Origin of the sequence: Clostridium bornimense (assembly GCF_000577895.1) — a bacterium.
GTDB lineage: Bacteria > Bacillota > Clostridia > Clostridiales > Clostridiaceae > Clostridium_AN > Clostridium_AN bornimense.
This window is the reverse complement of record NZ_HG917868.1, coordinates 807,401-865,071: the sequence shown is the minus strand read 5'-3', so window position 1 is coordinate 865,071 and position 57,671 is coordinate 807,401. Positions and strand designations below refer to the sequence as shown.

The following is a 57,671-nucleotide window of genomic DNA, read 5'->3' as shown; positions in this document are numbered from 1 at the left end:
AATAATAAAAGGAACTGATTTTCAGTTCCTTTTTATTATTTTCTAAATTGCACCTTTTTCTTCTATAGTATCAGTTACTTTTTCAGCCACATTATTTTCATCTGTAGCCACATCATCTTTTTCTTCATTAGCTTCATGAGGTACCTTTTCCATTTTTGAAATAGAAACTTCATAAGCTATTTTCTTTATAACTTCATCTTCAGAAATTTTCTTTTGATATTCTCTACTTTGGATTCTACCCCAAATTCTTATATTATCACCTACTTCTAATGTTTGACAAAATCTAGAGTTTCTACCCCAAGCAATAGTAGGTATATAATCTGATTTGTTGTAAGCTCTATTAACAGCAAGTAAAAGATCAGATATTTCTCTTCCAAATGGTGTTGTCCTATATACTGGTTTCTTACATATAAAACCATCTAAGTATATTTGATTTGGATTTTTACTTCTTTCTAAACAATCTTCAATTTTTCTGGCAAATATAGTTAAAATCAATCTATTTGATCCTTCTATGAACTTATTGTATGATCTAAGTTGTCCTTCTAATATAATTTCTTTACCAACGGTTAATTCCATTCCTGTTAATAATCTTTCAGATACAGTTATAAATAATCTATCATAAGCATCACTTAATCTAGGTACATCCATATAAAAAGTATAAAAACCTTCTCCATACATAACATGACTAAATTCTAACTCAGAAGCTACTGTTCCCTCTAAATACAACTTATTGTTTAACATTAATTCCTCCATCACATAACCCCTCTTCTCTTTGTTATATTAATATAAATTTAAAAACTACTTAACTTAATTGGAAATTGGAAATAGTAAATAATTTCTATTCCATTATATACATTTTTTGTATATTATTCAACTATTGTTTTACAGTTTGTCCTCCATCATTTTCTATTTTATAATCTTTTTCATAAATTAAATCAGAAACTGTTACAAATTGATATCCTTCTTTTGTTAATTCACCTATCAATCTATCTAAGTTCTTTACAGTATATTTTGTACCTGTATGAAACAAAAGAATAGATCCTTCTTTACATTTAGAACGTACTCTCTTATATTCTTCCTCTAAGCCAACATTTTTCCAATCAATAGAATCAACATCCCACTGAATAAGATAATGTCCTGTTTCTTCTGCTATATCCACAGTTAAATCATTATACGCTCCCTTAGGAGCTCTAAGTAATTTTGGTGTGCTTCCCGTAACCTCCTTTATCTTGCTATCACAATCTGTTATTTCTTTAATAATATCATCTTTGGATATTTTTGTAAAATCCTTATGATAATCTGAATGATTTCCAAGTTCATGACCTCTTTTATAAATTTCCATTGTGTCATCTTTATATTGATCCATCCACTTTCCTATTACAAAAAAGGTAGCCTTAACATTGTATTTATCAAATACATCTAACATTTCTTTAACATTATCTTCACCCCATGTTGTATCAATAGTTATAGCTATTTTCTTTTCATTTGTTTTCACATAATATATAGGCTTTTTACCATTAGAGTTGTATGTAGTAATAGAATCAAAGAGAGAGATAAATGTAACACTGAGTCCTAATATAAATATTATTATTGTAATATAAGTAATAATTATTTTTTTATTTTTAATTATCATCACCTCCCTCCTCTTTTAAATTTATATTCTGATGTAAATGAAATATTACTTTTTGAAAAAAGTGTTTTTATGATATAATAAAGATATTGAATAATAGTAGGAGGAATAATATGTTTGATGATACACTAGACCTTGCAGAGAATAAATTGCTGCTACTATATATATTTAGGGAATTAAATGTTCCTGTTACACGAAACCTTATTACAGAAATAATTTTAGAAAATAATTTTATAAACTATTTTATACTTCAACCATATTTAAGCGAATTAATTTCATCAAATTTTATTCTAGAATTTGAGAGCGAAGATGTACATAAATTAAAAATAACTGACAAGGGCCTTACTGCTTTAGAATTATTCGAAAATAGATTATCTGAAGATAAAAAATCATTAGTAGACCAATACTTATCCTCTAACTTAAATACAATAAAGAATAAAATAGCTATAACTGCTGACTATACTATAGAGAATGACAACTCTTACCTAGTTCACCTTAAGGCTGAAGAAAATAAGTCTATACTCGTCGACTTAAAGGTTTCTGTAGGTAGCAACAAGCAAGCACGTAATTTATGTAAAAAGTGGAAAGAAGACTCTTCCTCTATTTACACTAACTTAATGAATTTATTATTTGATGAGCAATAAGCAAGTTACCTATATCTAGGCAACTTGCTTATTACTAACTTAAAAATATTCCTTTGGGCTCTCCTTTAAACTTTATCTTCTTTTTTTCTCCATTATTTATATTTAATCTTATAATGGAGTTACTAAGTTTATCACAATAATATATATTTTCATTATAATAACTTATATCTGATGGTATTCCTCCAACAAAGTATGTTTTTATTTCTTTTCTTTTTTTTAAATCAATAATTTTTATACTACCTTCGCCTAAATTTGATACAATACATCCATCTCCAGATATATATATATCATAAGGTGTAACACCAACCATGATCCTATCTAAAGTTTTAAAATTATTAATTGATATTATTGATATAGATCCATTAATCTCTTTTTCCATAGCACTTTCACATACAACTAAATATTCTCCTCCTGTAGAAAATATAGCCTTAGTGGGATTTAATCCAACCTGAACTTTTTTTAGTATACCTGTTTTAATATCATATATATTAATAAAACTATCACTTACATCTGTTATAATTAATACTTCTCTCCTTTTGTCAAAGGTCATAGAAAATGGAGTACCACCTACAGGAATAATTTCCTCAATTTCTTTTGTATCCTTATCGCATATGATTAAAGAAGAACATTCTTCACTTAGGAAAAATAATCTCTTTTTAAATTGATAAAAAGAGATTATTCCTTTTGCTATATATATTTCTTCATTACTTTCTAAATCCATTATAGTACCTACTTTATAATTTATAATATTTTTCCTATTATCAACCATATTCATATAAATAGGATGAGGAGATACTGAAAATTTACTTTTAATCACTATTTCTTTTTCTAAAATGAAACTATCTATGTCTATTACTTCTATAATGTTGTAGTACGAATTAAAAACATATATTTTATCCATAATAAAAATACCCCCTCAATACCATAATATGAAGGGGTACTTTTTATGTACTATTTTTTTATAGTTTCCTAAAACTTTTCTGTTCTACTAATTTCCATAATATCACTATCACTAGATGTTGCAAAACCCACTTTATAAAATTCATTTACTCTTACTTCAATTTCTTTATCTCCTATATTAGGATTTAATGATTTAAAAGTCTCTATATATTCCTTCATCTTTGTCATAGCATTTTCTTCATTTATATCTTCAGCTTCCAATTTAATAATCAACTTATTATTTTCTATAGAATGATATCTCCTATTCATATCATCTATGACAATATTATCTATATTATTACTCTCTACTTTTTTGAATTCAGAAATACTAATATCACCTACATTTATAGAAAGATTTATTCTATTCTTTAGTCCTTCTGAGTAAAACTTATTATCATCATTACTTTTACCATCTTCAAAAATATTAATGGTTACTGCTCTTATTTTCCACCCGCTATCCTTAATCTTAGTTGCAATACTATTGCCTAAATTTTTCAAGTTATCTGTATCTAAATTATTACTTTCTATATTTAACTCTAATACTCTCTCTTCAATATTACTATTAGTTATTTCATATTTTTCATTTATTAATCCATTAAGGATACTAATATCAATTTTAGATTCTTTATTATTTACTATAACTAACACTACTATAATTGCTAAAGCAATAACTATAGCACCTATCGATGATATAATTATATACTTTTTCTTATTTTCCAATCTTTATTCCTCCTAATACTATAATCCATATGGTAAAATTTTTCTTTAAAAATTTTTAATTATTACCATCTCCAGATTCAACTTCGTTTTCATCTTCATTTTGGGTTCCATCTTCATTTTGGGTTCCGTCTCCATTTTGGGTTCCGTCTCCATTTTGGGTTCCATCTCCATTTTGGGTTCCGTCTCCATTTTGGGTTCCATCTCCATTTTGGGTTCCGTCTCCATTTTGGGTTCCATCTCCATTTTGGGTTCCATCTCCATTTTGGGTTCCACCCCCATTTTGATTTCCACCTGTTACTCCATATCCACTTTGACTTCCAGTTCCAGAATTCGGTTTCCAAGTACCTGATGCGTTATACTGTGAATTTGTATAGTTTGTCCCTGTATTACTATCGTTCTCATCTGTACTAATTACTTCATCTTTTATATCTTCATTAATATCAGCAGCCTTTTCTTCATTATCAATAATGATTCCTTCTTCTACTTTTTTTACATTGAAATTTTTTTCTATAAATTGTAGTGGTAACAAACAGTTGTTTTCTACCAATTGAATATTAAAAGAAAAATCAGGAAATACTAACTCATTATTATCTTCTTTAATAACTTCATATTTAAATGGAACTATTTTACCATTTATATACCCTTGTGATAAATTATTTTTTATTATTAATTCTTTATCCATAACTCTATATATAACGGTATTTCCTTCTTCTTGTACCTCTAATGTTCCTCCAGAATTCTCTATAAAGCTTTTTATAGAAACCATTTCTATACCATTATTAATCTCTATAGGCGTTACATTATCATTAGCCTTTACCAATATTTTATTATTAAATATTAAAACTAAAATCAATAATAATGAAATTATTTTTTCTGATTTTTTAACCACCACACATCTTCTCCCATCTTTTTTATTTTAGTTTATCATTTGTGTAATATATTGTAAATCTTCTATTAATAAAATATCTCAAAGTCTATAACCTTGAGATATTTTATTAACATCTACTATAAAATAGTTGATTCTAATCACATATTTTATCGTATAAATTCATGTAAACTTTACAAATGAAATATGTATACTAATTAAATCTGACTTTTACTTGTATTAGGAACAATTTTATAATATATATTTTTTATCTTATTTCTTTCTTGATTATTAAAACTTATCAAAATTATTAATATAATATATATTGTATTAATTATAACTGCTTTAGTAATAAAGGTTGTCCAAGTTCCTTGTAAAAATTTATTTACTATAAAATATAAACATGAAACTATAATCATAACTATACCAGTTTTTAAACAAGTCTTTTTAAAAAATTCTATTAAATTTAATTCTAAAACCTTCTTATAATACAGATTCATAAAAATTGTATTTCCTATTATCATAGCAATAGCGGTAGATAGCGCTACACCTATTGGTCCTATTACTTTAAATAAAATTATACTTAAAACTATATTACCAATAGCATTACATAAGTAAATAATAGAACGAACTTTATGCTTCTTCATTGCATAAAGTATTTGATATCCTGTAGTTTGAAACATAGGTACAGTAAGTGATATCATAATTACTAATCCATAATAATATGCATACTCAAACTTACTACCTAACCATAAAAGAATCATTTCCTTACCTAAAAAAATATATGATGTTAAAATCATTCCTACAAACATAAATTGAAATCTAGATGCCTTTATAAAAAAATCGTTTATCTCCCTTTTACTTTTACCTAAAGAAATCTTATCCACTATTCTAGGTAAAAATACAGATGAAAATGTACTACATAAATTTATATATTGAGTGATTAATTGAGAAGATATAGCATATACTCCAACTACTGCTGTAGTAGTTGACATAATACCTAATAATATTCCATCTGTTTTCCAAAATATTTGATCTGTAACTATTCCTAAAAATACAAAGAATGAATATCCTTTTAACTCATTTCTCATATCTTTATCTAAAGATTTGAAATTTAATCTAATATCTAACTTTTTTCTCACTAAAATGTAATTGAAGATATTTGAACACTGATTTAAAACTAAATCAATACTAAAAATAGCAATTATATTTGATTTAATTTTAAGTAATATCACTATTAATATAGCTCTAACAATTACTTTAATTAAACTAGTTAGCTTTAATACTTTATACTTTTTATACGCAGACAGTATACTTGAAAATGTAGCTGATGGAATTTGCAAAAGTATATTTAATAAAGCTATAAAAAAACATATTTTAAATATAGAAACATTTTCATTTGCTAAGCTTTTAAAAATTAACTTAGAATTTAAAATTATTATTATACCTATAATTAACCCTATTAAAACAATTTTTATATATGTTTTGAAACTATGTCCTGCTATTTGTTCTATCTTATCTTTTCTGTTTTCTGACCTAAATTGTGCAATATATCTTATAACTGTTTGCCCAACTCCTAAATCTAAAATAGCTATGTATCCTATAGTAGAATTAACCAAACTATATACACCATATAAATCTTCACCTAAATATCTTGTTTCTATTCTTACTAAAAAAAATGTTAAAATTAAAGTAACTACCATATACACATATGATATAACTATATCACTCTTTAACTTTTTATCTCCCATAATTCTCTCACCCAATTACTTTTTTTATTTTTACTTTTATACTCCGTATCTTCCGTTTAAATCGTCTTTTTTTCTCAATTGGTATAACATATTTTCTATATAAATCATCCAAAGCTATATCTTTTTTAAGTTTTTCTTGAAATTTATTTTTTACATTTGGCTTTGTTATTTCCTTAATATACTGAGAAGTTTTTATCTCACCAAAAGATACTTTTTCAACATAGGTTGTATTCATTAACTTTTTAATGATTTCATCACCCTTTTTAGTATTTGATAGTACTATAGAAACACCTTTTTCATTATCGTTACATTTTGGTCCCCAAAAATCTCCCAATCGTATATCAGAAAATACTTCATTAAATCTAAATTTACATTGGTAACAAGAATTATTTAAATCTAAATTTTCTAAAAATATTCTCATAAATAAATCTTTATTCATGCTTTTAGAATGAATTTTGCCATATTCATCAGTTATTGTAACGGAAAAATTATGCCATCCTGATACTTTATCCCTAAAATTAACACTTTTTATTTTTTCTAAATGCTCTTTCCTTTTTATCATCTCAATATACTTATCCCATAAATTTAAACTAGGTGTTCCATGACAAAAAAAATCTACTAAAATCCAATCATCTATTTTATTTTTTATCATGAATTTTCTCAACCCATATATTTGACAAGGAGTACCCACTACTATATACTTTTCAGTCTTTTCTAATGAACTAAATGCATCTACCGTATAACTTTGTATATATTTAGAACCTAGTATATCATCAATATTTTTCTTAGAATCAATTATTTTATGTACTGCTCTATTTTGATCATAATCATAGACAACCCCACACACTTTATAACCATTATCCAAACCATATTCACATATTTCTTTCCCAATACCTCCTGATGAAGTTTTTTGTAAAACTTCATCGTCTAAACTATACATTAAATATCCCTTTGACCTTTCAATCTTATATATATTATTCATATATTCTTGATGAAACTTATTGCAAACACTTTTACACAATCCGCATCCTATACATTTTTGGTTAGTACTAGCATAATAAAATCCATTAATATCTCTCTTTACGTCTATACACTTAAGAGGACATATACTAGCACAAACACCACACCCTGTACAACTACCCCCTAGTGAATCCATGATATTATTACTCATTATATATGTCCCCCTATTTCCAAATTTTTTCTACTGATTTTTATATTTTTTTTATACAATATAAAATTCTCTTTTTACACTTTTCTACTGATATATTTATATTTTCTAAATATATATCATAATTTAATATGATTTTTTCAATAATCTTATCTACTTCATCAACTATTTCATTACCTCTCCATAATTTTTCACCTTTCCCATCAATGATTAAATCATTGAATCCTAATCCTCCTATAACTCCTTTGTATTTATTACTATAAGCTATAGATATAGCCGGCTTTCCCATTTGAAACGTAGATACAGCTCCATGCATTCTTCCTGTTAATGTAAAATATCCTCCTCCTAATATATCTCTAGCTTCATAAGGCAACATTTCACTATAACAAATCCTAACTATTCTTTTCTTTAACTCTTCCGATAACTGGCTATTTAATTTTTCAATCAAGTCATCGATAATTAGTATATCACTGACTGAATCTGGCTTTGTAACATGTGACATAAAGATTATTTTATATTTTCTTAACTCTTTATTATTTAAGATACTTTTTACTATATTGCTCCATACCTCTAAATAGCGATTTCTATCATTAGTATAATATTTATATAAACCAGAAGGAATTAATGTTATATAGTCACAGTCGCCTTTTATAAATTTATTATTTCTATATTTTTCTCCTGGATTTGGCAAATCAAGAAAAGCTAAGTCTGCTGTCAATTCAATGTTACCTTTTCTTAATCTTTCTTTTAAATAGTCATACGTTACAATGTCTCTTGGGCATATCATGCATTTTTCTAATACTTTATGTATATAAGCAGCCTTCTTACCTTCAAAAGGACCTAATGTATGTCCAAACAAAATAACTTTTATATTATCAGACAAACTATCAATCATCTTAATTTGATGCATTATACCTCTTAAGGGATACTCACTAGATAAATCATCTCCCCCTAATATAATTACCTTCGTATATTGTTCTTCTATAGCTTTAGCATATTTTTTTAATCTTCTACTATATAAAAAATTAATTTTACCTTCATCAAATTTTCTTATAGTTATATTCATCAACTTATCAATTACTTTTTCAGCTATTGTTTTAGATGATAGTTTTATATTATTCATATATATTTTATCAGTACAACATGATAATCTTAGCCTTCGCAAATTATCTTCGTCATCAATATCTGTATAAAATTCAATTTCCTTCTCATTATTATACATATAATAAATAAGGTTTATGGCCATCATTGCACTTCCTATATTATAAGTATTGTATACCCTATTGATTAGTACTTTCATTAATTACACCTTCTTCCTCATTATTATTTCTCAAGGACAAACATATAAATACTAATGGAATTATTAATTGGGAGCATTTAAAAACTTGTGTATAAAATGCTAATATTGTAAAATTCATAACTATAAGTAAAAATACCGATAAATTTCTCATACTAAAAATATGAAATAATAGATACGAATATAATATTATAAGATAGGAAAAATATACTATACCTCCTTCATATACCTTAATTGATATTTCACTCATACCAAAATGACTAGGCATAGCCGGATCAGCATATTTAACTGTACCTATCCCCATTCCTGAAGTATATCCATTACCATAATTTAGTGAATATTTGAATAATTCTATTCTCTCCTCTTCTTCGTTCTGATTATCATATTGATCAATATTTCCAGTTAACTGTAATACTTTCCCCTTGACCCTTGTGTTTAAGAATTCACCTATTTCACTATTACTTGAAATTATATAACACAATGATACAATTATTCCCAATAAAATAATTATAGATTTAAAACGACTCGTTTTCTCCTTAATTTCATAGTATATAATTACTTGGATTACTATTAATGGAAATAATAAATAAAAACACGTATTATCATTTTGAGCAGAAATAACAACCATAAATATTATCTGAAAAATCGTTAAATATAAAGTACTCTTTTTACGTTCCTTCATATAGTAACTGATATTCATAACTACTAATGCTATCCAATATAAAGTAAGTCTATGAGTTCCACTAGATCCTATTAATCCTGTAATATGATCTTCATACATAGGATTATTATCATAAAACCTCATAAGAAAATAGGTATTATTCAACTGCCGTAAAATTATTGGTATATTTATAATAAAATACACATTAAATATTTTTCTTACTTTATTAATAAAAAAATTATTAATATAAAACTCTTTATAACTAATCATATATAGAAAAAATATAATTATGATACTACTTCCAACTCCATATAAAATTAAGCTACGTATAAATGAATTATTCCAACCATGGAGCATTATATTCATACTTATAATTATTACAAAAGCTAAAGTTATAAAAGTAACACCTTTTGTAATTTCAATTCCTCTAAATAAATATTGATAAACTATATAACAACCTATTATTAAATAAATATACTTATTTAAATCTATTGAAAGCATCCATCTTTCAAATAACAAATTAAATATTAATATGTAAATAATAAATTTTTCTATAAAATTAACTGATTTATCACTTTCTCTTTCAATAATAACTTCTTCCAAAATAACTCTCCTCTAGATTATCTTTTTATATAGATTAAAAATATTATGAGCATTTTTTTTCGAACTAAATTCATTAATAGCATATTCACATCCATTTTTCCCCATAATACTTCTTTCTTTATAGTTACAAATTAAATACTCAATTTTCTTTGATAACTCGTCTATATCCCCAGCTTTATATAAAAATCCATTAAATCCATCAACTATAAGCTCATTTGTAGCTACACAATCAACACCTATTATAGGTTTTTTATTATACATAGCTTCAATAGTTGTTCTTCCAAATCCTTCACTTCTTGAACAATTCAATTCTAAATCAGCTTCTTCATGTAAAGCTACAACATCTTTTGTGAACTTAAGTATCCTAATATTATTTTCAATGTTATTTTCCACTACCAAAGCATCAATTTCCTCTTTATATTTTTGTTCAAAATTTCCTGCTAAAGTAAGTTTAACGTTTCTATATCCTTTTTTATACAAATTAATTACTGCTAAAACTCCATCTTTTTGACCTTTTCCAGAACTTATATATCCTAAAATCAATATATTGAATTCATCTTTATTTATAGTAGCGTTTCTTTTAGTTTTATATTTATATATATCACTAATACCATCATATATTATAATAACTTTATCTTTATTAAATTTTTTAATACTTTCCCGATATAATCCTTTAGATATTGTTATTATTTTAACTGAATTATTTTCTATAAACTTATTTATAATTTTAGGCGAGATAGGATATTTTCTATCCTCTGCAGTATCAAATTCTCTTATGTGAAATATATGTGGTATATGTGAGATTTTACCAATCATTGCTCCTATATATATAACACTTGTATTTGTATGTATTAAATCAATATCATACTTTTTTATTTCTTTTGAAACCTGATACGCTACTATACAATTTTGTATATTTCTTAATATACATTTCACTCTACTTTTCCAATTTACTCTTCGATACATAGAAACATAATATTTTTTTTCTATAATCTTAACATCTCTTTTCTTCAACTCCTCATAAAATTTCCCTTTACCAACTACTAAAACATAAACTGTTTGTTTCATTAACAACATCTCATCAATTAACTCTAACAAAGCAATAGATGCTCCCCCTAAATTTCGTTCATGGGATATATATAAAATGTTCATGAATCTCCTCCTAATAAGTTCTCAATTTTATCTTTCTGTAAAATAATTTTATATAACTGAAGTGATGATTTAAATTTATTCTTATAGTAAAAATTTCTTTTCTTGAAGTTTTTATTATATACAGTTTTTGTTGCCGAACCTTCCTTGTGTAATATTTTTATACTAGGTTCGTAAATAACTTTCAAATTTAACCTTTTACATATATAAAATAATATTTCTTCCTCTCCGTACATAAATGTATTATTATATATTCCAGAAAATTTTTTTAAATATTTAGGTGAAAATACTAAACAGCTTCCATGCAATACTAGTTCTTCTTTATTTGAATCATCATTGCTATGTTTTAAATCTTTGTTGCTAAAAAATAAGTTTTTGATTTTATAAATTAAAACGTCCAAATATATGTAACTAAACAAAAAGTTCATTCCAAACTCTATTACCATTTTTCGAGCATATTTTAAACTTGCTATTTTATTTCTATGAGGATTTTGATGTCCATTATCTTTTGTTGAAATTATATCTGGACCTAAAATATAAAATGCTTCCTTGTTATACACATTTATTATTTTATTTATAAAATTATTTTGCATTATTAACGTATCATTATTAATTATTACTACAAAATCAGCTTCTAATTTATCTTTTGCATATTTAATCCCCATATTATTTCCTTTTGCGAATCCAAGATTTTCTTCACTACGAATAATATATATATTTTTACTCTTACTAAAATGTTCATTTAATTTTTCATAACTATGATTCTTTGAACCATTGTCAACTATTACTATTGAATAATCATTATAGTCTACATTCTTATTAATTGATTTAACACATAAAATTGTATCTTCAGTAGTAATATAATGTAATATAACAAAAACCACATGCATATTTTCTCTATATCCTCCTGAATTTTATTTTATTAAAATTGCTTGCATCCTAAATAAGCATATAACATATTTTACAGCACACTTTATTGTAAACTTACTTCTTAAACTAATCTTTAATTCTTTCATTGGCCTCTCATTACATTGAATTGCTAATCTCGCAATTCTATCATTAAACTTTGCATTAATATCCCCATTCTTGTTAATATCATTATTATATTTTTTATAAATCTTTCTTAAAGATATTACTCCAGCAAAATCATTTTTAGTTATGCTATTACTTTGTATATAATTCACTGTCAGTACTTCATTTAAATGCCCAACTCTATATTTTTTTATTAATCTAATTACTAAATCCCAATCTTGAAATCTCGTCAATTCATTATCAAATTTCTCATCAATAAAACAATCTCTCTTTCCTAAAATAGCTCCTGTCGTAATAAAATTATCATAAAAAATCAACTGTCCAATTTTTTCTTCCTTAATCTCTGATTTAGGAACAATTTTAGTTAATTCTGAATTCACAACTTTATGAGAACAAAAAACAATATCTAATTTATTATTTTCTAAAAATTCAACTTCCTTTTCTAACTTACTACTTACCCACTGATCATCACTATCTAAAAAGGCAATATATTTTCCCCTTGCCTTGCTAATTCCTATATTTCTAGCTACACATGCTCCTCTATTAGAATTCTGCCTTAAGTACACTATCCTTTTATCTTGCATATTCTCTATTACTTTTTCTGTATTATCTGTAGAATTATCGTCTACTATAATAATTTCAAAATTTTTATATGTTTGTCCAAGAACACTATCAACCGCTCTTTTGATTGTCGTTTCTCTATTATACGTAGGTATTATTACTGATATCATCAACCTTCCTCCTTGATTGTAACAAGATATCATTTATAATTTCCTGTGATTTATATTCCCAGGTATATTTCTCATTTAATGATTTAACAATTTTATATCCTAATTTAGTATTATTTTTTAATTCATCTATGGCAAATTGAATATAACTTATAAATTCACTATCATTATTTGATATGTATACATAAGGCGAAATTCCATCTACTCCTGCAATATTAGTTGTAACTAGTTGTTTACCTGCTGCAATATATTCATATAACTTTATTGGATTCATACTATCAGTAAACTTATTTTTCTTATGCGGCATTATTGCTATATCAATTTTCTTCATCATTTTTGGTAAATCTTTGTAATGTATATCACCTGTGAATTTTACATTTTCATATTTTTTCTTTAATTCTATTATTTTTTTTCTACAATTTAATACAGGACCCATAAATATAAAATTGCATTCTTTATATACAGAAATACATTTCTCTACTAATTCAAAGTCTATTCTTTCTTGTATTTTTCCCACATATCCTATATTTATTGTGTCGTTATCTTTTATAGATATACTTTCACTAAAATACTCTTTATTGACACCATTACTAATACATTTTACATATTTGGATTTTTCAAAAAAATATTCTAAATTTTTAGATACAGTAAATACTGCATCTGCATTCTTAATTATAAATTCATAGTTTTTTCTTATAATGTCACTATATCTATTCATTTGCGGATGATATACCCAATTATCTATAGCGTCAAAAACAAATGTATCATAATCTAATTTCTCTAGTATCCCTACAGCCATTGGATTTTGTAATAATATACACTTACTTTTCATCCCTATTAAACTAATTGATTTATTTATGGCATCAGCAACTCTTTCATCTCTAAAAATTCTATCCCACCATTGTTTACGCTCTATAATTACCTTTATTACATCTTTAATATACATATCAATATAATATACATTATTATCAGTCTTCATAAGTACCCAGTTATTTTCTTTATATACTACTTCACCATGATTCGTTTTCCAACTACTTTTTTTTGCTACCATTTCTGCTATAGATACAGGTCTATTCACAACTAGTACTTTATTTACAAATTCGCTATTTTTGTAACTTTCAAATAAGTGAGCATCTCTGGTCCTAAATCCTTCTTTTAACCACTTTTTATAATCATGAAATGGAAAGACTATCAAATCTATATCTTTCATATCACACATCCCCCACTAATGACACTTCTACTTCATACTCAAGTTCACTTTTTAAAATTAGTCTCTCATATTTCTCTATCACACCTTTCCAATTATATTCATTAATAATTCGCTTTTTTGATTTATTTTCTAGTATTTTTATATTTTCTTTCGAAATAAATTCTAAATCATTTATTTTTTGAGATAAATTAGAATTAGTCTTTAAAAAATAAATAGCTCCTTCCATCGCTACTTCTCTATTAAACCCTACATCTAGTAGTAAATTGATTTTTGTCATTGCTAACGATTCCAAAAGTGACGGATTTGTTCCCCCTACTTCATGACCATGAATATAGCAATAAGCCTTCTCTCTTATCTTTTTTAATAACTGTTGATCATAAACTGTTCCTACAAATTTTATTCGCTTATCCTTATAAAAAGATGTATTTTCTTTTAATTTCTCATAAAACTTATTCTTAGTTATATTGGTTACTATCACCAAATCCTTTTTTGTCTTCGATTTCATAAATTCTTTTATTACAACCTCATAATTATTTTCAGGAACAAATCTACCCACAACTAAATAATACTGATTTTCTTTTATATTGTTACTCTTATACCAATTTAAAACCTTTTCATCAAAATCATCTAACTTAGAACCTTCATACTCTGCACCATAAGAAATAAAAGTTGTATTTGGACTATATTTCTTATATCGTTCTTTTATATATAGTTCAATATTCTTAGAATCACATATTATTAAATCACAATTCTTAACCATAAGTTTTTCTGATAGTTTCCAATATTTTTTTATAATAAAATTCCACTTTGCCCTTTTCCACTCATGCCCATCAGGATTTAGCCATAACTGACAATCTAATTTTTTTAGTATTTTGCTATATCTTTTTATAAACGGTCCTATTCTAGCAGCTAATATATAAATTATTGCTCCTTGTATTTCATTTTCTTTTATATATTTTATTGCATTTCTTATTGCATATAAGTCATAAATCACTGCTTTCGCTGCTCCGATATTGGGCACCTTTATATTAAAACATCTTGCATTATTATAAATAAATTCATCATAATTATTAGATAAACATGCCACATGATATTTTATTTCTTTACTTTGCTGATATTGAGTTAACTTTTCTACAAATGTTTCAAACCCTCCATACTTCGCAGGTATCCCTTTAGATCCTATTATGAAAACATGCTTCACCTCTATTACCCCATTTCAATATTCACAATATACCCTTTTTATAACTGAATTTTATATTCTTGAATATTTATGTATTAATTTTACATTAATCTATTAATTTTTAGGAGTGATATACACTCCATAAAAACTTATTTCAATCCTATAAAACTAAAAATCCCTTTCTTTACTTTTATCTTTTCACCTTGGTAAATAACTTCTTTATTTTCTAATAGCAATTCACTAGATTGTACCATCGATTCTAAATATCTTTTATCACTTTTCTTTATAATTTCAAAACTCTCCGTCAAATTCATAGTTCTTTTATCACTTCTATGAGCATCAGAACCTATAAAATTATATACTCCACTATTTAAAAGAATTTTACTAGTTTTCTGTGCTTCTTTACCAAAAGCTCCATGAAGGCTAGTACCATTTAGCTGAAACAAACATCCTGCTTCAATAAATTCATTCAATATCTCAGGATTTTTCATAACTGCTCTATATCTTTCTGGATGTGCCACTACTGGTACGATGTCTCTTATTTGAAGTTCATACAAATAATCTAATGAATCCACTTTAAAATCTACTGGCGGAAACTCTATAAGCATATATCTTGAATCATTTATAGTGCCTATATTTCCTCTCTTAAACTCTTCGAATATATTTTCAGTAAAATAAACTTCTTGTCCATGATATATCTCTATATCTAATTCTTTTTCAATTTTTTCTTTAAACTCAGGAAATATTTCCTTTATCTTACCGTATTCATTAGTATAATATCCTTTAGCATAATGTGGTGTTGCTACAATCTTTCTTGTCCCACACTTAATAGCTTCTTTTATCATTTCTATTGACATTTCCATGTCTTTCGAGCCATCATCAACGTTTGGCAATATATGACTATGTAAATCTATCATACTTTTCACCTCTTGTATTATTTTTTATCTTCTCCATAATAATAATAATACTTATTTATCGAATTGGCTACGTCATTAAAAACTATTCCTAAAATATTTGCATTTACTTTTTGTAATAAATTTTTAGCAGTTAATATTGATTCCTTTTTCGTTTTTTCACTCCTTATTACTATTAAGGTTCCATCAACTTCAGTAGATAATACTTGTGCATCTGTAACAGCATTTAATGGTGGTGTATCCATAAGTATATAATCATATTCATTAGCCAATTGTTCTAAAAGCCTTTCCATTGATTTTGAAGCTAACATTTCTGCAGGATTAGGTGGTATCTTACCAGATGTTATTATGTGAAGGTGCTTATTCCTGTATTGAACAACATCTTTTAATTCTTTTTTTCCAACTAATAGTTCTGTCAATCCAACTTCATTAGATATTTTGAATTTTTTATGCATTGTAGGTTTTCTTAAATCACAATCTAATATAATTACAGTATTTTCACTCTGTGATAAAGATACCGCTAGATTACCAATAATTGTACTCTTTCCTTCCGATGGTTCTGAACTTGTAACTAAAATTTTCTTTATTTTTTTATCATAAGATGAATATTGAATATTAGTTCTTAATGTTCTATATGCTTCAGCTGATATAGATTTAGGTTTTCTCTCTACTATAAACATACTATTCTCCTATCTTCTTCTTTTTGTAAATTCTTCACTGGGTATAACTCCAAGAACAGGTATACCAATTATCTTTTCTATCTCTTCTCTATCCTTAAAAGTCCTATCCATAGTCTCTAATAAAATTGAAATTCCTAATCCTGCTAATAAGCCTATAACTATTCCCATACTTATATTAAGAAATTTTTTAGGAGTTACTGGTACTCTTGGTTCTTCCACAGATTCAATAATTTTTACATTTCCATTAGCAACTAAAGTCTTTGAAGTATTTATAAATTCATTTGTAACAGCAGATAAAATTTCCTTCGCTTCTTTACTATTATCATCTTTATATTTTATTTGTAAAATTTGAGTATTAGCTATTGGAGTAACAGTTATATTTGCTAATACCTGTCCAGTTGTCTTCATAGTGTTTACATTTTTTATAGCATTACCAACTAGATCTTTAGTTTTTATTGTCTCTGAATATGTCTTTATTAATTGCTGATACATCTGTACATCACTGTTGTTGTATTTTTCTTCCTGTTCAGCTTTTCCAACAAATATTTTTGTTGAAACTTCATATTTAGGTTTAATAACAAAAAAACTTAAAGTAGCTGAAATTCCTCCAATTAATATCATCATAGATACTATTAATTTATATCTCCTTTTTATAATAAATATAAGTTCTTCAATATTTATTGTTTTATCCAAAATTGTATCCTTCAACTTTACCTCCTATTTATTTTTATCTATTAAATTACTCTTATGTTAAAATTATACTATTAATATACATAAACTTCAATAAAGTTTTTATTTATTTAATAATATTGTATTTTATTACTATTTTTCTCTATAAAATTATTTAAATATTGTGTTAAATTATTCTTTATCTTTTCAAGTACTATATCTTATTCTATTCATAATTGTAAATATATGATATAATGTAAACATATACACAAGAAGGGTGGGGAATATTATGTATACTTATAAGACCAGCGGGGTATGTTCCTCTGAAATTAAGTTTGATATTAAAGATAACAAAGTTAAAGAAGTTTTATTTGTAGGGGGCTGTCCTGGAAATGCTTTAGGACTGAGTTCTTTGTTAAAAGATATGAATATTAATGAAGCAATAGAAAAATTGTCTGGAATAAAATGCGGAAAAAAGTCTACTTCTTGTCCAGACCAACTTGCTAAAGCTTTAACTAGTGTTTTAAGTACTATAGAATAGGTATTATAATCCAGTAAATATTACTGGATTTTTTATTTTCCTTTTAGATATTCATGTTATAATATCTTGGGGAGGATGCAATATGTTTAAAAACAAAAAGATACCTTATATGGAATTTCTACCATTAATTTTGATAACTATTATCATATATAGATTAATGGATTATTCTGCAAATTTTCTTAATTTTCTTAACTTAATATTAGGAGTAATACAACCTATATTAATAGGATTAACTATAGCTTTTATTCTAAACCCAATTATGATGTTTTTTGAAAATAGAATAAAAAGTAAATATAAACGAGGTATAAGTTTAGCTTTAACCTATCTCTTATGTGGAGGAATACTATTATTATTGATAAATGTATTATTACCTACAATTATGTCATCATTATCTGAATTAGTAGAAAATCTTCCTAGATATTTAGAAACATTTTCTACATCATTAACAAAGCTTTTTGAAGAAACTGACTTAAAAAGTAGTGATGAATTAATCAAATCACTTACAAACTTTATTTCTAAATTTATAAGTGAAATTGGTAACTCAATAAATATGTTCTTAACATCTACTATAACAACGCTATTTAAAATAGGATCTTTTTTACTTAATTTTGTTGTAAGTATTGTAATATCAATATATGTTTTAAAAGATAAAGATACTATATGTTTTAAATCAAAACAATTTTTTAGATCCATTTTAAATGATAATTATTATAATAAACTTTTAACTTTAACTGATAGTGCTAATTCAATCTTTGGAAAATTTATAATAGGTAAATCTATCGATTCACTTATAATTGGTTCTATATGCTTTTTAGGACTTATTATTTTCAAATTCAAATTTGCTTTATTAATAGCTCTTATTATTGGTATAACTAATATGATTCCTTATTTTGGACCTTTTATTGGAGCTGTACCAGCAGTAATATTAACTATATTTGATTCACCTTCTAGAGCTATTGGAATGGTTCTATTTATTTTTATACTTCAACAATTTGATGGATTATATCTAGGTCCTAAAATCTTAGGAGATCAGCTAGGTCTTACACCTTTACTAGTTATGATAAGTATTTTAGTTGGAGGCGGCCTATTTGGCTTTATCGGTATGTTTTTAGGTGTACCCGTTTTCGCATTAATAAAAACAATATATGATTCTTGGATAGAATACATATTTAAGAAAAAAAATTTGCAAATTTAAAAAATAGGAAAGGATCTGTGGCACAATAAATTAACAGTGTGCTTCAGACCCTTTTTTCATTTATATTATTAAATACTTCTATTCATTATAGTCTTTCTCATATCCCCTATCATATATAAAGACCCACAAATCAATATCATATCATCGTCATTAGATATATCTTTTGCATATTTAAAAGCTTCTTCATATTTATCAAAAGCAGTGACTTTCTTATCACTTATTTTTTCTATTTTTGACTTTAACTCATTAGCACTCATTGCCCTAGGGGAGTTAGGTGTCACTGTTATTACTTCTTCAGCACTTGGAATAATTTTTTCTAACATATGCTCTACATCTTTATCTCCTAATATTCCTAGTATTAATGTTAAATTTGAGTAAGTAAAATATCTTTCTAAACTTTCTTTTAACTTCTCTATTCCTCCTAAATTATGTGCTCCATCCAATAAAATATATGGATTATTATGTATTACTTCCATTCTACCTTTCCATATAACATTTTCTAAAGCTACTTTGACATTATTATTAGTAATTTTATATCCTAAGTTTCTAAGTAATTCTACTATTTTCATAACAACTGAAAAATTCGTTATTTGATGAGTCCCTAATAAAGATAACTTATATTCTTCATCATTGTATCTAACAACTTGATATATTCTTTTTTCTTTACTAACTCCAATAAATTCTGCATCATTAAATCCTACAAAATTCACTTTACATTTTTTTATCTTTGCAATATCAACTATAGCTTCTTTCGCTTCCTTTTCCACAGGATACAAGACAAGAGGAACACCTTCCTTTATAATTCCAGCTTTCTCTGTAGCTATTTCCCTTAGTGTATTGCCTAATATACCAACATGATCATAAGAAATTGATGTAATTACTGTTAGTATCGGATCTAAAATGTTAGTTGAATCTAATCTTCCTCCTAGTCCAACTTCTATTACTGCTATATCAACATTTTCTTCATAATAGTATAAAAACATTGCTGCCGTAATTATTTCGAACTCCGTAGGATCACCTAGCCCCTCACTCTCTACTTTTTCCACAGCCTTTGATACTTTTTCTACTATAATACACAATTTTTCTTTAGGTATGTTAACTGAATTTATTTGTATCCTTTCTTCAAACTCTTCTAGAAAAGGTGATGTATATAATCCTACCTTATATCCAGATTCCTTTAATATTTCTGCCACCATAGCTGATGTTGATCCTTTTCCATTAGTCCCAGCTATATGTATACATTTAAGTTTCTTATGTGGATTTCCTAAATATTCAAGAAGTCTTCTTGTTCTTTCTAACCCAAAATTCATTCCAAATTTTGCCGTATTATGTATATACTCCATCGTTTCTCTATAATTCATAATTTTTCTCCAGTCCTATATATTTACTCACTAACTTTATTATAATATTATTATTCCACATATCAACATTTCATTTAAGAAATCTATTCTATTTACATTGATAATTACTATAGTTATAATAAAATAGAATTTAGTATTACATATAAATTTATAATTAGCTTATTTACAATAGATTTATGAAGGGATGATATTATGAGTTATACTGACTTAGCTAATACAATATTTAAAGATATTACTCTAAGTGCTGAAGATTATTTGAAGAAATATCCTAAAAGACAACTAAAAGAAGGTGCTAAAGTAGTAAGATACGCTCCTAGCCCAACAGGATTTCAACATATTGGTGGAATCTTCACTGCTTTAATAAATGAAAGACTAGCTTCTCAAAGTGATGGTATATTTTATTTAAGAATAGAAGATACAGATCAAAAAAGAGAAGTAGCTGGTGCTATTGAAGATACTATAAAAACTATGGAAAGTTTCAACCTACACTTCAATGAAGGTGTTACTGGTGAAAATACTGAAATAGGAAATTATGGACCGTATAAACAAAGTGAAAGAGGTAATATATATAAAGCTTTTGCAAAAGTCTTAGTAGAAAAAGGATTAGCTTATCCTTGTTTCTGTTCTGCAGAAGAATTAAATGCTACTCGTGAAGAACAAACTGCAAATAAAATTACTCCTGGTTATTATGGTTCTTATGCAAAATGTAGAGATTTAGACCCTAGCGTCGCTATCAAACGTATCAACAATGGAGAACCTTACATATTAAGATTAAAATCTCCTGGAAATATAAATAATAAAGTTGAGTTCCATGATTTAATAAAAGGTGATATATCTTTCCCTGAAAATAATGTAGATATTGTAATAATAAAATCTGATGGACTTCCTACTTATCATTTTGCTCATGCTATAGATGATGCATTAATGGGAACAACAGATGTAATAAGAGGAGAAGAATGGCTATCATCATTACCAATTCATGTTCAATTATTTGATGTATTAGGCTTTGACACTCCAAACTATGCACATATTCCAACTATCATGAAACAAGATGGTGGTTCTAAGAGAAAATTAAGTAAAAGAAAAGATGCTGAAAGTGCTGTTTCATATTATAGAGAAGAAGGTTATCCTGTAACATCTGTTATAGAATATCTTTTAAATATAATAAATTCTACTTTTGAAACTTGGAGAGAAGAAAATCCTACTTTAGACTACAGAGAATTTGAAATTTCTTTAGATAAAATGAGTAAAAGTGGTGCTCTATTTGATATAGTGAAATTAAATGATGTAAGTAAAAATGTTATATCAAAGATGAAAGCTAGTGAAGTTTATGATAACTACTTAGCTTGGAGCAAAGAATATGATACTGAAATGGCTGATCTAATATCAAAAGATAAAGATTTTGCTACTGCTATATTTAATATTGATAGAGAAGTTCCAAAACCAAGAAAAGACTTTGGTAAGTGGTCTGATGTTAAAGAAAAAATATTCTATTTCTTTGATGAATTATTTAACAAAGAAACAATAGAAAATATAGAATTACCTAAATCTTTAACAATTGAAGCTGCTAAAGAAATTATTAAAGAATATATGCCTATTTTAGACTTAAATGGAACACAAGAAGAGTGGTTTGCAGCTCTTAAAGAAAAGGCAATAGAAATGGGGTATACTGCTGATAGAAAAGCATTTAAAAAGAATCCTGAAGCATTCAAAGGAATGGTTTCTGATGTTGCAGGTGCTGTAAGAAGTGCTATTACTCATAGAACTAATACACCTGACCTTTATGCTATAATGCAAATCTTAGGTAAAGATAAAATTATTGAAAGATTCGAAAAGTTTATAAATAACTAAGACTTAATCTTTATGAAGAAGAGGCTTTCGCAATAACAAATGAAAATTTGTGAGCGAGGTCTCTTTTTTGATTCTCAATTCACGATTCACAATTCTCAATTGTGGTGGAAATTCCTCTGAGGAATTTCTTAAATTTTAAGATATGTTAACAATGTTTTTTATTAAAACTAGCTTTATAAAATTAATTGAATTTGTTACATAGTCTATACAAGAGATAATGAAAGTTTCACTTTCATTTATGATATTTAATATACCACTACATAGTTGCCATACGGAAATGCAAATTTTCATTTGCTGTCCGCAGGACTACAATATTTTCACCACAGGTGAAAATTAACATTAATTGCGAATTGCATTTTGTGAATTGTAAATTATCTGGTAGTCTCTTTATTATTTATTTTCTTAACTCAAATTATCTTCTTCATACATATAGATTCATCATTGCCAATATACTGACCAAAATTATTAATAACCTCAAATCCTAGCTTTCTATACATCTTTTGAGCACCTTTCAGAGCCCTTCCTGTTTCTAAAATAAGATTTTTATATCCCTTTTTTAAGGCTACTTTTTCAATTTCATCCATTACAGTTTTCCCAAGTCCATGTCTTCTTGCGTTTTCTTTCACATACACTCGTTTTACTTCTGCAGTAAACTCATCATATCTTTTAAATCCACCACAAGCTAAAACATCACTTTTATCTGTAATCAAAATAACATCATGTATATCTTCAAGGGTATTATATCTGTTATATTGATCTTGTTGCTTTTCTTCTCCAATTATATTATTCAAATACTTATCAAGTTCACAACAAAGATTTTCGAATCTTTTATCTTTTCCATCTGTATGTATTATTCTCATTTTATCCACTTCTCCTATTTATTGTAATATATGATATTGTACCACTAAAATTTTGTAATTATCAATTTATATACGAATTATTGAATTACATGTATGTTTATTTGTTTTATGGATATAATTACAATATATAATTAATTTGTTAAATTGGAGATGATTATCATTAATATAATAAAAAAGAATTTTTTATCTTTTGCAATAATGGCTAAAGAGTTATGTCATAACTTAACTAAAGAAAATAGAGCTACTGTTTTTGTTGCAGAACTAAAAAAGACCCTTAATAAATTTTGTTTAATTTTAGATAATCTAGATACTAAAAATAAAACTACTTCAGAACTTGATATTCTTCAAGAAGCTTTAAAAGAAATAACTAAATCTCAATATCTTATAGAAATTATGACTTATACAGAATACATTGATAAAAGCAATGGATTATTACTATTATCTAAAGCAAATAACTTGTCTCAATCAATTAATGATTATTTATACCCTGTAAAAAAATCGGCAACAAACTGAGGCAGTGCACAAGACAAGGCACAAGTATGAGGGCACAAGGCACAGGTTAACTGCTGTTATATATTATTAATTGTAACATTTACCAAGTATAAAACTCTGTCGTTTCTTAGAAATAAAAAAGGACTGAAATTCAATAATTTATTGAATTTCAGTCCTTTGTCTTATAACTTAAATGAACTCTTTAATGATACTATTCTATTAAATACTGGTTTTTCTTTTGTTGATAATTTAGAATCTACATTAAAGTAACCGTGTCTAAAGAATTGGAATGCATCTCCTTTTTCAGCTGATAATAAACTATCTTCTATTAATCCTTCTTTTGATACAAGAGAATTTGGATTTATCTTCTCTAAGAAGTGTTTATTTTCTTCTTCCTCTTCTTCTGAATCTAAAATAAGTGGTTCATATAATCTAAACTCGGCTTTAGCACAATGTTTAGCACTAACCCAATGTATTGTTCCTTTAACTTTTCTTCCTGTAAATCCGCTACCACTTTTAGTTTCTGGATCATAAGTACAATGTATTTCTGTTACATTTCCATCTTCATCCTTAATAACTTCATTACACTTTACAAAGTATGCTCCCTTAAGTCTAACTTCATTACCCGGGAATAGTCTAAAATATTTCTTTGGAGGATTTTCCATGAAATCTTCTCTTTCAATATATATTTCTCTTGAAAATGGTACTTTTCTCTTATCAGAATTTTCATCATGAGGATTGTTCTCTATTTCAAGAATTTCTTCTTCACCTTCTGGATAATTAGTTATAACTAATTTTAATGGATCTAAAATTGCCATTGTTCTTGGCGCTTTTATATTTAAATCCTCTCTTACAAAGTAATCAAGCATAGCAGAATCTACTGTTGATGCTGCTTTTGCTACACCTATTTCCTTACAGAAATTTCTTATAGCTTCTGCTGTATATCCTCTTCTTCTAAGACCAGCTATTGTTGGCATTCTAGGATCATCCCAACCATCAACTATACCTTCATCTACTAGTAATTTTAACTTTCTCTTACTCATAACAGTATTAGTTATATTTAATCTTGCAAATTCATATTGCTTTGGTACATATTCTGTTTCACATTCTTTAATTATCCAATCATACAAAGGTCTATGATCTGCAAATTCTAATGTACAGATTGAATGAGTTATACCTTCATGAGCATCTTCTAAAGGATGTGCAAAATCATACATTGGATATATACACCATTTATCTCCAGTATTATGATGTGTAGCATGAGCTATTCTGTATATTATAGGATCCCTCATATTTATATTAGGAGACGCCATATCTATTTTAGCTCTTAAAACTTTCTCTCCATCCTTATACTTTCCATTCTTCATCTCTTCAAATAATTGTAGATTTTCTTCTATGGTTCTATTTCTATAAGGACTTTCTTTCCCCGGCTCTGTAAGTGTTCCTCTATAATCTCTTATTTCTTCTGGTGTCAAATCACATACATAAGCTAATCCTTTTTTTATAAGTAATATAGCTTTTTCATACATATAGTCAAAATAATCTGATGCAAAGAATAAATTATCCCAATCATAACCAAGCCATTTTACATCTTCTTTAATTGACTCTACATACTCTGTATCTTCTTTAACAGGATTTGTATCATCAAATCTTAAATTTGTTTTTCCACCAAATTCATCAGCCACTCCAAAATTTAATATTATTGATTTTGCATGACCTATGTGAAGATAACCATTAGGCTCTGGTGGAAAACGTGTAACTATTTCTTTATATTTTCCGCTTTCTAAATCATTGCTTATTATCGTTTTTATAAAATTTGAAGACTTGTTTTCTTCTGCCACAAATATCAACCCCTTAGCTTTTGAATAAGGGGGCTGTTTGCACTTTAGAGTACAGCCCCTCTTCTTATTGTATTTTCTATTTTTGTAGTGCTTCAAGCCTTTCTACTACAGCTTTATACATTTCTTTATACTTTTCACCTTTAGCTTTTTCTTCTGCAACTACTGCCTCTGGTGCCTTAGATACAAATCTTTCATTAGATAACTTCTTTTCTACTCTATCTATTTCACTTTGAAGTTTATCTTTTTCTTTATTTAATCTTTCAAGTTCCTTTTCAAGATCGATAAGATCTAATAATGGCATATATAATTCTGCTCCTGATGTTACAGCTGTAACTGAATTTTCTGGTGCATCATCTTTAGAACTTACAAATTCAACTTCTGAAGCTGAGCCTAACTTTTCTAAATAGATTATACCTTTTTCAAAAGCTTCTTTTTCATCAACAGTATAGATTGAAACTTTAGCCTTCTTTGATGGTGGTACATTCATTTCTGCTCTTACATTTCTTAAGCTCTTAATAGCTTCTATAATCAAGTTCATTTCTTTTTCAGCATTTTCATCTACTAAATCTTCTGTAAATTCTGGCCACTTAGAAATTGCAATTGATTCATACTCACAATTTAAGTGACTATATATTTCCTCTGTTATATATGGCATAAATGGATGAAGTAATTGTAATCCACCAACAAGTACTTTCTTAAGTACGTTATACGCTACACCTTTAGCTTCTTCATCTTCTCCCCAGAATACTGGTTTAACAAGTTCAATATACCAATCACAGAATTCAGTCCACATAAAGTCGTAGATTTTTTGTGCTGCAATACCTAAATCAAATTTCTCAATGTTTTCTGTAACTTCTTTTGTTAATCTGTTGAATCTATCTAATATCCACTTATCTGCTAATGAATAATTAGTACATTCTTTATATTTATTCAATAATTCTTCATCTAAGTTCATCATTACGAATCTAGATGCATTCCATATCTTATTAGCAAAGTTTCTTGCTGCTTCAACTTTTTCCATCTTAAATCTAATATCGTTTCCTGGAGCATTACCAGTTATAAGCATAAAACGTAATGCGTCTGCCCCATAAGTATCGATAACTTCAAGTGGATCTACACCATTTCCTAAAGATTTACTCATCTTTCTACCTTCAGCATCTCTAACTAAACCATGAATTAATACATGCTTAAATGGAGTTTCTCCCATATTGTTTATTGATGAGAAGATCATTCTTGCTACCCAGAAAAATATTATATCGTATCCTGTAACTAATACATCAGTTGGATAGAAATATTCTAAATCTGGAGTCTTTTCTGGCCATCCAAGAGTTGAGAAAGGCCATAATGCTGATGAGAACCAAGTATCTAAAACATCATTATCTTGTTCAATATTAGTTGAACCGCACTTACAACACTTAGTAGCATCTTCTACTGATACTGTTAATTCACCACAATCTTTACAGTACCATACTGGTATTCTATGCCCCCACCATAATTGTCTTGAAATACACCAATCTTGGATATTTTCCATCCAGTTGAAATAAATCTTATCAAATCTTTGAGGTACAAACTCTGTATCACCATTTCTTACGGCTTCTATTGCTGGTTTTGCTAATTCTTCCATCTTAACATACCATTGTTTTGATATCATTGGCTCTATTACTTTACCACATCTATCATGAGTTGATACATTATGAGTATGATCTTTAACTTTAACTAAAAGTCCTGCTTCTTCAAGATCCTTAATCATTTCTTTTCTTGCATCATATCTGTCCATACCAGAATATTTTCCGTAACCTTCTACAATTTTACCATCTAGTGTCATAACACTGATTTCAGGTAAATTGTGTCTTTTACCTACTAAATAATCGTTAGGATCATGAGCTGGAGTTATTTTAACACATCCAGTTCCAAATTCCTTATCAACATAATCATCGGCTACTACAGGTATTTCTCTACCTACTAAAGGAAGAATTAATGTTTTACCTATAAGATGTTTATATCTTTCATCTTCTGGATTAACAGCAACAGCAGTATCTCCTAATAGTGTTTCTGGTCTTGTTGTAGCTATCTCTACAAATTCATCACTATCTTTAACTGGATAATTTATATGCCAGAAGTGTCCTGCACTTTCTTTATATTCTATTTCTGCATCTGATAAAGCAGTTTGACAGTTAGGGCACCAGTTAGTTATTCTGTTTCCTTGATAAATAAGTCCTTCTTCATATAACTTCACAAAAACTGTTTTAACAGCTTTATTTAAATTTTCGTCCATTGTAAAGCATTCTCTAGTAAAATCCGCTGAAACACCTACTCTTTTAAGCTGATTTCTTATAGTATTTCTATACTTATCAGTCCATTCCCATACTTTTTCAAGAAATGCTTCTCTTCCCATTTCTTTCTTTTTAAGTCCTACTTTTAATAATTCATTTTCAACTTTAACTTCAGTTGCAATAGATGCATGATCTTGACCTGGAAGCCAAAGTGTAGAATAACCTTGCATTCTCTTAGTTCTTATTAGTACATCCTGTAATGTATTATCTAATGCATGACCTAGATGTAATTGGCCTGTGATGTTTGGTGGTGGCATGATTATTGTATATGGCTTTTTATTTTTATCTACCTTTGGAGTAAAAAACTTCTTTTCTTCCCACCACTTATATATTCTATCTTCAAAAGATTTAGGATCATAAGTCTTTGACATTGAAATATTCTTTTCTTCCATACTATTACCTCCGCTTTTAGTGCACAGTGTACAGTGCATAGTGCACAGTTACTACATAAATAGAAAATGACACTTTACACCTTACACATAACACGGTTTTGATTTATGTGCAAAAAAACGCGCATAGCTCCAAAAGGACGACTATGCGCGGTACCACCTTAGTTCTAAAATAATAATTTTAGCTCTTTTATAATAACGGTTATTTTCCGTTTCTGACTACTTCTGATTCACCAGAAAAACTCCGAAGCTACCTTCATGAACACTTTACTAAGAAATCTCCCAGCTTATAAATTTCTTTCTCTTTATAGTAAGTAATTTCACTACTCCTCTTCATCTTAGTTTATCTATTAAATTATAATATTAATTATAAACAAAGATTTACTATTGTCAAGATAATTGACCTTGTAATTGATTTTTATCTATGTTCTCTTTTGGTGAAATAGCATTATCAATACTTTGCTCTTTATCCATATTTTTAAATGCTGCTGACATCATAAGCTTAATTCTATTTAATTGGTTTACCTCTGATGCTCCTGGATCATAATCTATAGGTACTATATTAGCAAGTGGATAATGTCTTCTAAGCTCTTTAATCATTCCCTTACCTACAACATGATTTGGTAGACAAGCAAAAGGTTGCATACATATTATATTGTTAACTCCATCATCTAATAATCCCATCATCTCACCTGTAAGGAACCAACCTTCTCCTGTTTGATGTCCAAGAGACATTATTTTTCCTGCTTTATTAGCTAGTTCTCCAATAGTATGTGGTGCTTTAAATCTTTTACTTTTCTTTAATTCTTCTTTAACTATTTTTCTATGATGCTCTAAATATTTTATTACTACATCTCCTGTAAAAACAGATAGTAGTGATGCATCTAAACAGCTATGCTTAAATTTACTATTTTCAGCACAATACATAAAGAAATCTAAAAGTTCAGGGACTACAGCTTCTCCGCCTTCTTTTTCAATTATATCTACAGCATAATTATTTGCTACTGGATGGAATTTAACAAGAATTTCTCCTACAATTCCTACCTTAGGCTTCTTAATATCTAATAATTCTAATTCATCGAATTCTTTTACTATATTACGTACATTATTCTTAAATACTCTACTATTTCCATCTTCAACATTCTCTTTAACTATTTCAACCCACTTATTATATAACCTATTAGCTGCACCTTTTTCTTTTTCATATGGTCTTACTTTATATAATACATTCATAAATAAGTCTCCATATACCAATGCCATCATAGCTCTTTTTACCATAGGTAATGTTATCTTAAATCCTGGGTTATCTTCTAATCCAGCAGCATTTAAAGATATAACTGGTATTTGATCCATATGAAGATCTGCTAAAGCTTTACGTAAAAAGGCAATGTAATTTGAAGCTCTACATCCTCCCCCTGTTTGGGTCATAATAAGAGAAATATTATTTAAATCATAGCGTCCACTTTTTAATGCTCTTATCATTTGTCCTATAACTATTATTGCTGGATAACAAGCATCATTATTTATGTATTTTAGTCCTTCCTCAATATCTGCCTTTTCTACTTCTTGTAGAATCTCCACATCATATCCTGACTTATCAAAAGCAGGTTGTAAAAGTTGAAAATGTATAGGTGACATTTGTGGAGCTAAAATTTTATGGGTCTTTTTCATTTCCTTAGTAAATCGCACTCTTTCTTTAGGTTTCTTAATTACTATCTCATTATCTTGTCCATTTTCTCTTTCTTTGATTGCTGCTTTAAGAGATCTAATTCTTATTCTAATAGCACCTAAATTGCTTCCTTCATCAATCTTTAATAGAGTATATATCTTATTTCCTCTACTTAATATTTCTTGTACTTGATCAGATGTTACAGCATCTAATCCACAACCGAATGAAGTTAACTGTATAAGTTCTAGGTCCCTTCTAGTTCTTACAAAAGCTGCTGCTCTATACAATCTACTATGATAAGCCCATTGATCCATAACTCTAAGATGTTCATTTAAATTACCTAAATGAGCTACTGAATCTTCTGTAAGTACTGCCATTCCTTCAGATGTTATTATCTTTGTAAGTCCATGATTTATTTCTGGATCTACATGATATGGTCTACCTGATACAACAATACCTTTTATATTATTTTTTTCTATATACTTTAAGGTTTCTTCACCTTTAGCTTGTATATCATTTTTTACTCTTATTAACTCTTCATATGCTATATCTACTGCATTATTTATATCCTTTTCAGATATATTAAATTCACATAAATCTTTATATAACTGCTTCTTTATAGATTTCTTTGAATTTAAATTTACAAAAGTATACTTGAAATTAATATCTTTATCTCTTAACTCTTCAATATTATTGTTTATAACTTCTGGATAAGAAGTTACTATAGGACAATTATAATGATTATCAACATTTTCATACTCTTTTCTTTCATATGGTATTGAAGGATAAAAAATAAACTTAACTCCGTTTTCTATCAAATCCATTATATGCCCATGAGTTATTTTTGCTGGATAACATACAGATTCCGAAGGTATTGTTTCTATTCCTTTTTCATATATTCCCTTTGATGACCTACTTGAAAGTTTAACTGAAAATCCCAATTCTGAAAAGAATGTATGCCAAAACGGATAATCTTCATACATATTTAAAACTCTAGGAATACCTACTACACCTCTTGTACACTTTTCTTCCTCTAATGGCTTATAGTCAAAAATCTTTTTATACTTATATTCATATAAATTAGGTATATCTAATTTATTTTCACTATTTCCAAGGGGCTTTTCACATTTGTTACCAGATATAAATCTTCTTCCATCATTGAAAATATTGATAGTTAGCATGCATTTATTTCCACAGCCACCACAATGAGTAAACTTCTTTTCCACAGAAAATTCACTTATTTCTCCTTTTGATAACAAAGTAGTCTTTTTCCCTTGATATCTTTCTTTAGCTATTAATGCGGCACCATAAGCTCCCATAAGTCCTGCTATGTTAGGTCTCACAACATTTTTACCTAATGTAATCTCTAACGCTCTAAGAACCGCATCATTTAAAAATGTTCCACCTTGAACGATAACCTTTTTCCCTAATTCTTCAGGATCCTTAATTTTTATAACTTTATATAATGCATTCTTAATAACTGAATAAGCTAATCCAGCGGAAATATCACCTATTTCAGCACCTTCCTTTTGAGCATGTTTAACTTTTGAATTCATAAATACAGTACATCTACTTCCTAAATCTACTGGATTTTTCGCTCTAATCCCTACTTGCGCAAACTCTTCTATATTCATAGATAATGATGTAGCAAAAGTTTCTATGAAAGAACCACAACCTGATGAACAAGCTTCATTAAGAACTACTGACTGAACTATGCCATCCTTAACCTTTATTGCTTTCATATCTTGTCCACCTATATCTAAAATAAACTCTACTCCATCTAAGAATCTACTAGAACCTTTATAGTGGGCTAAAGTTTCTACTTCTCCTTCATCAATTTTTAAAGCATTTTTTATTAATGATTCACCATATCCTGTTACTGCTGAATATACTATATTAACATCACTTGGCAAAATATCATATATTTTTTCTATTTCTTTAAGTACTAGTTGTAAGGGTTCACCCCTATTATTATCATAAAAAGAATAGATAATATTTCCTTCTTCATTAATTAATACAATTTTAGTTGTTGTAGAACCAGCATCAATTCCTAAATAGCAATTTCCCTTATAGGAATCTATAGGCATAAATTCAACTTTATCCTTTTCATGTCTAGATTTGAACTCATTATATGCTACTTCATCCTTAAAAAGCGGTTCTAATACGTTATCATGATGTATAACACTATCACTATTTTCTAGCTTAGATATTAATTCTTCTAAATTTTCTACTTTTGCAGTTTCAGAAGCTAATGCGGCCCCCATAGCAACAAATAATTGAGAATTCTCAGGCAACACTGTATTTTCTTTAGATAAATTTAATGTTTCTATAAATCTAGCTCTAAGTTCAGATAAAAAATACAAAGGACCACCGAGGAAAGCTACTTTACCTTTAATAGGCTTTCCACAAGCTAAGCCACTAATTGTCTGATTAACTACAGCCTGAAATATAGATGCTGCTATATCTTCTTTTGCTGCACCTTCATTAATTAATGGTTGTATATCTGTTTTAGCAAATACACCACACCTAGAAGCTATTGGATATATAATTTTATGTTCTTTAGCTAGTTCATTTAAACCCATTGCATCAGTTTCTAGTAAAGATGCCATTTGATCTATGAAAGCACCGGTTCCACCTGCACAAGTTCCATTCATCCTTTGTTCTAATGTGGATCCAAAATAAGTTATTTTAGCATCTTCTCCCCCTAGTTCTATTGCTACATCTGTATCTTTTATATATCTTTCAACAGTATTAGTACATGCAATAACCTCTTGTATAAATTCTACATTTAATATATCTGCTATTTCTAATCCACCTGATCCAGTTACATTAACTTTTACATTTTTATTTTTAATTTTATCATAGGTCTCCTTAAGAACATTTATAGTTGTAAGTTTAATATCTGAATAATGTCTAGTATATTTACTAAAAATAACATCATACGAAGAATTCAATACAACTACTTTAACTGTAGTAGAACCTACATCTATACCTAATCTCAAATTTTTATTCATTACTAGTCCACCCCTTAAATACTGCCACTTGTTATAAATATTACCCATATACTCAGTGGTGCTTATTGAAATTCATTATAACATGTTTTTAAGTATATACACAATAATACCATATTTTCAATATAATAAATTACGATTATCTAATATCTGTGAATTAAAAATTCTATTTTGTCCATAATTTAAATATAAATTCTATCAAGGAGGTATATATGAATTATTTTGATGAAGGAAATTTATATTATGCAAAAAAAGAGTACAAAAAAGCTCTATCTTTATATGAAAAAGCTTTCGAGATAAGAGAAAATGAACCAGATGCATTATATAATGCTGCTGTTTGTCATATAAAACTCAAGGAATATACTGATGCAATAGAACTATTAAATAAAGCTTTAGCTCTTAAAATTGATTCTAAATACTATTTTAATTTAGCCTATTGTTATGCTCATTCTCTTAATAACAAAAAAGCCTTAGTTTATTTTAATACTGCATGGGCACTAAATCCTGAAGATGAAGATTGTGATAAAGCTATAAATTTAATTTTAAAGAAACTAAGAAAAGAACCAACAAATTAGTGACAGTGCACAGTTCACAATTATCAGTTCACAGTAAAGGTTAATTTTCCCCTGTAGGGAAAATATTATAGTCCTGCGGACAGCGAGTTTAGCTGGGGTAAGTAGCTTATGTAATTATGAATTAAATATGATATACATGAAAGCAAAGCTTTCATCAGTCCCCTGTAAATCAGTATCACAATAATAATTCTAATTATAAAATAAGTCTTACTCCCAACTTAATGCATCCCACTTATAATCTAAGAAATTCTACAAGAATTTCTACCATTACTGTGCACTGTGCACTGAAAACTGTGTACTAAAAGAGGCTCTCGTCAACAAATTTCCGTTTGTTATTACGAGAGCCTATTTTTTTATTCTATATCTTTTATTAAAACTTTATATTATAAATTATTAATTACCACTGACCAATAACTGATTCCTTTATATGATCTTTATCGAAATTATATGAGTCAAAATAATATCCACTGACAGCAAAAGTAGTATCTACATTTATCCACTTATCTTCATCTTCTAAATATACTTCATTCCAAGCATGAGGTGCCCATTGAGTTCCTGTAAAGCCTTGTCCCGTTACAATTCTTGATTTTATATCTATAGCTCTACAAAATGATACTAATAAACAAGAATAATCAAAGCATACTCCTTTTTTGCTATTAAAAGCAGTTATTGCTCCTGAATCATTTACATAATTCTCCTCCATTATATTGCCGGCTTTTTCATAATCATATTTTATATTAGAGCTTATCCACATATATAATTTTTCAACTTTATCTCTATCACTTTTCATATTTTTAGTTAATTCAACAGCAAATTCATCTATATCATTATTAGATTTTATTCCATCTTCTATAGTAACTCCATTATATAATGTAATATCTCCTACATTAGAATCATTTCCAATTACCTTAAAAGAATTATCTAATATTGTAGGAATATATTTAAAAACATATGATGTAGATACAGGAGAAACTACTTTTGTATTAATTTTATTATATATTATACTATCATCAACCAATTGAAGTATTTTATTATTAGGAACCAATACACCACTTATACTTATAAGAAATACAGCTATTATAGTAATTATTATGCTTTTCGGTACTGTAAATATCATTCCTAAGAAAAATCTAATACTACGATTTTTTTTTCTGATTTCTGTATTTGCACCATCAATAACATTAAATATTAACCTATTATTAATGAATCTCATAAATACTATAAATATATTTATAATAAAAATGCTTACTACCACATACAAAAAAATAATTGTAATTTTCGGCACATTTCTTATGATGCTTCCTATATCATTATTTAACTTACTTGAAATTTGATTAACTATCTCCATATAATTAGGCATTATAAATTTTTTGCCTAAAATAATAGTAATAACTAAACTTAAAAAAAATATTATTGTATTTTCAAAAGATATTATATTCCTTTTCAGATTATAGGACGAATATCCAACTACAATTCCCTTTATAATTGAATACATAAATATTACTATTATAAGCAGATCAATTAGATTAATATTTCTCATATTCACCTCTCATTTGCTAAATCATTAACTACCTCTTTCACCTTATCAAAGTCATATCCCTTGGATAATAAATAAGTCATTGTTTTATTTTTATCTTTAACCTTTAAATATTTTTTCTTCGCTAAATCCTTCATTTTATTGTCATTTTCATCAGTAAGAAAATCTTCTTTATTACAAATACTTTCTACTATACTTTTCACTAAGTTACTAGAATACCCTTTTCTCATTAAGAAATCATATAACTTTCTATAGGCTTTTAAGTATGTCTCTTCATTTCTAATTAACGATTTATATTTATTTTTAGCTAATTCATAAGCTCCAACTTCTTCTTCTTCCTTATTAGAATTCTCATATACTTTATCAATGATATTTTTCTCTATTCCTTTTTGAATTAATTTATTGTAAACATACTTATATCCATAAGTCTTTAATTTTTCCTTCAAGTACCTTTCTACATATTCATTATCATTTATAAAATTATAATTACGTAAAAATTCTATGATTCTGTCTATAGTCTCTTCTTCATATTCTTTATCCAATAATTTTTTTCTAACTTCGCTTTCTGTTTTATAACTTCTTTCTATGTATTTTAATGCAGTTTCTTTTCCTTTTACATAGTTATCTTCTTTTATTATTTCTGACATTAACTCCATATCAATATTACCTTTTATTTTTAAATGAAATTTATATATTATTTCATTTGACACAGCAAAAGCAAATTCGTTATCTATAAAAATATTTGATCTTTCCTTATTCTTTTTACAAAGCTCAATATTAGTTATTATATTATTCATATCTATCACTTTCCTTTGGAAGTAAAATATGTATTGTAGGATTTTTGAATACTTTAACTCCAACATTATATATATCTTCTGCATCTATATTTTCTATATCCTTCATATCATCAACAAATTGATATAACTCTTCATTATCTAATGCTTGATGAAGTACATAGTTACTTATGTCTGTAACATCTTCTAAAGTTGATACTACCGCTGTCTTAAGAATTTTTTTCATTATATCTATTGTCTTCTTATTGAACTTTATCTCTCTATTGTTAATTTTTTCAATACATTCATCAATAGTACTCATAGCTTCATTTATATTTTCTTTATTAGTTGTTGTATAAATATATAACGTCTTTATAGATTTAGACATATTCATTTCAGAATATATTTCATAGGCCAATCCCTTATTTTCTCTAACTTCCCTAAATAATATAGAATTATTTGAAGATCCTAATCTATGCTCTAAAATTTTTAAAGCTAACTCTTCTTTTTTATTTAAATTATGAAATGTATATAAGTACAAGATAGATCCTTGTTCAATATCATTTTTGTAACTTCTCTTTGTCAATGGCTTATTATCTTCTATAATAACCTCAGGATGAATTACTTTTTTATAAATCCATGTATTAAAATACTTTTCAACTAATTCTATTACTTCATTATGTTCCATTGATGATGCTATAGATATACAAGAATTAGAAGGTACATACCATCTGCTATAAAATTCTATTAAATCCTCTCTTTTTAATGCCTTTACTCTCTTTTCATCTCCTATAATTTCATACTTTAAAGGACTTCTATTAAAACCATACTTATTTATTTTTATAAATGATAATTCTTCTATATCGTCCCTAGAAGATCTAAGCTCTGACAATATTACTTCTCTCTCTTTTTCCATTTCAGCTTTAGGAAAATTACTATTAATAATCATATCCCCTAATAATTCTAATGCTGATTCTGCTTCCTCTTTAAGTGCTGTTATATTGTATACTGTAGAACTATATTCTGTATAAGCATTATACTCTCCACCTAATTGTTCAAGCTCATCATTTAATACCTTATTTGTTCTATTTTTAGTACCCTTAAATAGCATATGTTCAATAAAATGACATATCCCCTTCTCATTATTTGCTTCATATATAGATCCAATCTTTACCCCTAAATTTATTGCAATTAAAGAAGTTTCTTTCTTTATAGATATAACTTTCAATCCATTCTTTAAAATAGTTATTTTTGTATCAAATAAATCTTTAATAATAATCTCTCCTTTAAATTATGTAAATTACGCTTAGCTTTATTATATAGAGTTTAATTACAAATAAAAAGTCCTCTAGGGACTTTTCATTTTCTTTTATTATATAAGATTACTTTGATTTATATAAAGTATAGTCTATATTTTTAAATATATTATCAATCTTCTCCATGTTATTTAACGATTTCTCTTCTATAGCTTTCTTTGTTAAATCATCATATAACTTAGAAAATTTATTTATATGACTATTAATTCTATTAACAGCATATTTAACAGTTGTATTAGTAGTTATTATAAATGGCCAATCTGAAGATTCTGCAAGCATCAACTCCCTAGCTGCCTGATTTAAAGCTCTTCTTTCTATATCTGATGGTCTATCAAAAGTATTAGCTAATCTAGTCATAGCAACTTCACATTGATGTAACTCTTTATATATCCAATCATTTCCCTCATTTAGCCATACAGAATAATCACCATCAGCTCCCCATGATGATGGCGATGGTGTAGAACACTGGATACTTGGATATTTATTTATATATTCCCAAGGAGTAATTAACTGATAATTCGTCCAATCCTCACATGATTTTCTCATAAACTTTTCTATAAATTCTGGTCCTTCAAACCACCAATGTCCAAATAATTCTGTATCATATGGACATGTTAAAATAGGTGCAACATCCATATTCCTAGATAGTTCTTCAATTTGATCATTCTTAGAATGAGTGAAATGGTTAGCATGACTTTCCACTTTATTCATTGCCCATTCTCTATTATATATATCTTTGTTCTCCGTCTTACCAGTTATCCTATGATATTTTATACCTGTATCAATTCGTATTCCACCTGCATTTATATAGGGACCAATATAATCCTTAGGTAATTCAAAACCTATATCCCTATAAAATTCTCTGTAATCAACGTCTCCAGGATATCCAGCAAATGAACTCCAGACTTGGTGAGATGATTCCTCATCTCTACCAAAAGCTACAACTCCATTAGGCGTTACCACAGGTGCTGCAGTTCCATACCTTGGTCTAGGTGACCCATATTGTATTCCTTTACTCTCACATATAAAATATTTTATTCCTAAATCTCTTAGATAACTTTCCAATTTATATGTATATGCACATTCGGGAAGCCAAATTCCATTTGGCATCTTTCCCATATGTTCATAATAATTTTCCACTCCAGTAGTTAATTGAGCTTTTACAGTTTCCTCATTAATTTCTAATAATGGTAATAAAGCATGAGTAGCTGAACAAGTTATAATCTCTAAATTTCCACTTTCACTAAATCTTCTAAAACCATTTAAAATTCTTCTATCATATTTATTGTATATTTCTAATAGCTCAATAAACCTTTCATTATAAAAATATGCTACTGCATTCATTTTTTCATCATTTTTTGTTCTAACAATTTCTTTTTGTGTAAGCTCTATTAATTTTCTTAAATGTTTAAAATATCTCTCATTTAAATATTCATCCTCTAACATCTCCATAAGAGGTGGCGTTATTGACATAGTTACCTTAAAATCTATTCCTTCATCTAATAAATTTTCATAAACCTTCAATAAAGGCATGTAACACTCAGACATTACTTCAAAGAGCCATCTTTCCTCTAAAGCATCATTTATATCTGGATGTCTTACAAATGGTAAATGTGAGTGCAATACTAATGCAACATATCCTTTTTTCAATCTCATTTCCTCCTTATTCTAATTAACCTTACTTATAGATTCTTTTGATAAATTTGATACTATTTCCTTAGACAATATATCTTTTGCTTCCTTTAATCTATAAGAAATATCTGAATATACTATGTTAGTATCCCATGATTCTGAATTCCTTGGAATTGAAATAACATTAGATCTAGCCAACTCTACGAATTTACCATTTTCAAGAACCCTTCCCAACTTCACAAATGCATCTATTCCCTGCCTACAAGGATGTATGTACCAACTATCTGCAAATGAATGTATATAAATTGATTCTCCCTCTATAAACGTATCTCCATTACTATAATATAACTTTAAAATTGGACTAGAACTATTATAACTATTATCCCCATATCTTCTATTAAAGCTTATTATTGTTGCCGGAGACACTATAAAATACGTAAAAATCGTCTCAGCATTCTGAACTAATAGAATAATTCTAGTACTATAATCTTTAATCATAATATACCCCCCTTTTCTTCATAGGCCTCAATATCGATTATATAGTAATTGGAAACTTTTGTCATTAGATTTGTTAATTTTTTCCTATTTTTTTCTTTTAATATATTTCATTTCAGAAAACCTTGGGGGAAAATTCACAATTCATAACATATCTAATGAATTATTAAGAAAGCTAGAATAAACCGAAGAAAGGACTGAATCACAAATACTTGTAATTCAATCCTCTTCTATTCTTAATATTTATTCTTTAGGCAAAAATGTATAACATTGATCTTCGTCTCTATCTTCCATTTTTTCATAACTTACATTTTTTCTAATTCCCTTGTAGGCAGGTCTTATAATTTTCTTTTCAGATACAATCTGCTCAAGTCTATGTGCACACCATCCTGCTACCCTAGCAGTAGCAAATAAAGGTGTATAGAGTTCTACTGGTATATTTAGCATATCATATACAAATCCTGAGTATAAATCTACATTTGTAGCTATATTCCTTCCTCTTTCTTTAAAAATTTTTTTAGTTACTTCTTCTACATTTCTATAAATATTAAATTCATCTATTCTACCTTTTTCTTCTGCTAATTTAAATGCTTGCTTTTTTAATAGTACTGCTCTTGGATCTGAAATAGTATATACAGCATGTCCCATACCATATATTAACCCTGTTTTATCAAATGCCTTCTTATCTAAAATTTTTCTCAAATAATTTTCTATCTCTTCTTTATCTTCCCAATTAGATACGTTTTCTTTTATATTTTTCATCATAGCCATTACTTTTATATTAGCTCCACCATGTTTTGTTCCCTTCAAAGAACCAACAGCCGCAGAGATAGCAGAGTACGTATCTGTTCCAGCAGATGAAACTACATGGGTAGTAAAGGTAGAATTATTTCCACCACCGTGTTCTGCATGAATTACTAAAGCCAAATCTAAAATTTCAGCTTCACTTTTAGTAAACTGATTGTCTGGTCTTATCATATATAATATATTTTCAGCTGTACTTAATTCTGGCCTTGGTATATGAATGTGAAGGCTTTTCTTATCATAATAATGTGATTTTGCTTGATATCCATATGCAATCATACATGGTATCCTAGCAATTAACTCAATACTCTGTCTTAGAACATTCTTAACAGAATTATCATCTGGATTAGTATCATATGAATATAATACTAATATACTTCTTTGAAGTTTATTCATTATATCCTTACTTGGAGCTTTCAAAATCATATCTTCTGTGAAACCATTTGGTAAACTTCTCGAATTCTTAAGCATATCTTTAAATGCTTCTAATTGATTACTATTAGGCAGACTACCTAATAATAATAAATAACAAACCTCTTCAAACCCAAATCTATTTTCCTTTTGAAATCCTTCTACTATTTCGTTTAAATCGATACCGCGATAACTAAGGGTTCCTGGGACTGGTTTTCTTTCATTATTAACAACTTCGTAACCTTGTACGTTTCCTACCTTTGTTAATCCAACTAAGACTCCTGTTCCATTATTGTTTCTAAGACCCCTTTTAACATCATATTTATCATATTCTTCTTGCTCAATTATACTATTATTTTTCGCTATATCCGAAAATTCTTCTAATGACTGCAAGTTAAAAATATTAAACATATTTTAGCCCCCCTTTTTTTAGAATAACCCCCAATATTTAATTTATTTTATCACAATATAGTAAAATATTAAATATCTTACGATAAATTAAGGTATTTATGATAATTTAAAATTTTCTTTTAAACTTGAAAGAGGCTGTAAGCACCATAACTTAATAAACTTCTTGCTTCAGCCTCTTTATTTATATAATTTTATAACATTAAGTAATTCTAGTGCTTTAAGCTTTTTATAAGCTTTTCTAATTCATCATAATTTTCTTCTTCTAATAATCTAACAATCTTTGTTCCTATTATTAATCCATCAACATCATTATATATATCATCTACTTGCTCTCTACTTGTTACACCAAATCCTAAAGCTACTGGTAATGATGAAATTTTTCTTATTTTTCTTACATAATCAATAGTAGATTGTGGATAACGTTCTCTTTCCCCCGTAATACCAAGCACACTTACTGCATATAAAAATCCATTACTAATTTCACATAAATTTTTTACTCTTTCTTCTGATGAATTTATTGATACTAGTGGTATAAATTCTATTGAGTATTTTTCTAAATATGGTTTAACTAAATCTATTTCTTCAAGTGGTAAATCAGGAATTATAATTCCTTCTACCTTAAGTTCATCACATTTCTTAAAAAATTCTTCTAATCCATAACATACTACTGGATTTATATATGTCATAATAACTAAAGGAATATTTACCTCTTTTCTTACTTCTTCTATTATATGAAAAACATCCTTAACTGTTATTCCATTTTTTATAGCCTTAGTAGCTGCCGCATAAATTACATCACCATCGGCAAGAGGATCCGAATATGGAACTCCGACTTCTATTATATTGGCACCTACTTTAGCTAAAAATTTTATATCTGATATTGTTTTTTCTACTGACTTTTCTCCACACATAACATATGGCATTACTGCTTTTTCATTCTTAAATGCATCTTTTATTTTAATTATATTTGTCACCTAAAATCACTCCTATTCTCTCAACATCTTTATCTCCTCTACCAGATAAGTTAATTACTATAATTTCATCTTTCTTCATCCTCTTTGCAATTTTAAATGCCAATGCTACAGCATGTGCAGATTCTATAGCAGGTATAATCCCCTCTTCTCTAGTTAATATTTCAAAAGCCTCTAATGCCTCATCATCATTTATTGGTTCATATATTGCTCTCTTTGTATCTCTTAACATACAATGTTCTGGTCCTACACCTGGATAATCTAATCCAGCTGATATAGAATACGGCTCTTTAACTTGTCCATTTTCATCTTGAAGAAGATACATTTTAGAACCATGCAATATTCCTTTAGTACCTTCTGCTAATGTAGCTGCGTGCTCTCCTGTATTTACACCTAATCCACCAGCTTCTGCTCCATATAACTTTACAGAAGTATCTTCTATAAATGGATAAAACATTCCTATTGCATTACTTCCTCCTCCAACACAAGATACTATTGCATCAGGAAGCCTGTTTTCCTTCTTCATTATTTGTTTTTTAGTTTCTTTTCCTATTACACTTTGAAAATCTCTAACCATTTCAGGAAATGGATGTGGTCCTAAAGCAGATCCTATTAAATAGTGAGTGTCATTACAATGTTCAGTCCAATATTTTAATGCTTCATTAACAGCATCTTTTAATGTTCCATTTCCTTTACTTACTGACACTACTTTAGCACCTAATAATTTCATTCTAAAAACATTAAGTTTTTGTCTTTCTACATCAACTTCTCCCATAAATACTATACATTCAAGATTTAATAATGCTGCTGCTGTTGCTGCTGCTACTCCATGTTGTCCTGCTCCAGTTTCTGCAACAATTTTATTTTTCCCCATTCTCTTACAAAGAATAGCTTGTGCCAATGCATTATTAATTTTATGAGATCCTGTATGATTTAAATCTTCTCTTTTTAAATAAAACTTTACCCCATCAAACTTTTTAGTTAAATTAGCGCAAAATGTTAAAGGAGATTCTCTTCCTACATATTCCTTGAAGTAATATTCTACTTCCTTTTTAAATCCTTCATCTTCTTTCATTTCATCATAAAAATCTTTTAATCTCTTAACTTCACCTACTAATGTTTCTGGTACGAACCTCCCACCAAATTCTCCAAAATATCCACTTTTATCTGGATAGCAATAATTACTCATATTAATAGCCCCTCTCTTTTAATTCTTTTACTTTATTCATAAATCTTTTAATTTTTTGAGAAGATTTAACTCCATTTACTTCCAAATATGATGATAAATCAATAACTTTAGGCTTAACTTCTTGCATAGCTTTTTCTAAATTTTCTTCATTAATACCACCTGCTAAAAATAGTTTTTCTCTTATATCATCACTTAATTCTTTTAACCAATTCCATTGAAATACTTCTCCACTTCCACCTTTAGCTCCATCGACTAAATATCCTGCTAAATTAGCAATATTCTTATATTGTGTTATTTTATTTATAGAATCTTTATCTCTCAAATTGAAAGCTTTAATAACTGGAATCTGTAAATTTTCTACAAATTCTACAGGTTCATTACCATGCAATTGCACAAAATCTAAACCAACTTCATTATAGGCTTTTAAGATAAATTCTTTGGAATTATTCTGGAATACTCCAACTTTCTTTATATTTTTATAGTCACAAGAAATTTCTTTAGCTTTTTCTATAGTAATTTTTCTTTTACTATCGCAAAAAACAAATCCAACATAATCTACCTTCAATTCCTCTAACAAAGCTACATGTTCTTTTTCCTTTATTCCACATATCTTAATTTTCATTTAATAACCTCTTATATTGCTGATAGTTTCAACAACATTTTCTGATTTCATAAAAGTTTCTCCAATTAAAACAGCACTACATCCAAGTTCTCTTATCCTTTTTATGTCTTCTGCTGTTTTTACTCCACTTTCACTGACTATATATGCTCCACCACTCTTGGCATATTTTACTAGTCTTTCTAACTTTTCGAAAGATACGTTGAAATTATTAAGATTTCTATTATTAATTCCTATAATAGGAACATTAAATTTCAAAGCTCTTCCTACCTCTTTTTCATCGGCAGTTTCACATAATACTTCTAATCCCTTAGATACTGCATATTCATATAATTCTTTAAACTTATCATCATCTAAAATCTTGAATATTAATAATATTACATTAGCACCATTGGCCTTTGCTAAATCAATTTGACATTTATCTATAATAAAATCTTTACATAATATTGGTATATCTATCAATTCTCTTCCACGTTTCAAATCACTAAAGTTTCCTTTAAAAAACTTTTCTTCAGTAAGAATTGATACACATCCACAACCTGCTTTTTCATAATAAGGTATCTTATCTTCTGGATTGCAAATATTTATATCTCCTTTAGATGGAGATGCTCTCTTAAATTCTCCAATTATAACAACATCATCAGATTGTTCTAATACATTAAGAAATGATATTTTTTTCATTACTACATCATTAATATTTTTTGCTTCTTCCTTTAATGATGGTAGTCTTTTCTCCTTTTCTTTTATAATCTTATCTAATATTGCTTCCAACGTTATTGCTCCTTTCAATTAGTTGTTCTAATTTTTCATATGCTATTCCCGTATCTAGTGCCTTTTTACTAAGTTCAATTCCTTCTTCTATAGTATCAGTTATTCCACAAGCTATAAGTCCTAATGCTGCATTAAATACTACAACTTCTCTATGAGGTCCTTCTTCTCCTTTTAATACAGCTTTTAGTATTTCTGCATTTTCATTTGGTGTACCACCTTTTATTTCCTCTAATGAAACTTCTTTAATTCCATAATCACTTGCTTTTACTTCAATATTTTCTATCTCACCATTTTTTAATATAGATATATAATTTATTCCTGTTAATATTGCTTCATCAACTTTATTATCACCATTAATAACTACTGCATTTTCTCTTCCTAAAATCTTTAGTGCCTCTGCCATTTTTCCTACATATTCTTTTCTTGGTACCCCCAAAAGTTGTCCATTTAAATCAAATGGATTTGTTAATGGTCCTATAAGATTTAATACTGTTGGTATTTTTAATGCTCTTCTTACTGGCATGACGTACTTCATCTTTTTATGAACATTAGGAGCAAAAATAAACACTATTCCTATTTCTTCTAATATCTTTTCCATTGCTTCATTATCTAAATCAATTTTAACTCCTAATTCAGTTAACACATCTGAAGATCCGCTCTTAGATGATATTGCTCTATTTCCATGCTTTGCTACTTTTGCTCCAAGCGCTGCTAATACAAACGAAACTGTTGTTGAAATATTAAAAGTATTAGCACCATCTCCACCAGTACCACAATTATCCAATAAATTTTTGTGCTTATAATTAAACTTTGGCGCATAATCTTTTATCGCCTTAGCTATATATGCTATTTCATTTACTTTTTCCCCTTTTGTCTTAAGTGCTAAAAGTCCTCCTGCTATCTCTGATTCAGTAGCATCACCACTAAAAATGAATCTTCCTACTTCATAAGTCTCATCATCAGTTAAATCTTCCTTATTGCATAACTTTAATAAACTATCTTTAAATTCCATTTCCTTTACCCCCTAACTATCTCTATATAATTTTTAATAATTTTCTTTCCCTCTTCAGTAAATATTGATTCTGGATGAAATTGAACTCCCATTATCATTCCATCTTCTGAAGAAACTGACATTATTTCATTGTCATCTAAACTTCTACTAGTTACATTTAAACCTTCTAACTTATCATCTTTAACTACTAATGAATGATATCTCATAACTCTTAATGGATTGGGTAATCCTTTAAATAATCCTTTACCATCATGATTAATAAGTGATGTTTTACCATGCATTATTTTTTGTGCTTCCACTATCTCTCCGCCATTAACATATCCTATAGCTTCATGACCTAAACAAATACCTAAAATAGGAATATCCTTTATATTTCTTAAAACCTCTAAAGAAACTCCACTATCTTCTGGTCTTTTAGGTCCAGGTGAAATTATTATACCCTCTGGTTTTAGTTCTTTTATTTCCTCTAAAGTAATCTCATCATTTCTTTTAACCATAATATCTTTATATATTTCCCCTACATATTGATAAACATTGTAAGTAAATGAATCATAATTATCTATAATTAAAATCATTCTATTACCTCCAAAAGCGCTCTTGCTTTATTAATTGATTCTTCATATTCTTTTTCTTCATTGGAATCATATACAATGCCTGCTCCCCCTTGAACATGAGCAAGTCCATCTTTAAAAATAATTGTTCTTATTGCAATGCAAGTATCAAAATCTCCACCATTAGAAAAATATCCTATAGCTCCACCATAAATTCGTCTAGCACAAGGTTCTAACTCTTCTATGATCTCCATAGCTCTTACCTTTGGTGCTCCACTTAACGTTCCAGCTGGCATTATACTTTTAAGTGCTTCTAACTTTGATATATCTTTTTTCAATTTTCCTTTTACTTCAGATACTAAGTGCATTACTCTTTTATATTTTTCAATAACCATAAATTTATTTACTTCTACAGTTCCTATATCTGATATCTTTCCAATATCATTTCTACCTAAATCTACTAGCATTAAATGTTCTGCTCTTTCCTTCTCATCATTTTTTAATTCTTCTTCTAATTTCAAATCTTCTTCGGGAGTATTTCCTCTTGGTCTTGTCCCAGCAATAGGATTAGTACTAACTACTCCATCAATAACCTTTACTAACCGTTCTGGTGATGATCCTGCTATTTTAAAATCTCCAAAATCCATATAAAACATATATGGTGAAGGATTTGTTCTTCTTAATTTTCTATATATACTAAATTCATCTTTTACATATTTTTTTGTTATTCTTTGTGAAGGAACAACTTGAAATACATCTCCACGAACTATATATTCTTTACATTTAGTTACCATATTCTTAAATGAATCTTTAGTCATATTTGTAGTGAAATCATTTTGTTCCTTAATAAATTCCTTTTCCTTATAAATTTTATCGCTACTAACAAAATTGAAATCCTCATCTGTTACATCTTGATTTACATCTGTTACTAAACATAAATAATAATTATTGAAGTGATGATCGAATATAATAAATTTTTTATAGAACATCAAATATGACTTTGGTACTCCAAGTGTATCAGGATTCTCAAATTGTACCTTTTCATAGGTAGCTTTCTCATCATAGCCTATATATCCTAAAGCCCCTCCCAAGAAAGGAAATTTTTCATAACTCTCAACTTCAAATTCTATTTCTTCTTTTAAAAATGCTAATATATCTTTTTCTAAAATTTCTTCTTTTTCTTTGTAAATAACTTCTATTTTATTTCCGTAACTTTTAACTTTTTTATAAGGATCAGTAACTAATATCGAATATCTTCCACCTAGTGCACTTTCAAGTATCATTTTATTTTGTCCTTTCAGTCTCTTGAACAATGTTATTGGTGTCTCCTCATCCCCATTTAATAACTTATATGATAATTTTTTATCTTTTCCTAAAAACAAAACTTCTATTTCCATTTTCTTGCCCCCTTTTCTTTTATAAACAAAAAAGCCCTCTACGCCTAAGCGTAGAGGGCTTGAAATCGCGGTGCCACCTCTATTACAAATATGTTTCAACATATTCATATCTCTTTTTAGGTACTAACATACCCTATCCTGTTAACGGTGGAAGCCGTGTCCCCTACTTTTCTACTAGAATTTCAGTTTCCTCTCGTAAGTCCATTCAATAAAGATTAAATATCGATTTACACCAACCATCGACTCTCTAAAAATTAATTCTTAATCTACTCCTCTTACTCATAGATTTAATTCGTTTTTCTTAATTCCATTATATTCCTATCTTTTATTTTGTCAACAACTTTTTTTATAAAATTTTACACTTCATCAAATACTGGAGTAGAAAGATATCTAAGTCCTGTATCTGGTAAAATTACAACTATATTTTTTCCTAATTCTTTTTCAGCTACAAGTTTTGCTGCATATAAAGCAGCACCTGAAGATATTCCTGCTAAAACACCTTCTGTTCTAGCTAACTCTTTTACAGTTTTAAAAGAATCTTCATTTGAAACTTGTATTATCTCATCTATAAAATCTTTATAAAAATTATCTGGAACAAATCCAGCTCCTATTCCCTGTATCTTATGTGCTCCTGGTTTACCTCCTGATAATACTGGTGAATCTTTAGGTTCTACAGCAATGATCTTAATATTTGGATTTTTACTCTTTAAATATTCCCCTATTCCTGAAATAGTACCTCCAGTACCTACGCCAGCTATTACTACATCAACTTTTCCTTCAGTGTCTTCCCAAATCTCAACAGCAGTAGTTTTTTTATGATACTCTGGATTTGAAGAATTTGTGAATTGTTGTGGTATAAACGCATTAGGAATCTCTTTTGCTAATTCTTCTGCCTTTTGTATCGCTCCCTTCATTCCTTCACTACCTGGAGTTAATACTAATTCTGCACCATAGGCTTTTAGTATTTTTCTTCTTTCAATACTCATTGTTTCAGGCATAGTTAGAATAACTCTATATCCTTTAACTGCTCCAACAAAAGCTAACCCAATCCCCGTATTCCCTGATGTTGGTTCAATTATCACTGAATTATCTTTTAGTAATCCTTTCTTTTCAGCATCCTCAACCATAGCCAATGCTATTCTATCTTTGACACTACCAGTTGGATTGTATTCTTCTAGTTTAGCTATAATTCTAGAATTTAACTTATTGTTTTTTGAGTATTTTCCCAATTCTAACAAAGGTGTTTTCCCCACTAATTCAATATAATTTTTAGAAATCTTCATTTTTATCCTCTCCTTACTATTTCTATCGTTTTACTAGGTATTAAAGTTAAAAAAATTATATATAATACATAAATGGATCTTTTTCATCCTTTTTATATTCATCTATTAAATCTTGCAATGTAATACTAGTTAAAAAATTAGTTATAGATTCGTCTAACTTATTCCATACTAATTCTTCAATCACTTTATCTAGCTTATCATCACTTTCTACTGAAGACATTTGTAAAAAGTCCCCTTCTAATGCTTTAAGTACAGTGTATATTGTTGTATCTTCAGGTTTTACATCTAAAGAATATCCACCTTGTGATCCCTTTTTACCTACTATTATCTTACTTTTTCTAAGCAAAGAAAAAATTTGCTCTAAATATCTTTCAGAAATATTTTGTCTCTCACTGATACTTTTTAATGTCACGATATCTTCTTTTGAATATATTGCTAAATCAATTAAAGCCTTTAACCCATATATTCCCTTTGTTGAAATCTTCAGTGTCATCACCTCATTCTTACTTTTCCTACTTGTTTAATGTGATTATACCTTCTTTTTACATTTAAGTCAAGAATTTTTTTACATTTCATTAATCTATATATAATTAAAGTATGATATTCCTTATTTTATGTTACATTAAAATCAAAATAATACTAAATAACAATTATAAACAAAAAATGGCTGCGCAATCTATTTTCCCCATGCAAACAGCCACTTATTACTATTATTTTATTGAAACCATAAATTTATCTCTCTTTGAGCTGTTTCAATACAATCAGATGCATGAACTAAGTTTTTAGTAGTTTCAAAAGCATACTTTCCTCTTATACTGCCCAACTCCGCTTCTAATGGATTTTTATTACCATTAACTTTTCTTACTACACTTACAGCGTTAGTTCCTTCTACAATCATTGCTACTACACTTCTCCCGGTTAAATAATCTACTAACTCATCAAAAAAATCTTTTCCTTTATGTTCTTTATAATGCTCTTCCACCAATTGTCTACTAGGAACAACCATCTTAATATCTGCTATATGAAGCCCCTTTCTTTCATAGTGAGCAATTACTTCTCCTATCAAACATCTTTCTACCCCATCTGGTTTAACTAATGCTAACGTTCTTTCCATATCATTAACCTCCCAACAAAACTCTATTAATATTTTATCAGATAATTATGTGAATTTAAAGATTTTTCGGAAAATTCAAAACATTTATAACTATATAACAAATATTTGAGTATATTCTTTGTAAATGTTATACTCTATAATAGCGATTAATATTAAAAAGGTGATTACAATTATGAAAATAAAAAGTATATTATTATCTGTTATCTTAGTATCTGCTACTATATTAAATCCTATACAGGCTAAAGCTAATACTATAAAATATCCTGAAATAGAAAGTAAATATGCCATCACAGTAGATGTAGATACTGGAGATGTAATTTATTCTAAAAATGCTGAAGAAAAAGCTTTTCCTGCATCTATAACAAAACTTATGACAGCTTTAATTTTAACAGAGAATACAAGTCCAACTGATACTATAGAAATAGAACCTTATACATTAGAGCAAGAACCTTCTGCTTTGTATGAGTACACTCATTTAACAATTGGACAAAAGTTAACAGCTGAAGAAGCATTAAATTGTATACTAATTGCTTCAACTAATGATATAGCTGAAACTATCGCTACTAATATACCTACTGTAAGTAATGGCGATACTTCACAATTTATAGAAATGATGAATAAAAAAGCTAAAGAACTTAATATGAAGAACACTCACTTTGTAACAGCTAGTGGTTTAGATACTAATACTTCAGATCATCAAACTACAGCTTATGATATATCTTTACTAGCTAGAGAAGCTTACAAAGTTCCTGAAATCTTAGCTGCATCTAAAATTCCATCTTATGTACATGACTTTGGAAATGGAGAAGTTCGTTTAAGAAATACTAATAGATTTATAAATGGAGATTATCCTGATCTTACAGATAGTACATGCATTGCAAGTAAAACAGGCTTCACTGATAAAGCTGGTAGATGCTTAACATCATTATTTGAAAGAAATGGACGAAAGATGCTGGGAGTTGTTCTTTTTGCACCTTCTAGTGAAGCATCTTTTACCGATATGAAATCAATAATAGATTACTCTTATGAAGCTAAAAAGTCTATATATTCTGGCAATAAATTCAATAGTAGTGATTCTGTTGAATTTACTACTGATGCATCAGTAGGTTCAATAGATGTAAAGTACAAAGTTTTTAAAACTTTTGGTCCTGAGAAAACAAAAAATGTGGATCTTTATATAAAGGATAATGTTGAAATATATAACAATGACTTTAATACAAAAAATACTACTGTTAAATATAGCATAGATGCTGATGTTTTTAGAAAAAATAATACAGACCCTATTGGATCAATCATCATTAATGAAAAAGAAAACTCTATAGAAATTCCTGTATATTCATCAGTTTATAGAGATACTATTCTAACTGAAAATGAATCCTACTACAGTTGGTTTAGAATAATAAAATGGAGTATAGTAATTTTAACTATTGTAGTAATAATATCAATTATAAGTATCGTATACTTATTTAAGAATAAAAAAAGGAACCGTAATAAATCAAAATATATTATAAATAAACAAACTAAATTTAAAAGATAATAAAAAGGCTGTTGCACAAATGAGTGTAGCAGCTTTTTCAGCAAAATAGAGCAAATGAAAGGTATAGTGCAGGGCACAAGTATCAGGGCACAAGGCACAGGTATGGATGAAATTCCTGGGGAATTTCTGAAATTTTAAGTGTTTAGTTGAATATTATAAGTTAGGCTATTCTCTTGCTTATATCACAGCTAATATAAAAGTTATTACAGGGGGCTAATGAAGGTTGCACCTTCATATAGCTTGGTGAATATATGGATTTATAGTAAATATGAAAACACTTTGCTGTCCGCAGGACTATAATAAAATTCCTCTCAAATAGGAATTTTCACCTTACTTGTGCCTTGTGCACTAATAAATATAAATTTATATAATTCACTATGTAGTATTTTTATTATTTATCTTCTTTACTAAAAAACGTTTTTATTGATTCTTCTATGTCTTTATCATTGAAATTTATACATACCTCTATTCTTCTATTAAGATTTTCTTCTTCTACCGTTTGATTCTCTACAGTACCGGCTTTAGGTGAAAACTTACTCATACCGGAGGCTTTGAAAAACTTTCCATAAGTATCTTCATCTTGGCCAGATAACATTTCATTTACAAATGCCCCTGCTCTATCTGTAGATAAAAATCTATTATATTCCCCTGTATATGTATTATCAGTATGTCCAATTACTTCAATAGATTCTATCTTATCTCTATATTGATCATTAGATAAAAATTTTATTAATACATCTCCTAATAATCTTGATAATTCTTTTCCTTTATCAGTAAGTTCATAAGAGTCTACATCAAAAAGTATCTCTGTATTAATTTCTATTACTCCAGTGCTCTTGTCAAAAACTATATATTCTCCTAATTGAGGTTTTAATTCTTGTTCTACTTTTTCATATAGTAGGGCTCTATTTTTTCCTATATCATCAAACTTATTATATGTATTTTTCAAATTGCTATATTTTCCATAAATTAATGTAGTAAAAATTATCATCATAAATATACATACTAACGCTATAGTACTCATAACATCTACAAAAGATGGCCAATAATTAAACTCAATATCTTTATTATCTTTTATTTTTCTCATCTATATCCCCCACCAACCTATACATATCATCCATAAACTTATTTAATCGTTGGCCTTCTATAGCTGTAGAATATTTATCTATATTAGAACTTAATTCTTTTGTGGCTTCTTCATTTCTTTCACTAACCCTTCTCAAAGAGTCAACAGATCTTTTAAAGTCATTGATTGGCCTAGACAAAGATTGAATTTCTCTCTCAAAAGTTCCGCTTATATTATCACACATATTTCTCATAGCAGTATTCATATTTTTAGTTAAATTTAACAGCAATCTTTCAAAATCTGAATCTCTTTCAGCTAATAGTATGTTATCTAAATAATTCTCCATAAGACTATAATATTTTTCTCTATATGGTACATATGTAGCTATTGCTATTGCTCTTAATAATATAGATGATAATATACCTGTTATTGAAGTAAAAAAAGCTGTTGACATTGAACTTAGTGGTATTGAAATTCCATTAAGAAATTCATCTATATTTCCTCCCTCAACTATGATTTTGTCTATTACCGTATGTATTGAACCTATTGAACCCGTTAACCCTATAAATGTACCTAATAATCCTAAAACTATTACTGTAGATATAATATATTTCATATAATTTTCCATAGTACAAATTCTAGTAGGAATTTTTTCATCAATTAAAGCTTCAGTGTTTATATTTTTTATTCCATTTTTCAGATATTCATTGAAGGTATCTATAGTTTCCTTTACCAATATAGAATTTCCTTCTTCCTTTTTTAACTTTCTAATGTTAATATCCTCTACTGCTTTAAAATATACTTTCCTCACTAAAATAGCCATAGTTATATATGTTATAGCCAATATCATGATAAATATACATATCAGTATTCCTATAAATGATTGTTCAAAAAACATATTATCTCCTCCTCTTTATATACATATGAGAAGACATAAAAAAAAAGTCCATTACTGGACTCTTAATTATCTTAAAATTACGTTATCGTCAACTATCTCTACATATACTCCAAATAAATCTCTTAAAATTCTACTTTCTATCATAACATGATCGTTCTTCACTTGAACATCAGAGAATTTTTTCTTATTGTTATATCCGTTTGAGAGAGTTACGATATTATCATTATCTACTTTGATATTTTTTCCTGAAAACTTAATTATCAACTTATAATCTTCGCTCTCTGTTATATTTTTAATTCCGATTAATCTTGCTACAGCTGTTAAAGGAAGATATACTTTGTCTCCATCTGCAAAAGGAGCTACAGGAACTATAAACTCTTTTCTAGCTTTTATATCCTTTTTACATTTTTTTGAATTTAATTTAAAAACGCCTTTTCCATATTTAGACACTCTAATCGTTTTCACGATAAACATATATAATGAAACTAACATTATAGCTAAATATAATGTCACTAAAACTGCAAATATCATAACTACACCTCCTATATTAATTTTTATATCTCTATACTATAATTATATGTTTTACATTTTTTTATGTCAATGATATTTGGAAATATTCTGAAAAATTTAGCGTTATTAATACCATTTAGTTGATAGTTAAGCTTTTTAAAACTACAACTAACCACCAACTAAATACATATTATTACTATTTATCTATGAATTTATTCCATAAAGTATTTATCAAAAATAGGTTATAAACATCTTTTTCATTATAAATTAAAATTTTATCTATTTTCTCCTTTGGTATTCTATAACAATACTCTTCATCATGAAACATCTTACCTATAGTCTTTGCCAAAGTATTCCCAGAAATGACTTCACTATCTCTATCTATATTAAAAATTTTTTCTAAATTTTTAAGTCCAATAATTTCATTCTTAGCCTTTTTATATTCTTCTTGAATATCTATAGATGCGAACTCTTTGTTAACATCCATATCTATTTTATACTTTTTAAACAAATATCTAATTACTGTAAAATCATTATTGCCAGAAAAAGTTGTAATATATTTTTTTCCAAATTCTTTTTTTAACTTTTCTAATAACTCTTTTCCTTTATGTAATACCACTCTTACATCTTGTCTATTTTCAAGCATATACTGTACTACTCTAAATTCATTATTCTCTTCATCTAAATACCCAATTCCAAAAACTCCAACGCATATAGGTACTTTATATACATAATGTTCTAAATCTAAATATATAGATTTTTTATATAACTTCTTTTCTCCATTAACTTCTAATAATAACTCTTCATTTATCTCATCAATAGGAATTACCGTCTCTCTTATTAGCATTAATTCACCTTCTCATGGTTTTTATTCATACATTATATTATATATCCATATTAGCAAAAATTAAATACTACTAAATACTAAATGCTAATTCTCAATTCACATTTCACAATTCTCAATCATTGTGCACTGATAAAAAAAGCTGCCGCTTACGAAATTTAATCGTTCTTGCGACAGCTCCTATGTGATAGCTTTTTACTAAAATTTATTATTTAAAATGCTGGTACAATACTTCCATTGTACTTTTCTTCAATAAAACTCTTAATTTTATCTGAAGTTAATGCTTCTTCTAATGCCTTAAACCATTCAGTATTTTCGTTTCCTTCTTTTGTAACTAATATATTAGCATATGGTGAATCATTTCCTTCAATAAATAAAGCATCTTTTAGTGGATTTAAATTTGCTTGTATTGCAAAATTAGTATTTATAATTGATAAATCTACATCTTGTAGTGAAACCGGTAATTGTTCAGCTTGCATTTCAACAATTTTTAAATTTTTAGGATTTTCTGTTATATCTAATACAGAAGGAATCTCTGTATCTTTAAGTTCAATGAGCCCTTTTGATTCTAATAGTTTTAGTGCTCTTCCTCCATTAGATCCGTCATTAGGTATAGATATAGTAGCTCCATCTTTAAGTTCTGACACATCTTTTATTTTACTTGAATATGCTCCCATTGGTTCGATGTGTATTTTAGCACCTGCTATTAAATGTGTTTTTTGTTCCTCATTAAAAGTTTCTAAGTATGGTGTATGTTGAAAGAAGTTTGCATCTAGACTTCCTTCTTCTGTTGCTGTATTAGGAAGTACATAGTCATCAAAAGTTTTTATTTCTAACTCATATCCCTTTTCTTTTAAAATTGACTTTGCTTCTTCTAAAATTTCTGCATGAGGTACTGGTGACGCCCCCACAACAATTTTAGTCTTATTTCCATCATCTGCAGCTTTTTCTTCACTTCCACAAGCTGTTAATGATAATGCAACTATTGCTGTTAATGATAATGCTATTAGCTTTTTTAATTTCATAATTCAATCTCTCCTTTTCCTCACAATAATATTATTTTAATTTTTTATATAAAACATTCCCCACAGTTTGTATTAATTGAACAACTATTATTAATACTACAACGGTATAGAACATTACTTTGTTATCAAATCTAGTATATCCATATGTTATAGCAACTTTACCTAAACCATTTGCCCCAACTGCACCAGCCATAGCTGAATATCCAATTATTGATATTATTGAAAGTGTTATTCCAGATATTATTGATGGCATAGCCTCTTTTACAACTACCTTAAATATAATTTGCATATTAGATGCACCAAAAGATTTAGCTGCTTCTATAAGTCCTTTATCAACTTCCTTAAGTGCTGATTCAATTATTCTTGCAATAAACGGTGCTGATGCTATAGTAAGTGGGACAATAGCTGCCGTTTCTCCAATACTTCTCCCAACAATAAATCTAGTAAAAGGTATTATTGCTACTATTAATATAATAAAAGGAAAACTTCTTAAAATATTAATTACTATATCTAAAATTTTATATATATACCTATTAGGTCTTAATCCATCCTTATCAGTAACAAATAATATTATTGCAAGAACAAATCCTATTATTGATGCTAATATTGTTGATGTTATAACCATATATAATGTATCTTTTAATGCTGGTAACAATATTTGCTGTAAAAATAACGGAAAATTATCTGTCATTAGTTATTACCTCCCATACTACCTTCTTACTATCTAAATAGTTTTTAACTCTATTAATATTGTCTTTATCAATATTAATAATCAATGCTCCTAATACATCATCTCTAAATTTCTCTAGTTTACCTCCAACTATAGAAAAATCTATATCTAACTCTCTTGCCATTGATGTTATTACTGATCCTTCAGAACTCTCTTTTGGAAATACTATCCTTATATTAGTTCCTTCTTCAGGTAATAACTCATCTTCTGCTTCTCCTAGTAAACTCTTTAAAGCTTTAGGCTGATGTAAAAATAATTCCTCAACATATCCTTCAGCTGCAATTTCACCTTTTTCTAGAATAGCCACCTTGTTACAAACTTCTCTTACAACTTCCATTTGATGAGTAACAACTACTATAGTTATACCTAATTTCTCATTTATTTCTCTTAATAACTTTAATATAGATTTTGTCGTTCTAGGATCTAGAGCTGATGTAGCTTCATCACAAAGTAATACATTCGGTTCTAATGCTAATGCTCTAGCTATTGCTACTCTTTGCTTTTGCCCTCCACTTAGTTCTCTTGGTTTTGATTTCTTTTTTTCTTTTAAATTTACTATTTTCAATAATTCATTTACTCTAGCCTCTATCTTACCTTTAGGATATCCCCAACATTCCATAGGAAGTGCAACATTTTCATATACTGTCTTTCTCTCTAATAATGAAAAATGTTGAAATATCATTCCTAGATTTTTTCTAAAATTTCTTATCTCTTTCTCTGAAAACTCTTTAACTTCTTTTCCTTCAACCTTTAACGATCCATCATTATAAGTCTCCAGTCTATTTATACATCTTAATAATGTTGATTTTCCTGCCCC

Annotated in this window: 53 protein-coding genes and 2 other annotated features (2 of these 55 running past the window's edge); of the genes, 8 read left to right on the top strand and 45 right to left on the bottom strand. The window is 27.8% G+C overall.

Annotated features, from left to right (window positions below; translation table 11 throughout):
* A protein-coding gene (gene dapD, locus CM240_RS03885; RefSeq protein ID WP_044036642.1) for a 2,3,4,5-tetrahydropyridine-2,6-dicarboxylate N-acetyltransferase crosses the window boundary here: on the top strand, positions 1–5 show its 3' portion. 706 nt of this gene lie to the left of the window's left edge; 5 of the gene's 711 nt are visible here — the last part of the coding sequence; its start codon lies beyond the left edge, outside the window; its stop codon occupies positions 3–5.
* 37 nt (positions 6–42) lie between these two features.
* Here the strand turns inward: dapD and CM240_RS03880 are convergent, their stop codons facing one another.
* Both CM240_RS03880 and CM240_RS03875 read right to left on the bottom strand, forming a co-directional pair.
* On the bottom strand, positions 43–753 hold the full coding sequence (locus tag CM240_RS03880; RefSeq protein ID WP_044036640.1) for a single-stranded DNA-binding protein: 711 nt from the start codon (positions 751–753) through the stop codon (positions 43–45).
* Positions 754–874: 121 nt separating this feature from the next.
* A complete protein-coding gene (locus tag CM240_RS03875) occupies positions 875–1,633 on the bottom strand; it encodes a polysaccharide deacetylase family protein (protein ID WP_044036638.1) in 759 nt (252 codons plus the stop codon).
* Between the two features lie 110 nt (positions 1,634–1,743).
* Between CM240_RS03875 and CM240_RS03870 the strand changes: the two genes are divergently transcribed.
* Positions 1,744–2,274 (top strand): DUF4364 family protein, encoded by a 531-nt coding sequence (locus CM240_RS03870; protein ID WP_044036636.1) that lies wholly within the window; start codon positions 1,744–1,746, stop codon positions 2,272–2,274.
* Between the two features lie 34 nt (positions 2,275–2,308).
* On the opposite strand, the gene CM240_RS03865 is transcribed toward CM240_RS03870, so the two are convergent.
* The 15 genes from CM240_RS03865 to CM240_RS03795 form a co-directional block, all read right to left on the bottom strand.
* Positions 2,309–3,175, bottom strand: a complete 867-nt coding sequence (locus CM240_RS03865) for a YncE family protein (RefSeq protein WP_044036635.1) — start codon at positions 3,173–3,175, stop codon at positions 2,309–2,311.
* A 68-nt stretch (positions 3,176–3,243) separates the two neighbouring features.
* Positions 3,244–3,933, bottom strand: coding sequence for a hypothetical protein (locus tag CM240_RS03860; protein WP_044036628.1), 690 nt, complete (start codon positions 3,931–3,933; stop codon positions 3,244–3,246).
* 55 nt (positions 3,934–3,988) lie between these two features.
* Positions 3,989–4,825, bottom strand: a complete 837-nt coding sequence (locus tag CM240_RS03855; RefSeq protein ID WP_044036626.1) for an ICP22 family protein — start codon at positions 4,823–4,825, stop codon at positions 3,989–3,991.
* A gap of 191 nt (positions 4,826–5,016) precedes the next feature.
* Positions 5,017–6,549: a lipopolysaccharide biosynthesis protein gene (locus CM240_RS03850; RefSeq protein WP_044036624.1), complete on the bottom strand. Its 1,533-nt coding sequence runs from the start codon at positions 6,547–6,549 to the stop codon at positions 5,017–5,019.
* A 7-nt stretch (positions 6,550–6,556) separates the two neighbouring features.
* Complete coding sequence (locus CM240_RS03845; RefSeq protein WP_044036622.1) at positions 6,557–7,720, bottom strand: Coenzyme F420 hydrogenase/dehydrogenase, beta subunit C-terminal domain; 1,164 nt, start codon at positions 7,718–7,720, stop codon at positions 6,557–6,559.
* A gap of 40 nt (positions 7,721–7,760) precedes the next feature.
* Positions 7,761–9,017, bottom strand: coding sequence for a polysaccharide pyruvyl transferase family protein (locus tag CM240_RS03840; protein ID WP_044036620.1), 1,257 nt, complete (start codon positions 9,015–9,017; stop codon positions 7,761–7,763).
* Positions 8,998–10,278, bottom strand: coding sequence for a hypothetical protein (locus CM240_RS03835; protein WP_044036618.1), 1,281 nt, complete (start codon positions 10,276–10,278; stop codon positions 8,998–9,000). Before CM240_RS03835 ends, CM240_RS03840 begins: the two co-directional genes overlap by 20 nt.
* A 12-nt stretch (positions 10,279–10,290) precedes the next feature.
* Positions 10,291–11,430, bottom strand: a complete 1,140-nt coding sequence (locus tag CM240_RS03830) for a glycosyltransferase family 4 protein (protein ID WP_044036616.1) — start codon at positions 11,428–11,430, stop codon at positions 10,291–10,293.
* Positions 11,427–12,317 (bottom strand): glycosyltransferase, encoded by an 891-nt coding sequence (locus CM240_RS03825; RefSeq protein WP_051483670.1) that lies wholly within the window; start codon positions 12,315–12,317, stop codon positions 11,427–11,429. Before CM240_RS03825 ends, CM240_RS03830 begins: the two co-directional genes overlap by 4 nt.
* Positions 12,318–12,341: 24 nt before the next feature.
* The gene (locus tag CM240_RS03820) at positions 12,342–13,190 is read right to left on the bottom strand and encodes a glycosyltransferase family 2 protein (protein WP_051483669.1); all 849 of its coding nucleotides are present in this window, start codon (positions 13,188–13,190) and stop codon (positions 12,342–12,344) included.
* Positions 13,162–14,397 (bottom strand): glycosyltransferase, encoded by a 1,236-nt coding sequence (locus tag CM240_RS03815; RefSeq protein WP_044036614.1) that lies wholly within the window; start codon positions 14,395–14,397, stop codon positions 13,162–13,164. Before CM240_RS03815 ends, CM240_RS03820 begins: the two co-directional genes overlap by 29 nt.
* 1 nt (position 14,398) lies before the next feature.
* Positions 14,399–15,598, bottom strand: coding sequence for a beta 1-4 rhamnosyltransferase Cps2T (gene cps2T / locus CM240_RS03810; RefSeq protein WP_051483668.1), 1,200 nt, complete (start codon positions 15,596–15,598; stop codon positions 14,399–14,401).
* Between the two features lie 128 nt (positions 15,599–15,726).
* Positions 15,727–16,494 carry a tyrosine-protein phosphatase gene (locus CM240_RS03805; protein WP_044036612.1) on the bottom strand — a complete coding sequence of 256 codons (768 nt, stop codon included), beginning with the start codon at positions 16,492–16,494 and terminating at the stop codon, positions 15,727–15,729.
* Between the two features lie 17 nt (positions 16,495–16,511).
* On the bottom strand, positions 16,512–17,171 hold the full coding sequence (locus CM240_RS03800) for a CpsD/CapB family tyrosine-protein kinase (RefSeq protein WP_044036610.1): 660 nt from the start codon (positions 17,169–17,171) through the stop codon (positions 16,512–16,514).
* Between the two features lie 9 nt (positions 17,172–17,180).
* Positions 17,181–17,879 (bottom strand): YveK family protein, encoded by a 699-nt coding sequence (locus tag CM240_RS03795; RefSeq protein ID WP_051483667.1) that lies wholly within the window; start codon positions 17,877–17,879, stop codon positions 17,181–17,183.
* Between the two features lie 250 nt (positions 17,880–18,129).
* On the opposite strand from CM240_RS03795, the gene CM240_RS03790 reads away from it, so the two are divergent.
* Entirely contained in the window at positions 18,130–18,381 is a 252-nt protein-coding gene (locus tag CM240_RS03790) for a TIGR03905 family TSCPD domain-containing protein (RefSeq protein ID WP_044036608.1), read from the top strand.
* An 82-nt stretch (positions 18,382–18,463) separates the two neighbouring features.
* Positions 18,464–19,576 carry an AI-2E family transporter gene (locus CM240_RS03785; RefSeq protein WP_044036606.1) on the top strand — a complete coding sequence of 371 codons (1,113 nt, stop codon included), beginning with the start codon at positions 18,464–18,466 and terminating at the stop codon, positions 19,574–19,576.
* Between the two features lie 68 nt (positions 19,577–19,644).
* Here CM240_RS03785 and CM240_RS03780 read toward each other — a convergent pair whose 3' ends face one another.
* Positions 19,645–20,937 (bottom strand): bifunctional folylpolyglutamate synthase/dihydrofolate synthase, encoded by a 1,293-nt coding sequence (locus CM240_RS03780; RefSeq protein WP_044036604.1) that lies wholly within the window; start codon positions 20,935–20,937, stop codon positions 19,645–19,647.
* 192 nt (positions 20,938–21,129) lie between these two features.
* Between CM240_RS03780 and gltX the strand changes: the two genes are divergently transcribed.
* Entirely contained in the window at positions 21,130–22,788 is a 1,659-nt protein-coding gene (gltX, locus tag CM240_RS03775) for a glutamate--tRNA ligase (RefSeq protein ID WP_044036602.1), read from the top strand.
* Between the two features lie 407 nt (positions 22,789–23,195).
* On the opposite strand, the gene CM240_RS03770 is transcribed toward gltX, so the two are convergent.
* Positions 23,196–23,648, bottom strand: a complete 453-nt coding sequence (locus CM240_RS03770; protein ID WP_044036600.1) for a GNAT family N-acetyltransferase — start codon at positions 23,646–23,648, stop codon at positions 23,196–23,198.
* A gap of 150 nt (positions 23,649–23,798) precedes the next feature.
* Between CM240_RS03770 and CM240_RS03765 the strand changes: the two genes are divergently transcribed.
* Positions 23,799–24,161: a hypothetical protein gene (locus tag CM240_RS03765; protein ID WP_044036599.1), complete on the top strand. Its 363-nt coding sequence runs from the start codon at positions 23,799–23,801 to the stop codon at positions 24,159–24,161.
* A gap of 161 nt (positions 24,162–24,322) precedes the next feature.
* Here CM240_RS03765 and CM240_RS03760 read toward each other — a convergent pair whose 3' ends face one another.
* The 3 genes from CM240_RS03760 to CM240_RS03750 form a co-directional block, all read right to left on the bottom strand.
* Positions 24,323–25,981, bottom strand: a complete 1,659-nt coding sequence (locus tag CM240_RS03760) for a glutamine--tRNA ligase/YqeY domain fusion protein (protein WP_044036597.1) — start codon at positions 25,979–25,981, stop codon at positions 24,323–24,325.
* A 76-nt stretch (positions 25,982–26,057) separates the two neighbouring features.
* Positions 26,058–28,706: a valine--tRNA ligase gene (locus CM240_RS03755; protein WP_044036595.1), complete on the bottom strand. Its 2,649-nt coding sequence runs from the start codon at positions 28,704–28,706 to the stop codon at positions 26,058–26,060.
* 130 nt (positions 28,707–28,836) lie between these two features.
* Positions 28,837–29,052: a binding site (T-box leader), on the bottom strand.
* Between the two features lie 41 nt (positions 29,053–29,093).
* A complete protein-coding gene (locus tag CM240_RS03750; protein ID WP_044036593.1) occupies positions 29,094–33,386 on the bottom strand; it encodes a 2-hydroxyacyl-CoA dehydratase in 4,293 nt (1,430 codons plus the stop codon).
* A gap of 209 nt (positions 33,387–33,595) precedes the next feature.
* Between CM240_RS03750 and CM240_RS03745 the strand changes: the two genes are divergently transcribed.
* Positions 33,596–33,958: a tetratricopeptide repeat protein gene (locus CM240_RS03745; RefSeq protein ID WP_044036591.1), complete on the top strand. Its 363-nt coding sequence runs from the start codon at positions 33,596–33,598 to the stop codon at positions 33,956–33,958.
* Between the two features lie 397 nt (positions 33,959–34,355).
* Here the strand turns inward: CM240_RS03745 and CM240_RS16710 are convergent, their stop codons facing one another.
* The 16 genes from CM240_RS16710 to ndk form a co-directional block, all read right to left on the bottom strand.
* Entirely contained in the window at positions 34,356–35,498 is a 1,143-nt protein-coding gene (locus CM240_RS16710; protein ID WP_051483666.1) for a transglutaminase-like domain-containing protein, read from the bottom strand.
* A 2-nt stretch (positions 35,499–35,500) separates the two neighbouring features.
* Positions 35,501–36,292: a recombination regulator RecX gene (gene recX / locus CM240_RS03735; protein WP_044036590.1), complete on the bottom strand. Its 792-nt coding sequence runs from the start codon at positions 36,290–36,292 to the stop codon at positions 35,501–35,503.
* A complete protein-coding gene (locus tag CM240_RS03730) occupies positions 36,285–37,544 on the bottom strand; it encodes a M16 family metallopeptidase (RefSeq protein WP_044036588.1) in 1,260 nt (419 codons plus the stop codon). The genes recX and CM240_RS03730 overlap by 8 nt, the downstream gene beginning before the upstream one ends.
* Before the next feature lie 106 nt (positions 37,545–37,650).
* Positions 37,651–39,234 carry a glycoside hydrolase family 57 protein gene (locus CM240_RS03725; RefSeq protein ID WP_044036586.1) on the bottom strand — a complete coding sequence of 528 codons (1,584 nt, stop codon included), beginning with the start codon at positions 39,232–39,234 and terminating at the stop codon, positions 37,651–37,653.
* 18 nt (positions 39,235–39,252) lie between these two features.
* Positions 39,253–39,714, bottom strand: a complete 462-nt coding sequence (locus CM240_RS03720; RefSeq protein ID WP_044036584.1) for a DUF4912 domain-containing protein — start codon at positions 39,712–39,714, stop codon at positions 39,253–39,255.
* Positions 39,715–39,954: 240 nt separating this feature from the next.
* Complete coding sequence (locus CM240_RS03715) at positions 39,955–41,337, bottom strand: citrate/2-methylcitrate synthase (protein ID WP_051483665.1); 1,383 nt, start codon at positions 41,335–41,337, stop codon at positions 39,955–39,957.
* Positions 41,338–41,546: 209 nt separating this feature from the next.
* The gene (trpA, locus tag CM240_RS03710; protein WP_044036582.1) at positions 41,547–42,311 is read right to left on the bottom strand and encodes a tryptophan synthase subunit alpha; all 765 of its coding nucleotides are present in this window, start codon (positions 42,309–42,311) and stop codon (positions 41,547–41,549) included.
* Positions 42,295–43,497 (bottom strand): tryptophan synthase subunit beta, encoded by a 1,203-nt coding sequence (trpB, locus tag CM240_RS03705; protein WP_044036581.1) that lies wholly within the window; start codon positions 43,495–43,497, stop codon positions 42,295–42,297. Before trpB ends, trpA begins: the two co-directional genes overlap by 17 nt.
* 1 nt (position 43,498) lies before the next feature.
* A complete protein-coding gene (locus CM240_RS03700; protein WP_044036579.1) occupies positions 43,499–44,119 on the bottom strand; it encodes a phosphoribosylanthranilate isomerase in 621 nt (206 codons plus the stop codon).
* On the bottom strand, positions 44,120–44,887 hold the full coding sequence (locus CM240_RS03695) for an indole-3-glycerol phosphate synthase TrpC (RefSeq protein ID WP_044036577.1): 768 nt from the start codon (positions 44,885–44,887) through the stop codon (positions 44,120–44,122).
* The gene (gene trpD / locus CM240_RS03690; RefSeq protein WP_044036575.1) at positions 44,868–45,899 is read right to left on the bottom strand and encodes an anthranilate phosphoribosyltransferase; all 1,032 of its coding nucleotides are present in this window, start codon (positions 45,897–45,899) and stop codon (positions 44,868–44,870) included. Before trpD ends, CM240_RS03695 begins: the two co-directional genes overlap by 20 nt.
* A 5-nt stretch (positions 45,900–45,904) precedes the next feature.
* Positions 45,905–46,474, bottom strand: a complete 570-nt coding sequence (locus tag CM240_RS03685) for an anthranilate synthase component II (protein WP_044036573.1) — start codon at positions 46,472–46,474, stop codon at positions 45,905–45,907.
* On the bottom strand, positions 46,471–47,847 hold the full coding sequence (gene trpE, locus CM240_RS03680) for an anthranilate synthase component I (protein WP_044036571.1): 1,377 nt from the start codon (positions 47,845–47,847) through the stop codon (positions 46,471–46,473). Before trpE ends, CM240_RS03685 begins: the two co-directional genes overlap by 4 nt.
* A gap of 50 nt (positions 47,848–47,897) precedes the next feature.
* Positions 47,898–48,139 (bottom strand) — a binding site (T-box leader).
* A 64-nt stretch (positions 48,140–48,203) separates the two neighbouring features.
* Positions 48,204–49,130 carry a cysteine synthase A gene (gene cysK, locus CM240_RS03675; RefSeq protein WP_044036569.1) on the bottom strand — a complete coding sequence of 309 codons (927 nt, stop codon included), beginning with the start codon at positions 49,128–49,130 and terminating at the stop codon, positions 48,204–48,206.
* Between the two features lie 55 nt (positions 49,131–49,185).
* Positions 49,186–49,617 carry an RrF2 family transcriptional regulator gene (locus tag CM240_RS03670; RefSeq protein WP_044039704.1) on the bottom strand — a complete coding sequence of 144 codons (432 nt, stop codon included), beginning with the start codon at positions 49,615–49,617 and terminating at the stop codon, positions 49,186–49,188.
* 228 nt (positions 49,618–49,845) lie between these two features.
* Entirely contained in the window at positions 49,846–50,244 is a 399-nt protein-coding gene (gene ndk, locus CM240_RS03665) for a nucleoside-diphosphate kinase (RefSeq protein WP_044036567.1), read from the bottom strand.
* A gap of 172 nt (positions 50,245–50,416) precedes the next feature.
* Here ndk and CM240_RS03660 point away from each other — a divergent pair, with 172 nt between their 5' ends.
* Entirely contained in the window at positions 50,417–51,781 is a 1,365-nt protein-coding gene (locus CM240_RS03660) for a D-alanyl-D-alanine carboxypeptidase family protein (RefSeq protein ID WP_044036565.1), read from the top strand.
* Positions 51,782–52,172: 391 nt separating this feature from the next.
* Here CM240_RS03660 and CM240_RS03655 read toward each other — a convergent pair whose 3' ends face one another.
* From CM240_RS03655 to CM240_RS03625, 7 genes are all read right to left on the bottom strand, one after another.
* Positions 52,173–52,868 (bottom strand): OmpA/MotB family protein, encoded by a 696-nt coding sequence (locus CM240_RS03655; RefSeq protein ID WP_044036563.1) that lies wholly within the window; start codon positions 52,866–52,868, stop codon positions 52,173–52,175.
* The gene (locus CM240_RS03650) at positions 52,849–53,745 is read right to left on the bottom strand and encodes a hypothetical protein (protein ID WP_044036561.1); all 897 of its coding nucleotides are present in this window, start codon (positions 53,743–53,745) and stop codon (positions 52,849–52,851) included. The genes CM240_RS03655 and CM240_RS03650 overlap by 20 nt, the downstream gene beginning before the upstream one ends.
* A gap of 66 nt (positions 53,746–53,811) precedes the next feature.
* A complete protein-coding gene (locus CM240_RS03645; protein ID WP_044036553.1) occupies positions 53,812–54,276 on the bottom strand; it encodes a stalk domain-containing protein in 465 nt (154 codons plus the stop codon).
* Between the two features lie 175 nt (positions 54,277–54,451).
* A complete protein-coding gene (locus CM240_RS03640; protein ID WP_044036551.1) occupies positions 54,452–55,102 on the bottom strand; it encodes a ribonuclease H-like domain-containing protein in 651 nt (216 codons plus the stop codon).
* Positions 55,103–55,311: 209 nt separating this feature from the next.
* Positions 55,312–56,124 carry a MetQ/NlpA family ABC transporter substrate-binding protein gene (locus CM240_RS03635; RefSeq protein ID WP_044036549.1) on the bottom strand — a complete coding sequence of 271 codons (813 nt, stop codon included), beginning with the start codon at positions 56,122–56,124 and terminating at the stop codon, positions 55,312–55,314.
* Between the two features lie 31 nt (positions 56,125–56,155).
* The gene (locus CM240_RS03630) at positions 56,156–56,815 is read right to left on the bottom strand and encodes a methionine ABC transporter permease (protein WP_051483664.1); all 660 of its coding nucleotides are present in this window, start codon (positions 56,813–56,815) and stop codon (positions 56,156–56,158) included.
* A protein-coding gene (locus CM240_RS03625; RefSeq protein WP_044036547.1) for a methionine ABC transporter ATP-binding protein crosses the window boundary here: on the bottom strand, positions 56,805–57,671 show its 3' portion. Its footprint extends 108 nt past the window's final position; only the last 867 of its 975 coding nucleotides appear in the window; its start codon lies beyond the right edge, outside the window — the gene reads right to left on this strand; the stop codon is at positions 56,805–56,807. The genes CM240_RS03630 and CM240_RS03625 overlap by 11 nt, the downstream gene beginning before the upstream one ends.

Excerpts from the sequence above, each read along its gene's own strand:
- CM240_RS03880 (WP_044036640.1), bottom strand. The coding sequence starts at position 753 with ATGGAGGAATTAATGTTAAACAATAAGTTGTATTTAGAGGGAACAGTA.
- CM240_RS03875 (WP_044036638.1), bottom strand. The coding sequence starts at position 1,633 with ATGATAATTAAAAATAAAAAAATAATTATTACTTATATTACAATAATA.
- CM240_RS03870 (WP_044036636.1), top strand. The coding sequence starts at position 1,744 with ATGTTTGATGATACACTAGACCTTGCAGAGAATAAATTGCTGCTACTA.
- CM240_RS03865 (WP_044036635.1), bottom strand. The coding sequence starts at position 3,175 with ATGGATAAAATATATGTTTTTAATTCGTACTACAACATTATAGAAGTA.
- CM240_RS03850 (WP_044036624.1), bottom strand. The coding sequence starts at position 6,549 with ATGGGAGATAAAAAGTTAAAGAGTGATATAGTTATATCATATGTGTAT.
- CM240_RS03845 (WP_044036622.1), bottom strand. The coding sequence starts at position 7,720 with ATGAGTAATAATATCATGGATTCACTAGGGGGTAGTTGTACAGGGTGT.
- CM240_RS03840 (WP_044036620.1), bottom strand. The coding sequence starts at position 9,017 with ATGAAAGTACTAATCAATAGGGTATACAATACTTATAATATAGGAAGT.
- CM240_RS03830 (WP_044036616.1), bottom strand. The coding sequence starts at position 11,430 with ATGAACATTTTATATATATCCCATGAACGAAATTTAGGGGGAGCATCT.
- CM240_RS03825 (WP_051483670.1), bottom strand. The coding sequence starts at position 12,317 with ATGCATGTGGTTTTTGTTATATTACATTATATTACTACTGAAGATACA.
- CM240_RS03820 (WP_051483669.1), bottom strand. The coding sequence starts at position 13,190 with ATGATATCAGTAATAATACCTACGTATAATAGAGAAACGACAATCAAA.
- CM240_RS03815 (WP_044036614.1), bottom strand. The coding sequence starts at position 14,397 with ATGAAAGATATAGATTTGATAGTCTTTCCATTTCATGATTATAAAAAG.
- CM240_RS03805 (WP_044036612.1), bottom strand. The coding sequence starts at position 16,494 with ATGATAGATTTACATAGTCATATATTGCCAAACGTTGATGATGGCTCG.
- CM240_RS03800 (WP_044036610.1), bottom strand. The coding sequence starts at position 17,171 with ATGTTTATAGTAGAGAGAAAACCTAAATCTATATCAGCTGAAGCATAT.
- CM240_RS03790 (WP_044036608.1), top strand. The coding sequence starts at position 18,130 with ATGTATACTTATAAGACCAGCGGGGTATGTTCCTCTGAAATTAAGTTT.
- CM240_RS03785 (WP_044036606.1), top strand. The coding sequence starts at position 18,464 with ATGTTTAAAAACAAAAAGATACCTTATATGGAATTTCTACCATTAATT.
- CM240_RS03780 (WP_044036604.1), bottom strand. The coding sequence starts at position 20,937 with ATGAATTATAGAGAAACGATGGAGTATATACATAATACGGCAAAATTT.
- gltX (WP_044036602.1), top strand. The coding sequence starts at position 21,130 with ATGAGTTATACTGACTTAGCTAATACAATATTTAAAGATATTACTCTA.
- CM240_RS03770 (WP_044036600.1), bottom strand. The coding sequence starts at position 23,648 with ATGAGAATAATACATACAGATGGAAAAGATAAAAGATTCGAAAATCTT.
- CM240_RS03765 (WP_044036599.1), top strand. The coding sequence starts at position 23,799 with ATGATTATCATTAATATAATAAAAAAGAATTTTTTATCTTTTGCAATA.
- CM240_RS03755 (WP_044036595.1), bottom strand. The coding sequence starts at position 28,706 with ATGGAAGAAAAGAATATTTCAATGTCAAAGACTTATGATCCTAAATCT.
- CM240_RS03750 (WP_044036593.1), bottom strand. The coding sequence starts at position 33,386 with ATGAATAAAAATTTGAGATTAGGTATAGATGTAGGTTCTACTACAGTT.
- CM240_RS03745 (WP_044036591.1), top strand. The coding sequence starts at position 33,596 with ATGAATTATTTTGATGAAGGAAATTTATATTATGCAAAAAAAGAGTAC.
- CM240_RS16710 (WP_051483666.1), bottom strand. The coding sequence starts at position 35,498 with ATGAGAAATATTAATCTAATTGATCTGCTTATAATAGTAATATTTATG.
- recX (WP_044036590.1), bottom strand. The coding sequence starts at position 36,292 with ATGAATAATATAATAACTAATATTGAGCTTTGTAAAAAGAATAAGGAA.
- CM240_RS03720 (WP_044036584.1), bottom strand. The coding sequence starts at position 39,714 with ATGATTAAAGATTATAGTACTAGAATTATTCTATTAGTTCAGAATGCT.
- CM240_RS03715 (WP_051483665.1), bottom strand. The coding sequence starts at position 41,337 with ATGTTTAATATTTTTAACTTGCAGTCATTAGAAGAATTTTCGGATATA.
- trpB (WP_044036581.1), bottom strand. The coding sequence starts at position 43,497 with ATGAGTAATTATTGCTATCCAGATAAAAGTGGATATTTTGGAGAATTT.
- CM240_RS03700 (WP_044036579.1), bottom strand. The coding sequence starts at position 44,119 with ATGAAAATTAAGATATGTGGAATAAAGGAAAAAGAACATGTAGCTTTG.
- trpD (WP_044036575.1), bottom strand. The coding sequence starts at position 45,899 with ATGGAATTTAAAGATAGTTTATTAAAGTTATGCAATAAGGAAGATTTA.
- CM240_RS03685 (WP_044036573.1), bottom strand. The coding sequence starts at position 46,474 with ATGATTTTAATTATAGATAATTATGATTCATTTACTTACAATGTTTAT.
- trpE (WP_044036571.1), bottom strand. The coding sequence starts at position 47,847 with ATGGAAATAGAAGTTTTGTTTTTAGGAAAAGATAAAAAATTATCATAT.
- cysK (WP_044036569.1), bottom strand. The coding sequence starts at position 49,130 with ATGAAGATTTCTAAAAATTATATTGAATTAGTGGGGAAAACACCTTTG.
- ndk (WP_044036567.1), bottom strand. The coding sequence starts at position 50,244 with ATGGAAAGAACGTTAGCATTAGTTAAACCAGATGGGGTAGAAAGATGT.
- CM240_RS03660 (WP_044036565.1), top strand. The coding sequence starts at position 50,417 with ATGAAAATAAAAAGTATATTATTATCTGTTATCTTAGTATCTGCTACT.
- CM240_RS03655 (WP_044036563.1), bottom strand. The coding sequence starts at position 52,868 with ATGAGAAAAATAAAAGATAATAAAGATATTGAGTTTAATTATTGGCCA.
- CM240_RS03650 (WP_044036561.1), bottom strand. The coding sequence starts at position 53,745 with ATGTTTTTTGAACAATCATTTATAGGAATACTGATATGTATATTTATC.
- CM240_RS03645 (WP_044036553.1), bottom strand. The coding sequence starts at position 54,276 with ATGATATTTGCAGTTTTAGTGACATTATATTTAGCTATAATGTTAGTT.
- CM240_RS03640 (WP_044036551.1), bottom strand. The coding sequence starts at position 55,102 with ATGCTAATAAGAGAGACGGTAATTCCTATTGATGAGATAAATGAAGAG.
- CM240_RS03635 (WP_044036549.1), bottom strand. The coding sequence starts at position 56,124 with ATGAAATTAAAAAAGCTAATAGCATTATCATTAACAGCAATAGTTGCA.
- CM240_RS03630 (WP_051483664.1), bottom strand. The coding sequence starts at position 56,815 with ATGACAGATAATTTTCCGTTATTTTTACAGCAAATATTGTTACCAGCA.